This window comes from Pseudomonas sp. Marseille-Q1929 (assembly GCF_017316265.1).
Taxonomy (GTDB): Bacteria; Pseudomonadota; Gammaproteobacteria; order Pseudomonadales; family Pseudomonadaceae; genus Aquipseudomonas.
This window is the reverse complement of the sequence record NZ_JAFLWU010000015.1, coordinates 57672-115342: the sequence shown is the minus strand read 5'-3', so window position 1 is coordinate 115342 and position 57671 is coordinate 57672. Positions and strand designations below refer to the sequence as shown.

47 protein-coding genes (2 of these 47 cut by a window edge) are annotated in these 57671 nt (G+C 63.2%); 29 read left to right on the top strand and 18 right to left on the bottom strand.

Annotated elements, in window-relative coordinates; translation table 11 throughout:
• Nucleotides 1–436, bottom strand: partial view of a prepilin peptidase gene (locus J1G37_RS17310; protein WP_207043701.1) — the 5' portion only. 50 nt of this gene lie to the left of the window's left edge; only the first 436 of its 486 coding nucleotides appear in the window; it begins with the start codon at nucleotides 434–436; the stop codon falls past the left edge of the window.
• Nucleotides 437–508: 72 nt separating this feature from the next.
• Between J1G37_RS17310 and J1G37_RS17305 the strand changes: the two genes are divergently transcribed.
• Nucleotides 509–946, top strand: a complete 438-nt coding sequence (locus J1G37_RS17305; RefSeq protein ID WP_207043700.1) for a TadE/TadG family type IV pilus assembly protein — start codon at nucleotides 509–511, stop codon at nucleotides 944–946.
• Entirely contained in the window at nucleotides 943–3675 is a 2733-nt protein-coding gene (locus J1G37_RS17300; protein WP_207043699.1) for a PAS domain-containing sensor histidine kinase, read from the top strand. Before J1G37_RS17305 ends, J1G37_RS17300 begins: the two co-directional genes overlap by 4 nt.
• On the opposite strand, the gene J1G37_RS17295 is transcribed toward J1G37_RS17300, so the two are convergent.
• The 6 genes from J1G37_RS17295 to pbpC form a co-directional block, all read right to left on the bottom strand.
• Entirely contained in the window at nucleotides 3672–5681 is a 2010-nt protein-coding gene (locus J1G37_RS17295; protein WP_207043692.1) for a pilus assembly protein TadG-related protein, read from the bottom strand. The genes J1G37_RS17300 and J1G37_RS17295 overlap by 4 nt on opposite strands.
• A 228-nt stretch (nucleotides 5682–5909) precedes the next feature.
• Entirely contained in the window at nucleotides 5910–6467 is a 558-nt protein-coding gene (locus J1G37_RS17290) for a DUF4136 domain-containing protein (RefSeq protein ID WP_207043689.1), read from the bottom strand.
• Nucleotides 6468–6512: 45 nt separating this feature from the next.
• A complete protein-coding gene (locus J1G37_RS17285) occupies nucleotides 6513–7115 on the bottom strand; it encodes a DUF4136 domain-containing protein (RefSeq protein ID WP_207043688.1) in 603 nt (200 codons plus the stop codon).
• A 24-nt stretch (nucleotides 7116–7139) separates the two neighbouring features.
• Nucleotides 7140–7889 (bottom strand): methyltransferase, encoded by a 750-nt coding sequence (locus J1G37_RS17280; RefSeq protein WP_207043686.1) that lies wholly within the window; start codon nucleotides 7887–7889, stop codon nucleotides 7140–7142.
• On the bottom strand, nucleotides 7882–8190 hold the full coding sequence (locus tag J1G37_RS17275) for a MazG-like family protein (RefSeq protein WP_105695251.1): 309 nt from the start codon (nucleotides 8188–8190) through the stop codon (nucleotides 7882–7884). Before J1G37_RS17275 ends, J1G37_RS17280 begins: the two co-directional genes overlap by 8 nt.
• A gap of 163 nt (nucleotides 8191–8353) precedes the next feature.
• Entirely contained in the window at nucleotides 8354–10666 is a 2313-nt protein-coding gene (pbpC, locus tag J1G37_RS17270) for a peptidoglycan glycosyltransferase PbpC (RefSeq protein ID WP_207043754.1), read from the bottom strand.
• Nucleotides 10667–10890: 224 nt separating this feature from the next.
• Between pbpC and J1G37_RS17265 the strand changes: the two genes are divergently transcribed.
• Nucleotides 10891–11184, top strand: a complete 294-nt coding sequence (locus J1G37_RS17265) for a hypothetical protein (RefSeq protein ID WP_207043684.1) — start codon at nucleotides 10891–10893, stop codon at nucleotides 11182–11184.
• A 77-nt stretch (nucleotides 11185–11261) separates the two neighbouring features.
• Here J1G37_RS17265 and J1G37_RS17260 read toward each other — a convergent pair whose 3' ends face one another.
• On the bottom strand, nucleotides 11262–16160 hold the full coding sequence (locus J1G37_RS17260) for an alpha-2-macroglobulin (RefSeq protein ID WP_207043682.1): 4899 nt from the start codon (nucleotides 16158–16160) through the stop codon (nucleotides 11262–11264).
• Nucleotides 16161–16362: 202 nt separating this feature from the next.
• On the opposite strand from J1G37_RS17260, the gene J1G37_RS17255 reads away from it, so the two are divergent.
• Entirely contained in the window at nucleotides 16363–17700 is a 1338-nt protein-coding gene (locus J1G37_RS17255) for an MATE family efflux transporter (protein WP_207043680.1), read from the top strand.
• On the opposite strand, the gene J1G37_RS17250 is transcribed toward J1G37_RS17255, so the two are convergent.
• The 5 genes from J1G37_RS17250 to J1G37_RS17230 form a co-directional block, all read right to left on the bottom strand.
• Entirely contained in the window at nucleotides 17645–18538 is an 894-nt protein-coding gene (locus J1G37_RS17250; RefSeq protein WP_207043679.1) for an alpha/beta hydrolase, read from the bottom strand. The genes J1G37_RS17255 and J1G37_RS17250 overlap by 56 nt on opposite strands.
• Before the next feature lie 156 nt (nucleotides 18539–18694).
• Complete coding sequence (gene speA, locus J1G37_RS17245) at nucleotides 18695–20608, bottom strand: arginine decarboxylase (RefSeq protein WP_124525631.1); 1914 nt, start codon at nucleotides 20606–20608, stop codon at nucleotides 18695–18697.
• Between the two features lie 143 nt (nucleotides 20609–20751).
• A complete protein-coding gene (locus tag J1G37_RS17240; protein WP_207043677.1) occupies nucleotides 20752–21123 on the bottom strand; it encodes a translation initiation factor Sui1 in 372 nt (123 codons plus the stop codon).
• A gap of 194 nt (nucleotides 21124–21317) precedes the next feature.
• Complete coding sequence (locus J1G37_RS17235; protein ID WP_207043676.1) at nucleotides 21318–21854, bottom strand: NUDIX domain-containing protein; 537 nt, start codon at nucleotides 21852–21854, stop codon at nucleotides 21318–21320.
• Between the two features lie 2 nt (nucleotides 21855–21856).
• A complete protein-coding gene (locus J1G37_RS17230; RefSeq protein WP_207043675.1) occupies nucleotides 21857–22924 on the bottom strand; it encodes a DUF2333 family protein in 1068 nt (355 codons plus the stop codon).
• 280 nt (nucleotides 22925–23204) lie between these two features.
• On the opposite strand from J1G37_RS17230, the gene J1G37_RS17225 reads away from it, so the two are divergent.
• From J1G37_RS17225 to J1G37_RS17165, 13 genes are all read left to right on the top strand, one after another.
• Nucleotides 23205–24875: a PleD family two-component system response regulator gene (locus J1G37_RS17225; protein ID WP_207043674.1), complete on the top strand. Its 1671-nt coding sequence runs from the start codon at nucleotides 23205–23207 to the stop codon at nucleotides 24873–24875.
• Between the two features lie 53 nt (nucleotides 24876–24928).
• A complete protein-coding gene (locus J1G37_RS17220; RefSeq protein WP_207043673.1) occupies nucleotides 24929–26890 on the top strand; it encodes a methyl-accepting chemotaxis protein in 1962 nt (653 codons plus the stop codon).
• A 262-nt stretch (nucleotides 26891–27152) separates the two neighbouring features.
• On the top strand, nucleotides 27153–27608 hold the full coding sequence (gene aroQ, locus J1G37_RS17215) for a type II 3-dehydroquinate dehydratase (RefSeq protein ID WP_017738538.1): 456 nt from the start codon (nucleotides 27153–27155) through the stop codon (nucleotides 27606–27608).
• Nucleotides 27609–27632: 24 nt separating this feature from the next.
• Nucleotides 27633–28091 (top strand): acetyl-CoA carboxylase biotin carboxyl carrier protein, encoded by a 459-nt coding sequence (gene accB / locus J1G37_RS17210; protein WP_064450485.1) that lies wholly within the window; start codon nucleotides 27633–27635, stop codon nucleotides 28089–28091.
• A gap of 17 nt (nucleotides 28092–28108) precedes the next feature.
• On the top strand, nucleotides 28109–29470 hold the full coding sequence (gene accC / locus J1G37_RS17205; RefSeq protein ID WP_017738536.1) for an acetyl-CoA carboxylase biotin carboxylase subunit: 1362 nt from the start codon (nucleotides 28109–28111) through the stop codon (nucleotides 29468–29470).
• Nucleotides 29471–29739: 269 nt separating this feature from the next.
• A complete protein-coding gene (gene prmA / locus J1G37_RS17200) occupies nucleotides 29740–30618 on the top strand; it encodes a 50S ribosomal protein L11 methyltransferase (RefSeq protein WP_207043672.1) in 879 nt (292 codons plus the stop codon).
• A gap of 30 nt (nucleotides 30619–30648) precedes the next feature.
• Entirely contained in the window at nucleotides 30649–31890 is a 1242-nt protein-coding gene (locus J1G37_RS17195; protein WP_207043670.1) for a DUF3426 domain-containing protein, read from the top strand.
• A gap of 185 nt (nucleotides 31891–32075) precedes the next feature.
• Nucleotides 32076–33089 (top strand): tRNA dihydrouridine synthase DusB, encoded by a 1014-nt coding sequence (dusB, locus tag J1G37_RS17190; RefSeq protein ID WP_017738533.1) that lies wholly within the window; start codon nucleotides 32076–32078, stop codon nucleotides 33087–33089.
• Nucleotides 33086–33406 (top strand): DNA-binding transcriptional regulator Fis, encoded by a 321-nt coding sequence (fis, locus tag J1G37_RS17185; RefSeq protein WP_002555375.1) that lies wholly within the window; start codon nucleotides 33086–33088, stop codon nucleotides 33404–33406. The genes dusB and fis overlap by 4 nt, the downstream gene beginning before the upstream one ends.
• An 82-nt stretch (nucleotides 33407–33488) precedes the next feature.
• The gene (gene purH, locus J1G37_RS17180) at nucleotides 33489–35096 is read left to right on the top strand and encodes a bifunctional phosphoribosylaminoimidazolecarboxamide formyltransferase/IMP cyclohydrolase (protein WP_207043668.1); all 1608 of its coding nucleotides are present in this window, start codon (nucleotides 33489–33491) and stop codon (nucleotides 35094–35096) included.
• 168 nt (nucleotides 35097–35264) lie between these two features.
• The gene (gene purD, locus J1G37_RS17175) at nucleotides 35265–36557 is read left to right on the top strand and encodes a phosphoribosylamine--glycine ligase (protein WP_207043666.1); all 1293 of its coding nucleotides are present in this window, start codon (nucleotides 35265–35267) and stop codon (nucleotides 36555–36557) included.
• 101 nt (nucleotides 36558–36658) lie between these two features.
• The gene (locus J1G37_RS17170) at nucleotides 36659–39430 is read left to right on the top strand and encodes a hybrid sensor histidine kinase/response regulator (protein ID WP_207043664.1); all 2772 of its coding nucleotides are present in this window, start codon (nucleotides 36659–36661) and stop codon (nucleotides 39428–39430) included.
• Between the two features lie 162 nt (nucleotides 39431–39592).
• A complete protein-coding gene (locus J1G37_RS17165) occupies nucleotides 39593–40189 on the top strand; it encodes a MarC family protein (RefSeq protein ID WP_003171467.1) in 597 nt (198 codons plus the stop codon).
• Here the strand turns inward: J1G37_RS17165 and J1G37_RS17160 are convergent.
• The 5 genes from J1G37_RS17160 to cobG form a co-directional block, all read right to left on the bottom strand.
• On the bottom strand, nucleotides 40186–40965 hold the full coding sequence (locus J1G37_RS17160; RefSeq protein ID WP_207043662.1) for a hypothetical protein: 780 nt from the start codon (nucleotides 40963–40965) through the stop codon (nucleotides 40186–40188). The two genes, J1G37_RS17165 and J1G37_RS17160, sit on opposite strands and share 4 nt — an antisense overlap.
• 236 nt (nucleotides 40966–41201) lie before the next feature.
• Complete coding sequence (cobJ, locus tag J1G37_RS17155) at nucleotides 41202–42839, bottom strand: precorrin-3B C(17)-methyltransferase (protein ID WP_207043661.1); 1638 nt, start codon at nucleotides 42837–42839, stop codon at nucleotides 41202–41204.
• Nucleotides 42839–43570: a precorrin-2 C(20)-methyltransferase gene (locus tag J1G37_RS17150; protein WP_207043659.1), complete on the bottom strand. Its 732-nt coding sequence runs from the start codon at nucleotides 43568–43570 to the stop codon at nucleotides 42839–42841. The genes cobJ and J1G37_RS17150 overlap by 1 nt, the downstream gene beginning before the upstream one ends.
• Nucleotides 43570–44196, bottom strand: coding sequence for a precorrin-8X methylmutase (locus J1G37_RS17145; RefSeq protein ID WP_207043657.1), 627 nt, complete (start codon nucleotides 44194–44196; stop codon nucleotides 43570–43572). Before J1G37_RS17145 ends, J1G37_RS17150 begins: the two co-directional genes overlap by 1 nt.
• The gene (cobG, locus tag J1G37_RS17140) at nucleotides 44189–45535 is read right to left on the bottom strand and encodes a precorrin-3B synthase (RefSeq protein ID WP_207043655.1); all 1347 of its coding nucleotides are present in this window, start codon (nucleotides 45533–45535) and stop codon (nucleotides 44189–44191) included. The genes J1G37_RS17145 and cobG overlap by 8 nt, the downstream gene beginning before the upstream one ends.
• Before the next feature lie 38 nt (nucleotides 45536–45573).
• Between cobG and cbiE the strand changes: the two genes are divergently transcribed.
• The 12 genes from cbiE to J1G37_RS17080 all read left to right on the top strand — a co-directional run.
• Nucleotides 45574–46779, top strand: a complete 1206-nt coding sequence (gene cbiE / locus J1G37_RS17135; protein WP_207043653.1) for a precorrin-6y C5,15-methyltransferase (decarboxylating) subunit CbiE — start codon at nucleotides 45574–45576, stop codon at nucleotides 46777–46779.
• Complete coding sequence (locus J1G37_RS17130; protein ID WP_207043652.1) at nucleotides 46776–47495, top strand: cobalt-precorrin-6A reductase; 720 nt, start codon at nucleotides 46776–46778, stop codon at nucleotides 47493–47495. Before cbiE ends, J1G37_RS17130 begins: the two co-directional genes overlap by 4 nt.
• A gap of 455 nt (nucleotides 47496–47950) precedes the next feature.
• A complete protein-coding gene (locus J1G37_RS17125) occupies nucleotides 47951–48259 on the top strand; it encodes a type II toxin-antitoxin system RelE/ParE family toxin (RefSeq protein WP_185705212.1) in 309 nt (102 codons plus the stop codon).
• The gene (locus J1G37_RS17120; RefSeq protein ID WP_207043650.1) at nucleotides 48256–48543 is read left to right on the top strand and encodes an addiction module antidote protein; all 288 of its coding nucleotides are present in this window, start codon (nucleotides 48256–48258) and stop codon (nucleotides 48541–48543) included. The genes J1G37_RS17125 and J1G37_RS17120 overlap by 4 nt, the downstream gene beginning before the upstream one ends.
• 97 nt (nucleotides 48544–48640) lie before the next feature.
• Nucleotides 48641–49036 (top strand): DUF2946 domain-containing protein, encoded by a 396-nt coding sequence (locus J1G37_RS17115; protein ID WP_207043648.1) that lies wholly within the window; start codon nucleotides 48641–48643, stop codon nucleotides 49034–49036.
• Between the two features lie 46 nt (nucleotides 49037–49082).
• On the top strand, nucleotides 49083–49565 hold the full coding sequence (locus J1G37_RS17110) for a copper chaperone PCu(A)C (RefSeq protein ID WP_017738518.1): 483 nt from the start codon (nucleotides 49083–49085) through the stop codon (nucleotides 49563–49565).
• Nucleotides 49566–49576: 11 nt separating this feature from the next.
• A complete protein-coding gene (locus tag J1G37_RS17105; protein ID WP_207043646.1) occupies nucleotides 49577–49978 on the top strand; it encodes a DUF2946 domain-containing protein in 402 nt (133 codons plus the stop codon).
• A 93-nt stretch (nucleotides 49979–50071) separates the two neighbouring features.
• Nucleotides 50072–52132, top strand: a complete 2061-nt coding sequence (locus J1G37_RS17100) for a TonB-dependent copper receptor (protein ID WP_207043644.1) — start codon at nucleotides 50072–50074, stop codon at nucleotides 52130–52132.
• 117 nt (nucleotides 52133–52249) lie between these two features.
• On the top strand, nucleotides 52250–53632 hold the full coding sequence (locus tag J1G37_RS17095) for a PepSY domain-containing protein (RefSeq protein ID WP_207043642.1): 1383 nt from the start codon (nucleotides 52250–52252) through the stop codon (nucleotides 53630–53632).
• Between the two features lie 150 nt (nucleotides 53633–53782).
• Nucleotides 53783–55891, top strand: coding sequence for a TonB-dependent receptor (locus J1G37_RS17090; protein ID WP_207043640.1), 2109 nt, complete (start codon nucleotides 53783–53785; stop codon nucleotides 55889–55891).
• A gap of 156 nt (nucleotides 55892–56047) precedes the next feature.
• Nucleotides 56048–56830 (top strand): ABC transporter ATP-binding protein, encoded by a 783-nt coding sequence (locus tag J1G37_RS17085; RefSeq protein ID WP_207043639.1) that lies wholly within the window; start codon nucleotides 56048–56050, stop codon nucleotides 56828–56830.
• Nucleotides 56827–57671 carry the 5' portion of an ABC transporter substrate-binding protein gene (locus J1G37_RS17080; protein ID WP_207043637.1) on the top strand. The gene runs 103 nt beyond the window's last position, so only the first 845 of its 948 coding nucleotides appear in the window; the start codon lies at nucleotides 56827–56829; the stop codon falls past the right edge of the window. The genes J1G37_RS17085 and J1G37_RS17080 overlap by 4 nt, the downstream gene beginning before the upstream one ends.

Below are 57671 nucleotides of genomic sequence, written 5' to 3'. Positions count from 1 at the left end.
GTAAAAACGGGGCAAAGGGTTGTTTTTTTGACTGCTCGGGCCCCAGATAGTGAAGGGTGTTTCTAACCCCTTGATTCATCAGCGGCCACAATTTTGGCGCCAGCAGCAACCAGGCCGCACTGGCCAGTCCGGCGCCGATAAAAGTGCCCAGCAAGTACTCGCAATTGGTCGCCAGCGCCAGGGCCGCCAGCAGTTTTACGTCCGCAGCGCCGAGGCGCCCCAACGCGTAACCGGGCAAGGTGAACAGCACGGCCAGGGCAAACGCCCAGCCGCCCTCGGCCGGCGTGGCGCCCAGCCAGGTGGTGCCGCTCCACAGCAGGTAAACAAGGGCCAGCAGGAAGGCGCCGAGCGTCAGTGAGTTGGCGATCTGCCGTTGGCGGATATCTTGCGCAGCGCACAGCGCCAGCCAGGCGAACAGAAAGAGGCTCTGAATCACGTAAAAAAAATCCCTTTTTGCTGAATGATTCTATGCTGATATCAGGTAGTGGTAGTCAGGGTAGACGCAGTCATGAGAAAGGGCCTCCCTAGAAAACAGAAAGGTGCCGCCGCGATTGAATTCGCGCTGGTGTTCATGCTCTTTTTCGCCGTGTTCTATGGCCTGGTCAGCTATAGCCTGCCGTTGCTGCTGTTGCAGTCGTTCAACCAGGCAACGGCCGAAGGCGTGCGGCGCAGCGTCGCGCTGGACCCGACTACCCCCGGCTACGCCGCCGCCGTCCAAGCCCGCGCCGTGGCGGGCGCCCAGGCTCAATTGCAGTGGCTGCCGTCCGCGTTCAAATTCGTACCGGCCTACATCACCACGACCTTCACGGCCAACCTACTGACCGTGCAGATCAACTACCCCTCCAGTAACCTCAAAAACGTGCTGCCGTTCCTCGTGCTGCCGGGCTTTGGCACCGTGCCCAACCTGCCAACGACACTCTCGGCCCAAGCGAGCCTGCAATTTTGACCTCGGGGGAAAAGTTCTTTGATCGCCTCCTCGGCCGCCCGCCCGAGGCTCCTGTACCACCAGCCATGGTGCCCGCCAACGCCGGCTTGCAGATCGACCTGGACGCCCTTGGCCGTGTCCTGCACATCCACGGCGCCCTGCGCCATCGCCTGGTCAAACACACCACCACGCAACAACCTGTACCGTTGCTGGACTACCTGTGTGTCCACAGTGCCGTAGTCATCGAAGGCAGCCCCGCCGACTGGCAGGGGCAGATCCTCGACCTCGACTTCCAAGGGTTTGCCGCCAGCCCCCTGCACACCCGTGGCTGGCTGCAACCCCAAGGCGATGGCTGGCGCTTGCAGCTGTTGGATATCGGCGACTTGCTCGCCCACCGCCAGCAGGCCGACACCCGCGAGCGCCACCAGTTGCTCAGCGCGCAGATCAGCGAACGCCTGCGGGTGTGCAGCCTGGCCCGTCTGCCAGAGGTGGTGCAGGAGAATCTGCACAGCATCGCCCAGCACTTCAAGGTGCCCTGCGTCGCCATCGCCCTGCTCGACGAACAGGACCAGGGCTGGCAAGTCCACAGCCAGTACCGCGCCTTTGACGCCCCGCTGCTGTGGCGCGACGGCCAGCTCCTCGGCGGCGCCCTGGATAGCCTTGGTGGCACCGCCCCTGTGCACCTGACCCGCAACCATGGCCACAGCGAGCATCCGCGCCTGCAAGGAATATTCGGCAATGCCGAAGGTTTCCTGGTGCCCTATCGCGATGATCACGGCGTCGCCGCGTGGCTGCTGTGCGGTTTCTTTCAGACCGAGGACGCCTTTGCGCGGGACTGGCTGCAACTCGCCGCCGCCCTCGCCGCGCCGTTGCTCAGCCGGCTGCGCGAACAGCGTCACCAGCAACAACTGGATCGCCTGGAAGCCCTGCAAGGCTTGCTCGGCACCGGTTGGTGGGAGTTGCCCAACCACGGCGAAGACATCCAGCTAGCGCCGCAACTCCAGCAACACCTCAACCCAGACGCCCCGACCACACGCCTGGCCGTGGCCGACTGGCTGCTGCTGTTCCACCCCGCCGACCGCCAGGAACTCGCCAGCCGCCTGCAAGACTTGCAGACCCTGAGCAAACCGCTGTCCACCAGCGTGCGCCTGCACCGCCTCGACGCGGCGCAAAACCCCGTGTGGTATCGCGTGCAGGGCCAGGCGCTGGGCGTGGGCAACAACCGCCGGCTGATCGGCTTCATGCTGGACATCAGCGACATCAAGAACCAGCAGCAACAAGCCGCCGCCGCCCATGCGCGGCTGGACAACCTGATCGCCAGCGCGCCGGCGATCATCTACGTGCAGCGCTATGTCGAAGGCACCCTGCAACCCCTGTTTTTCAGCGATAGCCTGCTGCCCTTGCTCGGTCGCACCCTGGCCGAATGCACCCCGGCCAGCCTGATCGAATGGCTGCACCCCGACGACCGCGACCTGTACTTCGAACGCACCCGCCAATTGCTGCGCGAAGGCAGCGTGCGCAGTCGTTATCGGGTCCAGGACAAACTCGGCAACTATCACTGGTTGCTCGATGAAGCCAAGCTGCTGCGCGACGACCTCGGCCTGCCGGTGGAAGCCGTGGGCCTGTGGCTGGATGTCACCGAGGCGACCCTGGCTGCCGAGCAGGTCAAGCAAAGCGAGGAGCGCTACCGCATCCTCGTGGAAGACTCGCCGGCGATGATTTGCCGCTACCGCCCCGACCTGACCCTGACCTTCGGCAACACCCCGCTGGCCAATTACCTGGAGTGCCAACCCGGGCAATTGCCCGGGCTGAACCTGGCGGACTGGCTGTCGGATGAGCAACGCACAAGCTTCGTGCAGCGTATCGGCCAACTCACCCCGGAGTTCCCGGTCAGCACCGCCGAAATCAGCCTGCAACTGCCGGGGCGTGCGCATGCCTGGTGGGTGTGGTCGGACCGTGGCGTCTTCGATGAGAACGGCGCGCTGGTGGAAGTGCAGGCCGTGGGCCGCGACAACACCGAGGTGCGCCGCTCCCAGCAGCAACTGACGCAAAGCGCGAAAATGGCCACCCTTGGCGAAATGGCCACGGGCCTGGCCCACGAGATCAACCAGCCGCTGAACGTGATGCGCATGGCCATCGCCAATGTGCTCAAGCGTTTGAGCAGCGGCGAGGTGCAGATCGACTACCTGAGCGAAAAACTCCAACGCATCGACACCCAGGTGCAGCGTGCGGCGCGGGTGGTGGACCATATGCGCGTGTTCGGCCGGCGCTCGGAAATCGAGCAACAACCCTTCGACCCGGCACAGGCGGTGGAAGGCACCCTGTCCCTACTCGGCGAAGGCCTGCGCGGCAAGGGCGTGGATGTGCGCCTGACCCCGGCGGGCTTCACGGTGCAGGTCAAAGGTTACGTCGATCAGCTGGAGCAAGTGCTGATCAACCTGATGGTCAACGCCCGCGACGCGTTGCTCAGCCAACGGGAAAAACAGCCGGACCTGCGCCCCTGGATCGCCGTGCACAGCGAGCATGACGCCAGCCACGTGCGCATCTGGGTCGAAGACAACGGTGGCGGCATCGACCCGCGTTTGCTGGAGCGGATCTTCGAACCGTTCTTCACCACCAAGCCCATCGGCGTGGGCACCGGCCTCGGCTTGTCGGTGAGCTACGGCATTGTGGAGAACATGGGCGGACGTCTGAGCGTCGGCAACGGCGAGCACGGCGCGCAGTTCTGCGTGGAGCTGCCGCTGGCCTAGTTCACCAACGCCGCCTGGCCGTGGGGCCTGCAGCTGAGGTTGGCGCCGACTTCGACCTGGTTCAGGTTGATGCCCAAGGTTGAGAGCAAGCCATTGACCAGCGGATCGACAATCGGGCTGAGCACGTTGCCAATTACGCCGCCCAGTGTGGACGTCAAGTTATTGAGCAACGTGCCGCTGGTGACCAACAGCGAGCCCAACAGGTTGAACCCTGTGGGTTGGTAGACCTGGAACTTCAGCCCGGTTTTCAACGCGGTGCCGACGGAAGCCACCAGGTTGGTGGTCGATAGCGAATGATACAGCGATGGCTGCTTGATCTCCGGTGGCTGGGGGAAGGTGTAGGTGGCGCCGGAAGCAGTCTGCGTGCCCACGGCAGGGTCGATGGTCACGCCTATGCCGCCGCCATAAAACGGCTTGCGGGAGGCTGGATCACAGGTGGTTGGGCCGAGCCCGAGCAGCGGTTTGAGGCAGGTAATCGCACCGATGTCGATCACCGGCAGCGGCGGCACCGACGCCAAGGGCGGGCTCGCGCCTAGCGAATCGCTCAGCGTAGGGCTCTGGCCGACCTTGATGGTCACCACCGAGGCGTTGGTTTGGGTGGTCAGGGTTTTGGTCGCGTCGCTGGCGCAGGTGAAGCCGGTGACATAGCTTTCCGCGCTGCCCAGTTCGAGGATCACATCCACACTGGGCACCGACGGGTTGGTCGCGGACGACAGCAAGCGCAGGTCGGTGGTCTGGCAAGGGGTGCCGCCAATCGCGCAGAAGACTGAACTGAGCGTCCCAGCCAGGTTCAGGCTGAGCAAATTGTTCAGCACGTCGGAAAGCGGGCTGACCAAGCCGTTCAACGCCGTGTTGACCAACGGTGTTGCGAGCAGCGGCAAGGACACCGTCAACCCCACGCTGACCTGCGCGGTGCGCACATAGATGCGCGTGGCCGCATCGGTTTTATTCTTGGCGTACGTGGGGTCGCCAATCGACGACAACTGCGGCGGCTGAATGACTTTGACCTTGACGCTCACATTAACCCCCGGGATCGTCACCGGTATCTCGGCCACCACGCCGTTGGTCTTGTTGGCCAACTGCACAAAGGCTTGCGCCAGTTGCAACGCATTCACCGTGGTGTTGAGCCCCGAAGACACCGCTCCGGCCTGCAATTGCACGAGGGTGCCCAAGGTCACGTCGGCGGGCCCCACCAATGCCTTGATCTGGCCCAGCGCCGTCGTCGCCGCCACCGAAGCGGTCCCGCCACCGGCCTGCAATACCGTGACGGCGGCGTCGATCAATTGGCCGATCTTGAGGTTCTTCGCCAGCAACTCATCGTAATTGCCCGCCTGCACGTTCACGTTCAGCGCCAGTTGGTTCAGGTAGCTGAGCAGGTTGATGTCGCTGCCCGCCAACCCTTGATAGCCCACCAGGCCCAGCGACAGGTTGCCGCCCAACAGCTTGCCAAACAGCAGGTCAAGGGCGGGCGAGTTGGTGGAGTCAACCTTCGCTACCGTTGTCTGGATCGTCAACTGCGCCTGCGGCGGCAGAATCTTCGGCGCGGCAACCGCCTTGGCCGTCAACTGGGTCGTCAGGTTGTAGGCGTTGCCATTGAACAGCGACCACACGCCCCCGGCGACACTGGTCAGCACCGGGCGCGAGGCGATCACCTGGATGGCATCGGTCTTGGTCGCATCGGCACTGAACACGCGCAGATTGCTGGCGTTGGTGGTCAGCGTGCCGCAGTTCACGTTCAGGGCGTTGCCGGGGGGGATGACATAGCCGTTGCGCGTGGCGCTGGCACCCGCATAAACCGGCGCTGTGTTGGTGGCGGGGATGCAGTTGCCATTGCGCTGTACCGCTTCCAGAGCGGCCATATCGGCAATGCCTTGCAGCTTGCGCTTCTCCAGATAGAGGCGCCCGCTGTCGATGACCAACAACAGGAAGACCAGCGCCAGCCCGAGGGTCAGGGCCGCCGTCAAGCCAATCGCACCACGCTGCCTGGAACGAAGTCGGGGAGACATCGAGCACTCCTTTAGCGCTTACTCTCCGTAGTTGCAGTGGAGTGTAGACAAGGCTTGGCGGGTGCGCTGGCCAGTCGCCACATTGGCGACTGACGGAGATGTTGTGCCGGACACAAAACAAATGTGGGAGCTGGCTTGCCTGCGATAGCGATCTGTCAGTTGATGCATCTTTGACTGACAGACCGCTATCGCGGGCAAGCCCGCTCCCACAGGGGATTGCAGTGTTGTTTAGTGTGGCGGGTAGTTGGAAAGGATCTTGGTGACGGTGCTACGGATCGCACTGCTGCGATCCTGCGGGTTCGGCGTGCTGGCCATCATCTGTTCGTCACTGCCGCGCCACACCAGCTTGCCGTCCTTGCCGTCGAGCAGGTCGATCTGGATGGTCGCCACCTTGTAGGTGATGTTGCGCGTTTCGTTGTACATCGGCGCGCCCCAGTAGCCATTCCAAGGCCCGCCCCAGGCGCCGCCGTAGTTGGTGGTGACTTGTTGCTGGCGGTCCTCGACGATCAGGTAGGCCTGCACGTTCAGGTCCGCCTTGGTGCCTGGCGCCGCCGGGCGCAGGCCGCGCTGGTCGAGTTGCTCGCCGATGGCCTGGCGGATGCGTTGTTCGGTGAGGTCACTCTTGATCCGCGGATCATCCGGGCGGTATTGCAGGGCCGGGTCTTTCCAGGCCCAGTTGCGGTACGCGCCGAAGTCGCGGCTGGCGTCAAAATCGTGGTTGACCTGATTGCTCTGGCAACCGCCCAGCAGCACTAAAAATGCGAGCGTTGCGATACGACGAAACATGGTTTTTCTCCAAAGTACGACCTGAGCCTGGAATGAGAATAGCGCTTAACTCGGCGGATAGGCGCTCAGCGCCTTTTGCACGGCCTTGCGCAACGCCTCGGCGCGTTCGCTGAGGCTGCCCTGGCTGGCGGTTTCGGCGCTGGTGCTCCAGACCGGCTGGCCGCTGCGCGCGTCGAACAGGTTGACCCGCACCACCGCCACCGTCACTTCATAGGTGCGCACGATGGGTGCCGAGTTGTACATGCCGTAGCCATTGCCATAGCGGTTATAGCCGCCGTATCCGTAGCCGTAGTCATCCTGGACTTGCTTGAGGCGCTTCTCCAGGCGCACGTCGGCGCTGACCAGCAGGTCAGCGGGCTGGTTGGCGCGCTGCGGGCGCAAGCCGCGCTGGTCGAGGGCGCCGTTGACCGCTTCGGCAATCTGCGCCGAATCGGCCCAGGCCGTGCCGGGCGGGAGCTGGCCATTGCGCCAGGCCCAACTGCGATACGCGCCGTAGTCACGTACCGGCGCGGGGTAGGCGCTGGCATCGAAGGTATTGGCCGCCTGTGCGGGCGCGGGCGGCATCGGCGCCGAAGCGGCGACGTAAGGGTTGGGGCTGGAACACGCGCCCAGACCGAGGGACAACAGGATCAAACAGAGACGACGCATTTCGACCTCCGCAGACTGGGCCGCTTAAACCGGACGGCAAATCCAGTGCAAATAACGCCCAAGTCCGGCAAAGCTTGGGTGACGACGGTGAGCGAGTTCCATCTCCAACAAGTCCTGTAGATTCGCGCGGGCCTGGAACTCCACCGGCATGTAGTCGTGGAATACCCGCACACCGCTTTGGCTTTCGACCTGCCAAAGGCCATCGAGTTGCGCCGCCAGCTCACGCGGGTCGAGCGGCTGTTGCGGGGTGAGGCTCTGCTTCTCGCCGGCCATGTCGTTCTTGCGCATCTTGCGGAAGTGGCCTTTGAGCAGGTTGCGGTAAATCAGCGCATCGCGGTTGTAGAACGCCAACGACAACCAACCGCCCGGCACCGTGAGTTGGTGCAGCACCGGCAGGATCGCATGGGGTTCGGCCAGCCATTCCAGCACGGCGTGGCACAGCACCAGGTCGTAGGGCTCGGTGAGTTGGCCGAGCAATTCCTGCCAGGGTGCATGGATAAACGTCGCGGTCTGCCCGGCGTCGGCGAAGCGTTGGCGCGCGCCGTCGAGCATCGGCTCGGCGGGTTCGGCCAGGGTCACCTGATGGCCTTGCTCGGCCAGCCACAGCGACATATGGCCCAGGCCCGCGCCGATATCCAGCACGCGTAATGGGCGCTGGGGCAGTGCCTCGGTCAGGTCGGCCTGGAGCACGGCCAGGCGGATGGCCCCTTTGGCCCCGCCGTAGATCTTCTCGGCGAAGCGCGTGGCCAGTTGGTCGAAGTGGCGATCACTCATGGGCAAACCGCCGTTCGCTGTCGGCCAGTTTGGCGCGCACCACCTCGTTCATGTCCAGGCCCAACTCGCTGCACAGCAACAGCAGGTACAAGACGATATCGCCGACTTCCTGCCCGGCGTGGGCGAGCTTTTCAGCGGGTAGCTGGCGGGATTGGTCTTCGGTGAGCCATTGGAAGATTTCCACCAGCTCGGCCATTTCCACGCTGGCGGCCATGGCCAGGTTTTTCGGGCTGTGGAACTGCTTCCAGTCGTTGTTATCGCGGATGCGGTGCAGGCGTTCGGTGAGGTGTTCGAGGTTCATGCGGGGGCTCCTGAAGGTGTGTAGCTTCGGGGGGTTTGGCCTTGAAGGCAAGTGAACCTTTGGGCCGCCATCGCGGGCAAGCCCGCTCCCACATTTTGACCGTGTGAACCCAATCAACTGTGGGAGCTGGCTTGTCGGGGCGCCGCATCGCTGCGATAGCGATTTAATCGACGACGCTGAACTCCAACCTTGCAGTTTGCCCCGCCTCATCCAGCACACTCAATTGATAGCGCCCCAGCCGCTCGAAACTGGCATTGATAAAGTCCTGGTTGGCACTGTCCCCCAAAGGCTCGCCATTGAGAAACCACCAACGCCGCCCACTGCCGCCCAACGCCGAGATCTTCAACCGCAGTACCTGTTGGCTGGCGGCTGGCAGGCGCAATTGATCCCCTTCACGCACACCGACTATCGACAGCGGCGAAGACGCCGCCAATGCCGGTGGCGGGCAATCGGGATCGGCCGCCGGGATACGTGCTTCGCGGCGCTCGACGCGCGGCAACCACGGTTCCAATGGCGCAGGCCACAGGGCGATGTTTTTAAGCTCTGCACCCGCGCAACGGGCGTCCACCCGCAGCCCCTTGGCGTTCACCCATACGCTCTCCATCAACCCCACGCTCAACGGTTGATCCAACGCCTGCAAGGTCGGCGGCGTGGTGTTGTCCAGCGTCCACGCGAAGCGCTGGCGGCGGCAATTGGGATCGCTGCGATTCATCGGCTGGCCCAAGGGCCAACAGATCGCCGCCACGCCCACATTCGCCGGCACCGGCCTGACGGGCGCGCTGATGCCGCGCTGGCTGTCACGGTTGGTCAGCACGTCATGCACCTGCAACATCAACGGCGCCGCCGAAGCCAGGCCGAACTGCCCCGGCACCGGCGTGCCGTCCGGGCGGCCGATCCACACGCCGATCAAATAGCGCGGGCCCACGCCAATCGCCCAGGCATCGCGAAAGCCGTAGCTGGTGCCGGTTTTCCAGGCCAGCACCGGGCGCTGCACCAGTTCGGCACGCGGGTCGCGGTCGGGTCGCGCCTGGCCGCTGAGGATGCGCCGCACAATCCACGCGGCGCCTGGGGATAACAGTGGGCGCTCCCTGAGCACATCATCCGGCTGCAAACGGATCGTCGCGCTCTTGCCGTCCCGGGCGAAAGCGCTGTAGCCGCTGACCAGGTCTTCCAGACGACTGCCCGCGCCGCCGAGGATCAAGGCCAGGTTCGGCTCGGCCAACGCGGGCAGCGCCAGGGGCACACCGCCGATGCGCATCTGCGCGGCAAAACGCTTGGGCCCATACGCTTCCAGCAACTGCACCGCCGGCAGGTTCAGCGAACTGGACAGCGCCGTGCTCGCCGGCACCGCGCCGGTAAAGCCCATGGAGAAGTTTCCCGGCCGGTAATCGCCGTAGCGCCGGGGTACGTCTTGCAGCAGGGATTCGGAGTGGATCAGCCCGTCGTCCAGCGCCATGCCGTAGAGAAAGGGTTTCAACGTCGAGCCCGGCGAACGCAACGCGCTGATCATGTCCACATGGCCAAAGCGCTTGGCGTCGTTGATATCCACCGAGCCGAGGTAGGCGCGCACGGCCATGCTTTCCGCTTCCACCACCAGGATGGCCGCCGAGGTGTGTTCCGGCAGGCGTGCGCGCCAGCCCAGCAGCAGGTCTTCGAGACGCCGTTGCAGCGTGGCGTCGAGGGTAGTGCGGATCAGCGGCGGGCTGTCGGGGCGGTTCAGGCGGCGCGCGAGCAGGGGCGCCAGGCTCGGTTCCAGGCGGGGGGCGAGCAGCAGCGGTTCTTCCAGGGCTTCATCGACGGCGGCTTGCGGCCACACCTGGAACTCGGCGAGGCGGCGCAGCACTTTGTCGCGGGCTTGCTGGGCGCGCTGCGGGTGGCGGTCGGGGCGCAGGCGGCTGGGGGCCTGGGGCAATACCGCGAGCAACGCAGCTTCGGCGTGGGTCAGTTGGGCCGGGGACTTGCCCAGGTACGCCCAACTGGCCGCCGCCACGCCTTGCAGGGTTCCGCCAAACGGTGCGCGGTTCAGGTAGAGGTTGAGGATTTCGTCCTTGGACAGGTGCCATTCCAACTGCGCCGTGCGCCACAACTGCCGCAGCTTGCCGTGGAAGGTGCGCGAATGCGGGTCGAGCAAGCGCGCGACTTGCATCGACAAGGTGCTGCCGCCCGACACCACCCGCGCGCCGGTGAGGTTCTGCCAGGTTGCGCGGGCCAGTGCCAACGGGTTTACGCCGGGGTGCTGGTAGAACCAGCGGTCCTCGTAGGTGAGCAGCGCATCGAGGTAGTACGGCGAGACTTCGCTGGTTTGCACCGGGTAGCGCCATACGCCGTTGGCATCGGCGAAGCGCCACAAGGGCGTGCCGTCTTCGGCGAGGACGACGCGGGCCAGATCGTCCTGGGGGAGCGGCAACGGCCAGATGCGGTCGGCCAGCCACAGCAGCGCCACCACCAACACCACAAACCCCAAGCTCCAGCGCAGTAACTGTGGGAGCTGGCTTGCCTGCGATAGCGGTGGGTCAGGTAGTGAAGATGTCACTGGCCCACCGCTATCGCAGGCAAGCCAGCTCCCACATGGGATTGTGTGTATCCGATACTAGGGAAACCCATTATTTAACCTGCAAACCTCTATGCTTATAGGGAACTAGCCTGACGCAATCACAACCAAAGGCAAACACACGCCCACCTTCTTATCAGGACACACACATGCAGGTAGAAAGCTTTTTCGAATGGTTGGGCCAAGCGCTCGGTGCTGTCATCCGCTTTATCGTCGATGGGCTCAGCGGTTTGTTCGGTGCCTTGACCAACGCGGGCGGCAACTTTGTCGAAGGCCTGTCACGCACGTTGGGCATGGACACGTCGATCATCAGCATCCTTACGCTGATCATTGGCCTGCTGTTCCTGTATTCGGCGGTGCGGGCGTTTATGCGTGCGTCGATCATCCTCGGGATTATCTGGTTGATGCTGGGGCTGTGGTTGCTCAGCTGGGTCGTGCACTAATCCCCCAAACACCTCATCCCACCTGTGGGAGCAGGCAAGCCAGCTCCCACATTCAGGCCCCATTTCAAGTTGAGGTTTCAGCGGCCTTTGATTACCAGGTCTGCCGGGGTTTCTCCCACCGCCTGCCAGTTGGGCCGGTACATCGACTCCACTTGCGGCGGCGGCACGCGGTACGTGCCCGGCGTCACCGCCCGCGCCAGATACAGCAGGTGCGTGGTGCCGGAACCGTCCAGGTTCAGCGCCGCCACATAACGATCATCACGAAACTCCTGATGCTTGAGCGACGCGTTCTGCATCGACTCACGCCATTCCTTCACCTGGCTGCTGGCGTTCTCCAAGCTGGCCGCGCTTTGCGCCAGGTTCTGGTTTTCCAGTTCCAGGCCGGCCGGCAGCAGGTCCACCACCAAGGCATCCGGCACGCGCTGCTTGGCACTGACAGCCAGGTGCACCAACACCAGGTCGCCGCTGTTGAGGTTGCGCAGGTTCAGCGGCTGGCCGTTCATGCCCAGGTATTCGCGGCGGATAGCCAGGTTGTCACCACCCGGCGCCGGTGGCACCTGTGGATAACCCGAAAGGGTCAGTTGCTGGTAGACCGGCGCCTCACCCTGATTGCTCAGGCTCAGGTCGCTCGACAGCAGCTTGCCTTCCAGCTCCAGCGTCGGCTGCTGGTTGTTCAACTCCTGCACACCGCCACTGCCGGTGAGCGTCACTTGCCAGCTCGCATCAGGCTTGGCAAACCCCAGGCGCCCGGCGAGGAACAGCGAATTGCGCTCCTGGGTCGACAAGTACGGGCTGGCCGCCAACTGATCCGACAAGGTAAACAAGCGTTCCTCACGCTTGCCCTTGGCCAGGTCATTCTCTTCCAGTAGCGCCAGGATCATCGCCTGATCACGCAGCGGGCTACCGTAATCAGCCAGCCATTCATTGGCATTGCGCTGCACCGCCAGACCGGCGAGCAGCGCCTGGTCCGCACGCGGCTGGTCGCCCATCTTTTGCAAGGCAATGGCCAACTGCACCAGCGGCAAGCCGGAGCGCGCGTCGCTGCGGCGCTCGAACAGGCTGCGCAGCGCGCCCAGCGGCGCCTGTTGGCTGCGCGCCAACACCATGCCGGCGTAGGCCTGCACGGCAAAACGGGTGTGCTCGGCGTTGTCGCTGTAATCGACCTCGATCAGGTTGCGCTCCTGCACATAACGCAGCAGGCGCTCGCTGGCCTTCTTCAAGGCTTCAGGCGGCACAGCAAAGCCTTGATCGCGGGCGCGCAGCAGGAAGTCGGTGACGTAAGCCGTCAGCCAATATTCTTCTTCGCCATCGGCGCCCCACAAGCCAAAGCTGCCGTTGTAACGCTGCATGCCCAGCAGGCGCTCGATGCCCAGTTCGATCTTGCGTTTGCGCTCGGCATCCGGCTCGCCCTTGATCGCCAGGCGCTTGAGCAAGGCATCGTCGGCATACAGCGACGGGTACAGGCCGCTGGCGGTCTGTTCCAGGCAGCCATACGGGTAGGCCTTGAGCGCGCTGATCTGCGCGCCGAGGTTCAACGGCGGCCGGCTCGACAGGCTCAACAGCGCCTCACGCCCCGACGCATCGAACTGATCCAGCGCGCCCGCGGGCAGGCTCCACGGCTGATCCTTGAGCACTGCGCGATAATGCTTGAGCAGTGCCGGATACGCCGGACGCACGCCCAAGGTCCACTCGCGGCTGAACGGCGGCAGGTTTTCACCCGGCAGGTCAAGGCCGTTCACCGTGACCTTGACCTTGCCCTGCCCCAAACCGCCCCAGGCTTTCACCGGGATGCGCAGCGTGGTGCGCTGGCCCTGTTTCAGTTCGACGGTTTGCGCACCAGCGTTGACCAACTCCAACTGCCCTTCGGCACTCAGTTGCACATCGAGCTTCTGTGCCTTGCCCGACAGGTTGGACAGGTCCAGCGCCAACGTCGTCTGGTCGCCACCCGCGAGGAAGCGCGGCGCCGACAACTCGGCAATCAGCGGCGCGGCAATCACCGTCTTGGCCTCAGCCATGCCGTAGCGATCATCGCTCCAGGCCTGGGCCATCAGGCGCAGTTCGCCGTTGAAGTCGGGAATGTTGACGCTGACCTCGCCCTCGCCTCTTTCATTCAAGGTCACCGGCGCGCTTTGCAGGGCGACGATGGTCACGCTGGTGTCAGGCCGCTTGCCGCCCTTGGCCAGCGCCGCATCGCCACCAAACGCCAGGCTGGCCAGGCGGCCTTGGCCGGCCTCGATCAACTGGCCATAGATGTCGAACTGGTCCACGCCATAGGCCTTGCGGCCGAACAGGCTGGAGTAAGGGTCGGGCGTCGGGTATTCGGTGATATTGAGGATGCCGACGTCCACCGCGGCCACCAGCACATGCACCTGTTTCGGCAAGCTGCCATCGGCATTTTTGGCGGCGACTTTCACCGTCAGCGGTTGTTTGGGGCGCATTTTTTCCGGCGCGCTGAGGGTCAGGCCCAGTTTGCGCTGGGTGCGATCCAGCGGCAGGTGCAGCAAGCCCACCGCGCGTTTTGGGGTGATATTGGCTTTGCGCTCGCCGGGACGAATCACCAGGGCGCTCACATACAAGTCATGGCGCGACCATTTCGGGTCGAGTTTCACGGCGAAGCTTTTGCCTTCGGCCGGCACCTCGATTTCCTGCCACCACAACGGGCCTTCGGCGGACTCCACCAACAGGTAGCCTTTACCGGCAGCGGGCGGTGTCACCGTGACGTTGGCGGTATCGCCGTCGCCATACGCCGGTTTATCCAGCGCCAGCTTGACCTGGTCGGGGCGCACGGCGCCGCCTTCGGTGTTGTCCTGGGCCTGGTAGCCGGCCCAAAAGCGCAGGCTGCTGACCAGCCCGGTCTGCGGGTCTTCGACCTCGACGCGGTATGGGCCCCACTCGACCTGGAAGCTGACCTTGGCGGTGTCGCCGGCCTTGATGTTCAGGGTCTGCTCATCGAGGTTGAGGAATTTCTCGTTGAAGTGATAGCTCCAGCCATCGTTCTCGGAGTAGTTCCAGTAGTAGTCGCGGCGCTCGCGAACCAGGCGCACCTTGAGGTTTTGCGCGGCGAGTTTCTGCCCGTCCTGGTTGGTCAGCAGCACTTCGAATTCCGCCGGGCCATCGCCGTTGGTTTCCTTGCCGTCAAACAACCCGCGCAGGCCCGGCAGTTGCTCGGCCGGCCAGATCGGTTGCACCAGGCGCCGGGTGATCGGCCGCCCACCGGACTCTTGCAGGCTGGCTTGCACGATCAATTGCAGCGGCGACTTGACGTCGGCCCATTTGCTTTCCAGGGTCAGTTCTTCGTGGCCCTTGGCGTCAAGCACGCTTTCGTCCAGTTCGAAGTCCTGGCTCAGTTCCTCTTCGGTGACGGAGCCGAACTGGTAGCCCGGCAGCGATTTGACCGCCTCGCGCAATGGCCGCACATAGACTTGGCCGCTGACGCGATTGCCGGACGCCGGCGCACCATACAGGTAACGCCCGTTGACCTGGATCACCGGGTTTTCCGCTGGGCTCAACGGCGTGTCGCTGCCCTTGAGATCCAGCGCCAGGCGCTCGGGCAGGAAGTCTTCGACGAGGAATTCATACAGCTGCGGCTTGCCGTCGCCCAGGTCGAATACCAGTTGCCAGCGCCCGGTTGGGGCCTCGCCGGCCAGTTGCAGTTGATACTGATAGAGGCCGGACGCGTCGGCATCCCAGACGAATTTGCGGCTGACCTGCTCGTCCGGGCGGCGCACTTCGACGCTCACCGGCTGCGGTTTGACCGCGTGGCCATCCTTGTCCCGCAACAGCGCGTTGAGCAGCACGGTTTCGCCGGGGCGATACAGGTCGCGCGGGCCGAACACAAAGAACTGCAACGGATGGGATGGCTGGCCGCCGATGTCGAACTCCGCCAGGTCCAGCGCGGCGCTGTCGAGGCGCAGCATACTGGTCTGCTCGCCTTGCTTGGCCAGCAGCACCTGGGCCTTTTTCGGCAACGGCAACTCGGCGTGGCCGCCCTTCTCGGTCTTGCCCTGACCCAGCACGCGGCCGTCGGCATCGAGCACTTCGAGGTCGACGCCATCCAGCGCCTTGCCGCCTTCCAGCGCCTGGGTAAACACATCCAGCCGATTGGCATAGCGGTGCACTGACAGGCCGATATCACTCAGGGTGAACAGCGTGGCCGGCTGGGAATAGTTGTAGGTGCCCGACGCGCGCATCACCGCCAGGTACACGCCCGGCTGTTGCAATTGCTTGAGGCCGGCGATGGGCAGCAACAGGGTTTCGCGGGTATTGCGCGCCGGGTTCAGGTCGAAGCGGCCGCCGTAGACCAGGTCGGCCAGGGGCAGCAGTTCGCGGGATTCATAACTTTGCAGGCTCGTGTTTCGCCCCCACTGCGCGAGGAAGGTGGGCAGGGATTCGGGCTTGATGCGGAAGAATTCGACGTCGATCTTGTCGACGTTCAACGCGATCACCGGCAGGCCTTCGGCCAACCGCGTCGGCAGCAAGGTGCCACGACTGGCGAAGCCAACGGTGGCTTGCAGGTCGCGGGTTTCCAGGCGGGCGATGTATTCGGCGGCAAGCTTGTTGTCGTTGACCGCCTTCACGCCGGCATCGACCGTCAGCACGAGTTTGCGCTGCGGCTCCAGATGGCGCAGGCGCAGTTCCATCAGGTTATCGGAGATTTCCCAAGCGCCGTCGACCTTGCCGGACTTGCTGTCCACCAGGTGGAGTTTGTCGGCGAATTTCTGCTCGGGGTCCAGGGGAATGGAAAAACTCACGGAGAGCGTGCTGGCCCCGTCAAGCTGCACCTCGGACACATCCACCACGCTCAGCTCACGCCCGGCGTAGCGCTGCTTCAGCGCTGCCACGTCCACCGCTGCTTTGGCAGGCTTGGGCGCAACCGCCGCTGCTGCTGGGGCCGGAGGGGCTGCCGGTTTATCGGAAGAATCGCAGGCGCTCAGCAGGGCCAGCGCGCAGGCCAGGAACAATCCTTTGTTAAGCATGGGGCACTCGTAGTGGGAGGGGCCGAGGGATGAACTATATATCAGCCCGCGTGGGGCCGATGAGGTGCTGGTCACATTGACCGACGGAGGGTGGTTTGGTTCTTGTAAGGAAGTGATGCCAAGCCAAATCCCACAAACACTGAAGATCAAAATGTGGTGACATGGAGTGCCGGTTACAATGCAGCTCTCCCGAGGAGCCTGCATGCCCACCTTATTGACCGACTGGCGCGACCGCCCTACTCATCGCCGTGTATGGGCCCTGGCCGCGCCGATGATCCTGTCGAACATCTCCGTACCGCTGGTAGCCCTGGTAGACAGCATGGTCATCGGCCACTTGCCCCACGCCCATCAGTTGGGCGCCGTGGCTGTTGGCGCCAGCCTGTACACCTTCCTGGCCTGGGCCATGGGCTTCCTGCGCATGGGCTCCACCGGCTTCGCTGCCCAGGCCGCCGGACGCAATGATGGTGCGGCGTTGCGGCAAATCCTCTTGCAAGGGTTGCTGCTGGCGGTGGGGCTGGCGATGTTGCTGGGGACGGTGGGCATTCCCTTCAGCCATCTGGCCCTGGAGTGGATGCAGCCCTCCCCCGAGCTCAATCAACTGACCCAGGATTTTTTCCACACGCGTTTATTCGGCCTGCCCGCCGCCCTGGCCAGCTATGCGTTGGTCGGCTGGTTCCTCGGCACGCAAAACGCCCGGGCGCCGCTGGCGATCCTGCTGACCACCAACCTGGTCAACATCGCGTTGAACCTGTGGTTCGTCCTCGGCCTGGATTGGGGCGTCGTCGGCTCGGCGCGGGCCTCGGTGATCGCCGAATGGACCGGCGCCCTGCTCGGCCTGGCCCTCACGCAAAAAGCCCTGCGTGCCTACCCCGGACATATCGCCTGGGCTGCGCTGAAACTGTGGGAGAGCTGGCGCCCACTGCTCGCGGTGAACCGCGACATCTTTATCCGCAGCCTCGCGTTACAGTCGGTGTTTTTCATGATCACCGTGCAAGGCGCACGTCTGGGCGATGCCACCGTGGCGGCCAACGCACTGCTGCTCAACGGCCTGTTACTGGCCGCCCACGCCCTGGACGGCCTGGCCCATGCGGTCGAAGCCCTGTGCGGCCACGCCATTGGCGCCCATGACCGCCAAGCGTTGCGCCGTTCGTTGGTGGTGGCTGGCGGTTGGTCGTTGATCGCCAGCGTCGGCTTTGCGCTGCTATTTACCGTGGCCGGGCACCTGTTTATCGCCATGCAGACCGATATCCCCAGCGTGCGCGCAACGGCTGACCTCTACTTGCCGTATCTGGCGGTGCTGCCATTGATCGCGGTATGGAGCTACTTGCTCGACGGCCTGTTCATCGGCGCCACCCGCGCCCGGGAAATGCGCAACGGCATGCTGTTGACGGTGCTGCTCACACTGCCATTCGCCTGGGCGCTGCAAGACTTGGGCAATCACGGCCTGTGGATAACCTTCTTGCTGTTTATGGCGTTGCGCAGCCTTACTTTGTGGGCGATTGCCTGGCGCTTGAACCGGCAGGACCAGTGGCTTGGATAAACGCGGTGACGCGGTCCAGCACTGGTGCCAGCCAACGTAGCGGCCTGGAGAGCGAGGCCACCAACGTCGCGTGGCTGGTTTTATCGAAGTAAAACGCTTCCACCGGCACACCGGCCGTGCGTAGCTTTTGCGCCAGCCCGCCGGTATTGCGCGTGGGGTTGACCAGGTCGTCATCCGTCGAGGCGATCAACAGGCTCGGCGGCGCGCCGGCAGTCACATGGTTGATCGGCTGGGACTCAGGCGGCGAATCCGGGAAGAAAAACACCGGCCGCACGTCGCGGTTTTCAATCGGCAGGAAGTCATACGGCCCGGCCAGGCCGATCCAGCCTTTGAAAATGGCCGGCGACAAACCCACCTCATTCAGCCAGCGCGCATCCAGCGCCAGCATCGACGCATTGTAGGCACCGGAGCTGTGGCCCATCACATAGAGCTGCCGGGGATCGGCGCCGTAGTCGGCGATGTGTTGATACGTCCAGGCCACCGCTTGGGCGCCGTCCTGGAGAAAGGCGGGGTAACGCACTTGCGGGTAGAGGCGGTAATCGGCGATGACCACGACGATGCCACGTGAGGCCAGGGCTTCGCCGACAAAACCATAGTCGTCCTTGGCGCCGTTGTTCCAGCTGCCACCGTAGAAAAACACCACCACGGGGGCGTTGGCAATCGCCGGGGCAGGTCGGTAGATATCGAGCTGTTGCCGGGGATCGGCGCCGTAGGCGATGGCTGAAGTTTTGGTGAAGGTGCTGGAGGGGGTGAGTGCGTTGAGCACTTTGATGGGTGAGCAGGCCGCGAGGAATGCGGTGAGTGCCAGGGTGAATGCTTGCAGGAGTTTGCTCGACATCGTTCAGCCCTCACACAGAAGCTACGGCCAAAAACAAGGTCAAATGTGGGAGCTGGCTTGCCTGCGATGGCGGAGTGTCAGGCAACTTATTTGCTACTGATACACCGCTATCGCAGGCAAGCCAGCTCCCACATTCTAGATTGCTGTCAGCTCAGATTATGAGGACAGGTACGAAGAACGGGTCAGCCCCAGACGCAACGCGTCGAGGAACTGGGTACGCTCCGCGGCACTGATCTTCGCGCTGGCGCACTTGTCACGGTAGTGGGTCATCAACTCCTCCGGCGACAAGTGCACGTAGCGCAGCATGTCTTCGATGGTGTCGTGGGTCTCGATCCCGGCGCTGTACACCGAACCGTCCTCACGCTGGTAGATGTTCACCGAGTCGGTGTCACCGAACAGGTTGTGCATGTCGCCGAGGATCTCTTGGTAAGCACCCACCAGGAAGATGCCCAACAAGTAGTCTTCACCTTCGTTCAAGCCGTGCACCGGCAGGCTGGTCTCGATGGACTGCTCGTCGACGTACTGCTTAATCTTGCCGTCGGAGTCGCAGGTCAGGTCTTGCAGCACGGCGCGGCGCAGCGGCTCTTCGTCGAGGCGGTGCAGCGGCAGGATCGGCAGGACCTGGCCGATGGCCCAGGTGTCCGGCAGGCTCTGGAACACCGAGAAGTTGCAGATGTACTTGTCGGCCAGCTTGTCGTTGAGTTCGTCCAGCACCTGGCGGTGCGAGCGCTGGCGGGCTTTCAGCGAGTTGTGCAGGCGGCGGCACACGGCGAAGTAGCACTGTTCGGCCAGGGCTTTTTCCGCCAGGGTCAGTTTGCCGTCGGCGTACTGGGTGGCCACGTCGCTCATGTAGTGCGTGGCGCGCCAGTAGGTTTCGGTGACCATTTCGATGTCGGTCGGACCCAGCAGGTCCACCAGCCATTGCACGGTTTCCGGCAGGCTTTCCTTGTTCTCGATCACTGGCACGTCGTCGTTGTGTTTCTCGACGTCGGTGACTTGCACCACCAGCATGGCGTGGTGGGCGGTCAGGGAACGGCCGCTCTCGGAGAAGATGTTCGGGTGCGGCAGGCTCTGCGCGTCGCAGAATTCCTTGAGCATGCCCACGACCACGCCGGCGTAGTCGTCCATGTCGTAGTTGATCGAGCTGGCGTTACGCGAGTGCGTACCGTCGTAGTCCACGCCCAGGCCGCCGCCGACGTCGATGTGGTCCACCGGCAGGCCGAGGTTGCGCAGTTCGCCGTAGTAACGAATGGCTTCCTTGAACCCGTGCTGGTAGTCGGCCAGGTTGGCGATCTGCGAGCCCATGTGGAAGTGCAGCAGGCGGATGCCCTGGTCCAGGCCAGCGGCGCGGAAGCGCTCGACCACGGACAACAGTTGCGCCGCCGACAAGCCGAACTTGGACTTCTCGCCACCGGTGTCTGCCCATTTGCTCGACGCCAGGGACGACAACCGCACGCGCAGGCCAACCTGTGGCTTGACCTTGAGGTTGGCGGCTTCTTCAATCACCAGCTCAACTTCGGATTCTTTCTCGATCACGATGAAGACGTTGTGGCCGAGCTTCTGGCCCATCAGCGCGAGGCGGATGAACTCACGGTCCTTGTAACCGTTGCAGACGATGGTGCCGCCCTTCGGCGCCAACGCCAGCACGGCCAGCAGCTCGGGCTTGGAGCCGGCTTCGAGGCCAATGGAGACGTCCTGGGTGGCGATGATGTTTTCGATCACCGCTTCCTGCTGGTTCACCTTGATCGGGTACAGCGCGGTGTACTTGCTCTGGTATTCCAGGCGTTCGATGTTCGCATCGAAGGCGCCGGTCAGTTGGCGTACGCGGTCTTGCAGGATGTCGGGGAAACGCACCAGCAGCGGCAGGGACAGGCCGCTTTTGCGCAGCTCGTCCACTTGCTCGTACAGGTCGACCGGCGTGCTGTTCGGGCCGTTCGGACGGACTTCAACGCGACCGGCATCATTGATCGCGAAATACCCGGCCCCCCAATGGCGAATCCCATAAACACTGCGGCTGTCCGCAACTGTCCATTGGCTGCCATCGTCTTTGCGTGTGCGTCGTACGGACATCGAAGTCCCCTATAAATGAAGTCGAAGGCGCCGCCCCTATCAGAGGCTGGCGCAGTCTAAAGAATGAAAATGACGATTTGCCTGCGTGCGAGGTAAGACCCCACGCGCAGGACAGAGTTTAGACACAGGTCGGAAAGAGGCTTTCAGCCGCCGGACTTCTTGGCCTTGTAACCGAGCTTGATCAGCTCGGCCAACAGCAGCTCGACGTGATCGCCCTGGATCTCGATGACCCCGTCTTTCAACGCGCCACCGGTGCCACAGCGCTTTTTCAGCGTGGTGGCGAGTTCCTTCAGGGCCTCTTCGGCCAGCGGCACGCCGGTGATGGTGGTCACCGTCTTGCCGCCACGGCCCTTGCTCTCGCGTCTTACGCGGGCAATACCGTCGCCTTCGGGGATCAGGGTCTGTTTGCAGGTACACAAATCCACGGGCTGACGACAGTCCGGGCAGTGGCGACCTGCGTCGGTGGAAAATACCAGGCCACCAAGGGCGGCGAAGGATGCGGCTTTTTTGGCCACCGGCAATCCTCTTGGGAGGACAAAGACAGATCGGTACCCGCAACGGGACTACCGACCGCGAAGCCCCACTCAGGCAGGGGCAGCGCTACCGAACCGGCCTACTCCTAATAGCAGACGGCTCGGGTGAAAAGTCGCGCAGTGTAACGGCAAAAAGCCGGCTTGCTAAGGGCCAAAACGCGCCAATTTATGCAACTTTAGCGACGCAGGGCCAGATAGCGGCGCAAGCCTTCCTGGGCGTCCGGGCAGTAGGGCTTTTGTTCAGCTTCCTGCAGGACCGTTTCGAGGGGCAAAAAGCGTGCTTCCATGACTTCTTCGGGCTGCAAACGCAGGGGCCCGTCCCACACGGCAGAGTAGGATCGGCACCAGAGCCGGCTGTCGCCGTCAGCGAAGTAGAAGTGGTCATGCTCGACCAACTCTACCCCGGCCACGCCGAGTTCTTCTTCCAGCTCACGAGCCGCCGAATCGGCATAACTCTCCCCCGCCGCGACCATCCCACCCGCCGCCGCGTCCCAGAAACCGGGGTACATGGCTTTGCTCAGGGTGCGTCGATGCACACACAGCTCGCCTTGGGAGTTGAACAGGAAGATGAAGGTGCAACGGCCGATAAGCCCGCGCTGGCGCAGGTCGGACCGGACCAGATGGCCGAGGAGATTGTCCTCCTCGTCAACCCAGCAGATCAGTTCAGCATCAGAGGCCGCACGGTGCGCGGCCTCTTTTTGAGTAGCGTCCATCATCAACCCTGGTTGAGGAGCTGACGCAAGTCGATCACTGCAGCGTTGGCCCGGGAAATATAGTTGGCCATCACCAGCGAATGATTCGCCAGTACACCGAAGCCACTGCCGTTAAGAATCATAGGACTCCATACCGGTTCCTGCGAGGCTTCCAGCTCACGAATGATCTGGCGCACGCTGACCGTGGCGTTTTTCTTGGCCAGCACGTCGGCAAAGTCGACTTCAATGGCACGCAACAGGTGGGACAACGCCCAGGCCTGGCCACGGGCTTCGTAGAACACGTTGTCGATCTGCATCCATGGGGTTTCCACCACTTCTTCATCGACCTGCGGCACTTCACCCGGCGCCAGGGCTTCGGTTTTCAGTGCGGTGTTCAATTTGACCCGGCCGACACTGGCCGACAGCCGTTGCGACAGCGAACCCAGGCGGGTCGCTACATCACCGAGCCAGTTATTGAGGTTGTCGGCGCGGGCATAGAACAGCGCGCCGCGCTGGTTCGGGTCGGACAGGCGCGCTTCATAGCGGCTCAGGGAGTTGATGCCTTCCTGGTATTCCGACTCGCTGGACGGCAACACCCAGCTCTTGTTGTCGAAGTTGAAGCGCGGCTCGGCCTTGGCCAGGTCCGCGTCTTCGGCCGACTGCGACTGGGAACGGGCGAAGTCTTTACGCAGGGCGCGGGTCAGGTCGCGGACCTGCACCAGCACGCCGTATTCCCAGCTCGGCATGTTGTCCATCCACAGGCCAGGCGGGAAACGGTCGTTGGAAATATAACCACCGGGCTTGTTCAGCAAGGTGCCGACCACGGTCTTGAGGGTTTCGACGGTGGTGTAGCCCACCACCATCTGCTTACCTTCCTTCTCGGCGGCAATCTGCGCATTTTGCTGGACCGGAAACAACGCCGGTTCCTGGCTCCAGTACCACCCCAGGCCACCAGTGACCAACAGGTACAAGCCCAACAGGCCGAGCACGGCACGGCTCATCAACAGGGTGCGAAAGTAGCTGCGGTTGGCCGACTTGGGCTCAGGAGCGGGGCCTTTGGCACTGTCTGCACGGTTTTTCCAGTCCAGCATGGCGATATCCTTTCAATCACTTGAGTTCATGCACGTCTATTGTCCGGGTGCGTTCAAACACTCCGACCACAACCCTACCCCATCGTGCCCGTCAGCGCGGGGCTTTTAGCGCAAGCACTATAAAGGATGCACGTTTTTCGCGCTGCGCGACCACTGAGTCAAAAATTGAATGTATAAGTCGTGCAGTTAATTGACGCATGACACTCATGTAACAGAAAAGAGGTGCTAGCATAGAGCCATCAGTTCGACCTCAGCATGCAGCCTAACTAGTAGTCAGGATATGACCGAGCCAGAAGACCCCAGCCGTGAGCGTCTCAAGCACCATTTTGCCCAGCGGGTAATTCATCAGGCACGTCAAATTCTTGAGATCTGGCAGCGCCTGCAACGCAGCGAATGGTCCAACGCCGACCTCTCCGAACTCAGCGAAGCCAACCTGCGCCTGTTGCGTTTTGCCGAGCGTTTCGAACAGCCCGAGCACGGCCAGTTGGCCCGGCACATCGGCGAGTCGCTCAAGCTGGTGGACGAAAACCGTGGCCGCCTGAGCAGCCAGCTGATCACCGAACTCAATCGCTTGATGCAGCGCCTGTCACGCACCGGCCTGCGCCAGGGCGACCAGCTGGAACAAACCTTCCTGCCGCCGATGCGCAAGCCGATCTACGTGATGCTTGCCGACCACGACCGCGCCGAGCGCCTGGCCAAGCAGCTGGAGTTCTTTGGCATGAGTGCCCAGTCCCTGGACAGCGTGGCGGCGTTCCGTGCGTCGATGGCAGAGCGCTTGCCCTCGGCCATTGTCATGGACGTGGACTTCTGCGGCCCGGGCCTGGGCCTGCAACTCGCCGCCGAAGCCCAGGAAGGCCTGGAGCAAAAGCTGCCGCTGCTGTTTTTCAGCCTGCACGAAACCGACACCCCGACCCGCCTCGCTGCCGTGCGCGCCGGCGGCCAGGAGTTCCTCACCGGCACCCTGGAAGCCTCCAGCCTGCTGGAAAAGATCGAAGTGCTCACCTGCGTCGCCCAGTACGAACCCTACAAAGTGCTGATCATCGACGACTCGCGGGCCCAGGCACTGCATACCGAGCGGCTGCTCAACAGTGCCGGCATCGTCACCCGCACGCTGATCGAGCCGATCCAGGCCATGGCCGAGTTGGCCGACTTCCAGCCCGACCTGATCATCCTCGACATGTATATGCCCGCCTGTACCGGTACCGAACTGGCCAAGGTGATCCGCCACAACGACCGCTACGTCAGCGTGCCGATCATCTACCTGTCGGCCGAAGACGACCTGGACAAGCAGCTGGACGCCATGAGCGAAGGCGGCGACGACTTCCTCACCAAGCCGATCAAGCCGCGCCACCTGATCACCACCGTGCGCAACCGCGCCGCCCGTGCCCGCCACCTCAAGGCGCGGATGGTGCGCGACAGCCTGACCGGCCTGTACAACCACACTCATATCCTGCAATTGCTCGAAGACTGCAGCTTCCGCGCACGCCGCGAGAACAAGCCGTTGAGCTTTGCCATGCTGGACATCGACCACTTCAAGCGGGTCAACGACAGCCACGGCCACCCCATGGGCGACCGCGTGATCAAGAGCCTGGCGCTGTTTCTCAAGCAGCGGCTGCGCAAGACCGATTACATCGGGCGCTACGGCGGCGAAGAATTTGCCATCGTCATGCCGGACACTGACCTGGAATCAGCCTGCAAGGTGCTGGACGAAATCCGCGGGCGCTTTGCCGAAATTCACTACCCAGCCCAGCCGCAGGACCTGTGGTGCACCTTCAGCGCCGGTCTGGTGGAGCTGTGCGACGATTCCGACAGCCTGATGATGGCCGCCCAGGCCGACGAGGCGCTGTACCGCGCCAAGCACGCCGGACGCAACCGGGTACAGGCCGCGCGCACGTCAAAGCAAAGTGCCACCTTTTCATCGGATTCCACTGATTCCGTCATAACCCTGTAACGAAAACGCAATAACTTCAGGCACTTATCTTTTGCTGTCGGTTGAAACCACGCATGCGCCTGAAGCTGCTGACCAATCTCAATACCCTTCTGCTGGTGGCCGTGTGCCTGGCGCTCGGGGCGACACTCTGGTGGTCGCAACGGGCACTGGAGCGCCCGTATTTGTTGATGGAACGCTACCTGGGCCTGTCCCAGACCTTCCAGAACCAGGCCGCGCGCAATATCGACGACTACCTCGCCAGCGGCGACGCCCTGCGCTTGAGCAGCGCCAGCCAAAGCCTGGAAAGCCTGCTGCAGCACCTGGATGAACTGCCCGCCGACCTCGCGCAAAACCTGCGCCCGAGCCTGGCCGACCTGGACACCTTCGGCAAGACCGACCTGCTCGCCGCCGGCAAGCTGGCCGGTGACCCGCAAGCCTTGCTGCTGCAAGCCGAGCGCGAGCTGGGGGCCAACCTGGAGCAACTGAGCCAATACGCCCTCGGCGTGAATTCCCCGGACGCCGCCCGCTACCTGCCGCCGCTGCTGGCTGCGTCGCAGCACCTGGGCAAGCTGTCTCTGGCGCGCGACAAGCTGGTCAGCAGCGGCCGCGCCGAACTGGCGGACGATGTGGAACGCGAAGTCGGCAATATCCGCAGCCAGGCTGATGTGCTCGGGCAACTGCCGCTGCTCGGGGTGAAGGCCAGCGCGGAGTCCAGCGCCGACGACTTTTCCGCCTTGATGGGCCTGGAAAACAGCGAAAAAGCCGAAGCCCAGGACACCGCCGTCGACCTCAAGCGCGAACTCAACAGCCTGCTGACCCGCTACCCCGCCGAACTCAAGCGCACCCGTGAACAGATCCAGCAACGCGCCGACCTCGCCGCCAGCACCCACTTGAAAATCAACGCCGTGCAGCAAGCCATCGCCGGCCTGGAGCCGGTGGTGCGCGCGCAACACGGCAAGATCCAAGGCGAAGTGCGGGTGATGCAAGGCGTGATGATCGGCCTGATCCTGCTGATCGCGCTGTTGATCGACACCCTGCAACGCCGTTTGGCGCGGGTGCTGACCAACCTGGCGCCGGCCCTTTCCACTTGGGCCGAAGGCGACTTCAGCCAACCGATCGCCCTGGGCAAGACCAACCGCGAACTGCACGACATCGAGGCGTCCCTGAACCGCTTGCGCGCCTACCTGGTGGCGTTGGTGGGCACCATTCGCGGCAATGCCGAGGAAGTCGCCGGCAGCAGCCGCGCCCTCGCCGAACTGAGCAGCGGCCTGCATGACGGCGCCGAGCGCCAGGCCGGCGACACCGCGCAGATCCGCGACTCCCTGGGCGAACTGGAAGCGACCATTCAACAAGTGGCCGGCGACGCCAGCCAGGCCGCCGGCGCCAGCCGCAGCGCCGGTGAAGCCGTGGAACAAGGCCAACGGGTAATCGGCCTGAGCCTCACCGGGCTACACGCGCTGGTGGGCGAAGTGCAGCAAAATGCGCAGATGATCGAGAAACTCGCCGAAGAGTCCGCCACCATCGGCGGCGTGCTCACGGTGATCCGCTCGATTGCCGACCAGACCAACCTGCTGGCGCTCAACGCCGCCATCGAAGCCGCGCGTGCCGGTGAAGCCGGGCGTGGCTTTGCCGTGGTCGCCGACGAAGTGCGCTCCCTGGCCCAGCGCACCGCCGGCGCCACCGCCGAGATCCAGACCCTGATCGCCGGCCTGCAAACCGCTGCGCACCAATCGGTGCAAGGCATGCGCGCCCAGGTCGAACACGCCGAAGCCACTGCCCAACAAGCCCAGGCGGCTGACGGCGCGCTGGATGAAATCGTCGGGGCGATCCAGACCATTTCCGAGACGGCGGTGCGCATTGCCGATGTGACGGCGCAGCAGAGTGGCGCGGTGAGTGAGATTCGTGACAACAGTGAGCGGATTCATCAGCTCGGTGAAGACAACCTGCTGCGCATCGGCCAGGGCCGTAGCCAGGGTGAGCACCTGCTGGTGCTCGGCGGGCAGCTCAACACCGCTGTCCAGGCTTTCCGCGTTTAACTCGGTCTCAGCCTGAATGAAGATCCAATGTGGGAGCTGGCTTGCCTGCGATAGCGGTACATCAGTCAAAGATGCTTCAACTGACAGATAGCTATCGCAGGCAAGCCAGCTCCCACACTGACCGGATCCAGCCTTGCAGTCACAAATTTTGCGCTATCCTCGCTAATCGTGCTGCCTACTGCATAGAACTGGACAGTCACAAAGGCTTTGCGGCATAGTCGCCGGGTTCTGCCGTACCCCTATCAATAACAAGGAACAGCCGATGGCGACCTTTCTGGTTCTGCACGGACCCAACCTGAACCTGCTCGGCACCCGTGAACCGGGCGTCTACGGGGCAGTGACCCTGGAACAGATCAACCTCGATCTGGAACGCCGGGCCCGTGAAGCCGGCCACCATCTGCTCTACCTGCAAAGCAACGCCGAGTACGAATTGATTGATCGCATCCATGCCGCGCGCGGCGAAGGCGTGGACTTTATCCTGATCAATCCCGCCGCTTTTACGCATACAAGTGTTGCATTACGTGACGCGCTGCTGGCGGTGAGCATCCCATTCATCGAAGTGCATTTGTCCAACGTGCACAAACGCGAAGCTTTCCGCCATCACTCCTACTTCTCCGATGTAGCGGTAGGTGTGATCTGCGGCCTTGGCGCCAGCGGTTACCGACTGGCCCTGGAGGCCGCCCTGGAACACATTGAACAACCGGCCAAGCGCCCCTGACCGACCCTTGGGAGTTGATGATTCATGGATATCCGTAAAGTTAAGAAACTGATCGAGCTGCTGGAAGAGTCCGGTATCGACGAGCTGGAAATCAAGGAAGGCGAAGAGTCCGTACGGATCAGCCGCCACAGCAAGACCCCGGCCCAACAGTTCTACGCACCGCAAATGCAAGCACCGGCGCCAGCCGCTGCTCCAGCTGCTGCACCTGCCGCCGCCGCTCCTGCAGCGCCAGCCGCACCTGTGCTGAACGGTTTCGTGGTCAAGTCGCCAATGGTCGGTACGTTCTACCGCACCCCGGCACCGACCTCGCCAGCCTTCGTTGAAGTCGGCGCAACCGTGAAAGTGGGCGACACCATCTGCATCGTCGAAGCGATGAAGATGATGAACCACATCACCGCTGAAAAAGCCGGCGTGATCGAATCCATCCTGGTAGAAAACGGTCAGCCGGTTGAGTACGACCAGCCGCTGTTCACCATCGTTTGAACCGCGGAGCGCCTTCGATGTTGAAACCTGCGAAGAAACTGCAAAAAGTCCTGATCGCCAACCGCGGCGAGATCGCGCTGCGGATCCTGCGCGCCTGTAAGGAAGAGGGCATCAAGACCGTCGCTGTTTACTCGACGGCCGATACCGAATTGATGCACGTGAAACTGGCGGACGAAAGCATCTGCATCGGCCCGCCACTGGCCACGAACTCGTACCTGAAAGTCTCGAACATCATCGCGGCCGCTGAAGTGACCGGCGCTGATGGCATCCACCCAGGCTACGGCTTCCTCGCGGAAAACGCCGATTTCGCCGAACAGGTGGAAAAATCCGGCTTCGCCTTCATCGGCCCGAAAGCCGAGACCATTCGCCTGATGGGCGACAAGGTGTCGGCCAAGGACGCGATGATCGCGGCCGGCGTGCCAACCGTTCCCGGTTCCGACGGCCCGCTGCCGGAAGACGAGGAAACCGCTCTGCGCATTGGTCGCGAAGTCGGTTACCCGGTGATCATCAAGGCCGCCGGTGGCGGTGGTGGTCGCGGCATGCGCGTTGTGCACAAGGAAGAAGACCTGATCGAAGCGGCCAAGCAGACTCGCTCCGAAGCGGGTGCCTGGTTCGGCAACCCGATGGTCTACCTGGAAAAGTACCTGACCAACCCACGTCACGTGGAAGTGCAAGTACTGTCCGACGGCCAGGGCCACGCCATCCACCTGGGCGACCGCGATTGCTCGCTGCAACGTCGTCACCAGAAGGTACTGGAAGAAGCTCCGGCACCGGGCCTCGACGAAAAAGCGCGCGAAGAAGTCCTGGCGCGCTGCGTCAAGGCGTGCATCGACATCAACTACCGTGGCGCCGGTACCTTTGAGTTCCTCTACGAGAACGGCCGTTTCTACTTCATCGAGATGAACACTCGTGTGCAGGTAGAGCACCCGGTTTCGGAGATGGTCACCGGTATCGACATCGTCAAGGAGATGCTGAGCATCGCCGCTGGCAACCCGCTGTCCTTCACCCAGGACGACGTGAAGATGCACGGCCACTCCCTGGAGTGCCGCATCAACGCCGAAGACCCGAAAACCTTTATCCCAAGTCCAGGCCTGGTCAAGCATTTCCATGCTCCAGGCGGCAACGGCGTTCGCGTCGATTCGCACCTGTACAGCGGCTACAAGGTTCCGTCCAACTACGACTCGCTGATCGGCAAGCTGATCACCTGGGGCGCGACCCGCGACGAGGCCATGGCCCGTATGCGCAATGCCCTGGACGAAATCGTGGTAGACGGCATCAAGACCAACATCCCGCTGCACCGGGACCTGGTCCGCGATGAAGGCTTCTGCGAAGGTGGTGTGAACATTCACTACCTGGAACACAAGCTGGCTAACCAGTAAGCGTTCCACCAGACAAAGCCGCCTTCGGGCGGTTTTGTTGTTTCTGGGATACAAAAGACACCACAAAATAGTGTGGGAGCTGGCTTGCCTGCGATAGCGGTGGATCAGTGAAGCAATACTCTGCTGACACTCCGCTATCGCAGGCAAGCCAGCTCCCACATTTTGACCGAGTGCAGTCAGTAGTGTCGTCTTCTGCCCGCCGCTCGCGTAAACTTGCGCGCTTTCGCGGCCCACCCGTCGCACATTCAATTTTTTCAAAGGTGCCCGCCATGCCTTGGCTGCAAGTCCGTCTCGCCATCAGCCCAGAACAAGCCGAAACCTACGAAGACGCGTTCCTCGAAGTGGGCGCGGTGTCGGTGACCTTCATGGACGCCGAAGACCAGCCGATCTTCGAACCCGAGCTCAACACCACCCCACTGTGGTCCCACACCCACTTGCTGGCCCTGTTCGAAGACGGCACCGATGCAGCCGCCGTCCTGGCCCATATGGAACTGCTCACCGGCGGCCCGCTGCCGGAGCATCACAGCGAAGTCATCGAAGACCAGGACTGGGAACGCAGCTGGATGGACAACTTCCAGCCGATGCGTTTCGGCCAGCGCCTGTGGATCGTGCCGAGCTGGCACGCCGCACCTGAGCCTGACGCGGTGAATCTGCTGCTGGACCCGGGCCTTGCGTTCGGCACCGGCACCCACCCCACCACCGCGCTGTGCCTGGAATGGCTGGACGGCCAGGACCTGACCGACAGCAACGTGCTGGACTTCGGTTGCGGCTCGGGCATCCTGGCGATTGCCGCCCTGCTGTTGGGCGCCAAGGAGGCCGTGGGCACCGATATCGACGTGCAGGCCCTGGAAGCCTCCCGCGACAACGCCGGCCGCAACAACATTGCTGAAGGCAAATTCCCACTCTATCTGCCGCAAGACCTGCCGCAGGTGCAGGCCGATGTGCTGGTGGCGAATATCCTCGCCGGGCCGCTGGTTTCCCTGGCGCCGCAGCTGTCGAGCCTGGTCAAGCCGGGGGGCCGCCTGGCCCTGTCGGGCATCCTCGCCGAACAAGGTGAAGACGTGGCCGCCGCCTACGCCAAGGATTTCGAACTGGACCCCATCGCCAACCGTGATGGCTGGGTACGCATCAGCGGGCGTCGGCGCTAGAATGAGCGCTTGCCTGAATCGGATGACCGCATGAGCGACAGTTTCGTCACCCAGTGCCCACATTGCCAAGCGCGCTTTCGCGTCAACCACGCTCAACTGAGCGTGGCCCGCGGCGTGGTGCGTTGCGGCTCGTGCCTGCAAGTGTTCAATGCGGTGCGCCAGCTGCTGGAGCAGCGCGCCAGCGCCACGGCGGCGGAACCCGAGGTGCCGAGCAGCGTTGAACCGGTCCCCGAGGCGCCCCGCGCCATCAGCCAGAAGCAATGGACCGCCGAAGAGCTGGACCTCGACAACCTCGACCTCGACCAGGAACTGGCCAAGCTCGAACGCCGCGAGATTCAGCACACCCAACCGTTGGGCGCAGAACGTCGCCAACCGGGCACCGACCGCCGCCAAAAGGACGAACCCCTCAGCGCCAGCCGCGACACCGTCAAGGCCGAGGAAGAGAAGTGGGCCGCCAGCCTGTTCAGCGAACCGCCGGCAGAACGCGTCGCATCCGCCGAAGATGACGCCGAACCGACGAACGCACCTGCGACCAGGCAACGCACCGAACCGTCCATGTCATTGCACACCGACGACCTGGACGACGAGCCGCCACTGCGCTCGACGCCGAATGAAGACGACATCGACCCGCCGTTCACGCCGCTGACCCATGCCGCAGAGGAACAGGACGCCGACGAGCGCGCCGCCCCGCGCCGCAAGCGCCCACGCGCTACCACCAGCGTGCACGACGAAGTACTCCAGGACCTGGAAGACGACCCGCTGCACCTCTACGCACAAAAACGCCCGAAGGGCTGGGGCCGCCGCCTGATCTGGATCCTGCTGGTGCTGATCGCCGCCGCAGGCCTCGCCGGCCAGTACATCGCCTATCAATTCGACGACCTGGCCCGCCAGGACGCCTATCGCCCATGGTTCCAGCAACTGTGCCCGACACTCGGCTGCACCGTGCCGTCACGGGTCGACATCGCCCACATCAAGAGCAGCAACCTGGTGGTGCGTAGCCACCCGGAGTTCGCCGGCGCGCTGGTGGTCGATGCCATCATCTATAACCGTGCCACCTTCTCCCAGCCCTTCCCGCTGCTGGAGCTGCGCTTTGCCGACCTCAACGGCAGCCTGATTGCCAGTCGTCGCTTCAAGCCTGCCGAATATCTGAGCGGCGAATTGGCCGGGGTCAGCGAAATGCCGTCGCAAACGCCGATCCACATCTCCCTGGACATCCTTGATCCAGGCAACAAAGCCGTGAATTACAGCCTGAGCTTTCACTCGCCCGAGTGAATCGGCCGGCATACAAAGCCTTGACGGCGGTTTGTTGACTTTTCGCCGCGCAACCAAACCGGCGGCGATAAACAAATAACTGTTCAGATTTTATCCAATTCAGCCTTTATCCAGTCATCGAGAGCGGGTATCATGCCAACCCTTTTTCGAACTCTAATGATCCGGCCCCACAACAGGGAAGTCCTATGTCGGCGGTACGCATCGGCCCATATACATTGCACAACGGCTTGATTCTCGCCCCGATGGCGGGCGTCACCGACCAGCCCTTTCGTCAGCTGTGCAAGCGTTTGGGCGCAGGTCTTGTAGTCTCGGAAATGGTCACCAGCGACATGAGCTTGTGGAACACCCGCAAATCGCGGATGCGCATGATCCACGAAGGTGATCCCGAGCCACGCTCGGTACAGATCGCCGGTGGTGATGCACAGATGCTGGCGGATGCGGCCCGGGCCAACGTGGAGTTGGGGGCGCAGATCATCGACATCAACATGGGCTGCCCGGCCAAGAAGGTCTGCAACAAGGCCGCCGGTTCTGCGCTGTTGAAAGATGAGCAGTTGGTTGCCGAGATCCTGCAGGCCGTTGTCGCCGCAGTGGATGTGCCGGTGACCCTGAAGATCCGTACCGGCTGGGACCGGGACAACAAGAACGGCCTGACGGTGGCGAAGATCGCCGAACAGGCAGGAATTACAGCGCTGGCGGTGCATGGCCGCACCCGCGCCGACCTTTACACCGGTGAAGCCGAGTACGACACCATCGCTGCGATCAAGCAGGCGGTGTCGATGCCGGTCTTTGCCAATGGCGACATCGACTCAGCCGAGAAAGCCCGGCGCGTACTCCACGCTACCGGCGCCGATGGCTTGTTGATTGGCCGGGCTGCCCAGGGGCGGCCATGGATTTTCCGTGAGATCGAGCATTTTCTGCGTACCGGCGAAGTGTTGCCGGCACCAGAGTTGATCGAGGTGGAACGTATTCTGCTAGAGCATCTGGCCGCCCTGCACGCCTTCTACGGAGACGTGATGGGAGTACGCATTGCTCGCAAGCATGTCGGCTGGTATCTCGCAACCCTGCCGGGCGCCAGGGAGTTTCGCGCCCACTTCAATCGTTTGGATGATACGGAAGCACAGTGCGCCAACGTTCGTGAGTTCTTCAGCGAGCGTTACAAGAGCCTGGGGACAGGGGACGGAGAGGGGGTGGCCGCATGACGATGATGACCGAGACTTTAGTGAGTGGAACAACACCCGTGAGCGACAACGTCAATTTGAAACAGCACCTGAACACGCCAAGCGAAGAAGGCCAGACCCTTCGCGGGAGTGTCGAGAAGGCGCTGCACAATTATTTCGCCCACCTTGAGGGCGCTTCCGTCACGGACGTGTACAACCTGGTGCTCTCCGAAGTCGAGGCGCCCTTGCTCGAAAGCGTAATGAACTACGTCAAGGGCAACCAGACCAAAGCCAGTGAGCTGCTGGGCCTCAACCGTGGCACCTTGCGCAAAAAGCTCAAGCAGTACGATTTGTTGTAAGCATTCAATCAAACCAGAAAGGCGCCCGCGTAAAAAACGGTCGCCTTTTTTGCTGACTCCTTTGCTTTTGATGGAAATTGAAATGACCGACCAGACTACCCGCCTGCCGATCCGCCGCGCCTTGATCAGCGTTTCCGACAAGACCGGCATCCTCGAATTTGCCCGGGAGCTGGAAGCCCTGGGCGTGGAAATCCTCTCCACGGGCGGGACCTTCAAACTGCTGCAGGACAACGGCGTGGCCGCAGTAGAAGTGGCGGACTACACCGGTTTCGCAGAAATGATGGACGGTCGGGTCAAGACCCTGCACCCGAAAATCCACGGCGGCATCCTCGGCCGTCGCGGCACCGACGATGCGATCATGGCCGAGCACGGCATCAAGCCGATCGACCTGGTGGCCGTTAACCTGTACCCGTTCGAAGCCACCATCAACAAGCCAGGCTGCGACCTGCCGACCGCTATCGAAAACATCGATATCGGCGGCCCGACCATGGTGCGTTCGGCAGCCAAGAACCACAAAGACGTGGCCATCGTGGTTAACGCCAGCGACTACGCCAATGTGCTGGAAAGCCTGAAAGCCGGCGGCCTGACCTACGCCCAGCGTTTCGACCTGATGCTCAAGGCGTTCGAACACACCGCCGCCTACGACGGCATGATCGCCAACTACATGGGCACGGTTAACCAGGCCGCTGAAACCCTGTCGACCGAAGGCCGCAGCCAGTTCCCGCGCACCTTCAACAGCCAGTTCATCAAGGCCCAGGAAATGCGCTACGGCGAGAACCCGCACCAGAGCGCGGCGTTCTACGTTGAAGCCAAGCCCGCCGAAGTGGGCATCGCCACCGCGACCCAGCTGCAAGGCAAGGAACTGTCCTACAACAACGTGGCCGACACCGACGCCGCGCTGGAATGTGTGAAGAGCTTCGTCAAGCCCGCTTGCGTCATCGTCAAGCACGCCAACCCGTGCGGCGTGGCCGTGAGCCCGGACGCTGAAGGCGGTATCCGCCAGGCGTACGAACTGGCCTACGCCACCGATACCGAATCCGCGTTCGGCGGCATCATCGCCTTCAACCGTGAGCTGGATGCCGAGACCGCCAAGGCGATCGTCGAGCGTCAGTTCGTGGAAGTGATCATCGCCCCAAGCGTCAGTGAAGAAGCCCGCGCCATCGTGGCGGCCAAAGCCAACGTGCGCCTGCTGGCCTGCGGCGAGTGGTCGGCTGACCGCGCTGCGGCCTGGGACTACAAGCGCGTCAATGGCGGCCTGCTGGTACAGAGCCGCGACATCGGCATGATCGGCAGCGAAGACCTGAAAGTCGTGACCCAGCGCGCACCGACCGAGCAAGAGATCAACGACCTGATCTTCGCCTGGAAAGTGGCCAAGTACGTCAAATCCAACGCCATCGTCTACGCCAAGAACCGCCAGACCATCGGTGTCGGCGCCGGCCAGATGAGCCGCGTGAACTCGGCGCGTATCGCCGCGATCAAGGCTGAGCACGCCGGTTTGCAGGTAGTGGGTTCGGTGATGGCTTCCGATGCGTTCTTCCCGTTCCGCGATGGTTTGGACAACGCCGCGAAAGCGGGCGTGACGGCCGTGATCCAACCAGGTGGCTCGATGCGTGATGCCGAGGTGATTGCAGCGGCTGATGAAGCCGGCATCGCCATGGTCTTCACTGGCATGCGCCACTTCCGCCACTGATCCAAAATTGCCTGGTGGGCACTGGCTTCTGTGGGAGCTGGCTTGCCTGCGATAGCATCACCTCGGTGCACCTGATACACCGAGGCGCCAGCATCGCAGGCAAGCCAGCTCCCACAAAAAGCAGCCCACAGTGCTCCCAAGAATTCAGCGTCATCCGAGGTTTTTGAAATGAATGTTTTGATCATTGGCAGCGGTGGCCGTGAACACGCCCTGGCCTGGAAAGTTGCCCAGGACCCACGCGTCCAGAAAGTTTTCGTCGCACCCGGCAACGCCGGCACCGCCATTGAAGCCAAGTGCGAGAACGTCGCTATCGACGTGCTGGCCCTGGAGCAGCTGGCGGACTTCGCGGAGAAGAACGTCTCCCTGACCATCGTCGGTCCGGAAGTGCCACTGGTTGCCGGCGTCGTGGACCTGTTCCGCAGCCGTGGCCTGGACTGCTTCGGCCCGACCGCTGGCGCTGCCCAGCTGGAAGGCTCCAAGGCGTTCACCAAGGATTTCCTCGCGCGCCACAAGATCCCGACCGCCGACTACCAGAACTTCACCGAGATCGAGCCAGCCCTGGCTTACCTGCGTGAAAAAGGTGCGCCGATCGTGATCAAGGCCGATGGCCTGGCCGCCGGTAAAGGCGTGATCGTCGCCATGACCCTGCAAGAAGCCGAAGACGCCGTGCGCGACATGCTCGCCGGCAATGCCTTTGGTGAAGCCGGTTCGCGCGTGGTGATCGAGGAATTCCTCGACGGCGAAGAAGCCAGCTTCATCGTGATGGTCGACGGCAAGAACGTCTTGCCGATGGCCACCAGCCAGGACCACAAACGCGTCGGCGACGGCGACAGCGGCCCGAACACTGGCGGCATGGGTGCGTACTCCCCGGCTCCGGTGGTCACCGCTGACGTGCACCAGCGCGTCATGGACCTGGTGATCTGGCCAACCGTGCGTGGCATGGCCGACGAAGGCAACGTGTACACCGGTTTCCTCTACGCGGGCCTGATGATCGACAAGGCCGGTAACCCGAAGGTCATCGAGTTCAACTGCCGCTTCGGCGACCCGGAAACCCAACCAGTGATGCTGCGCCTGCAGTCGAGCCTGGTATTGCTGGTGGAAGCCGCCCTGGCCCAGGCCCTGGACAAGGTTGAAGCGCAGTGGGATCCACGTCCGAGCGTCGGCATTGTGCTGGCCGCCGGCGGTTACCCGGCCGACTACGCCAAGGGCGATGTGATTGAAGGCCTGGACGCAGCTGCTACGCTGGAAGGCAAGGTGTTCCATGCGGGCACCGCGCTCAAGGATGGCAAGGTTGTGACCGCAGGTGGCCGCGTACTGTGCGCCACCGCGATGGGTGCCAGTGTGGACGCCGCGCAACAGCAGGCGTACAAGCTGGCCGCGAAGATCGACTGGAAAGGCTGTTTCTACCGCACCGACATCGGCTATCGCGCGATTGCCCGTGAACGTGGCGAGAACCAGTAAGTAGCTATCCGTTCGGTTAGGCAAGGGCCCCTGGCCCTTGCCGTACACATGTCGCCCCGCGCATAGTTAACCCGTGCATCAACCTACGAAGGGATTTCGCCGTGCGCTGGCTCAGGATCGCCATAGGTTTCACAGTCAGTCTGCTGACACTGCTCTGCTTGTTCCCGGCCCAGGCTGCGGCGCAAGGCAGTGGTTGGGCGGTATTGCTTGATGAACAGGCCGACCTGCAACTAAGCGACATCCGCTCCCCCCGCTACACCAATCAATTCAGCCCCATCGAACTCGACCGGATCACTGCTGCGCAGCCCGACGGTGCGTTGTGGGTACGCTTCAAGCTGCAACCCGGCAAGCACGAGCAAGTGCTGCGGGTGTTTGCCCCGGACCTGTCCCACCTGAGCCTCTACGTCCTGGACGGCGACACCCTGGTGGAACAACAGAGCACCGGCACGCGCCAGCCCCAGGCCGAGCGCCCGCTGCCCAGCAGCGATTTCATGCTGCCCATGCCCCAGAGCCAGAAACCCCTTGAGGTCTACCTGCGCCTGGTCTCGGAACACGAACTGCGCCCCTGCATCACCCTGGAACCGGCTGTCCTCGCCGCCGCCAACCAGACCCAGACGCTGATCTACGGCCTGCTGTTCGGCTGCCTGCTGATGCTGATCCTGCACAACCTCACGCGCTTCGCCTACCACCGCTCGCGCAGCAGCCTGTGGCTGGCGGCGTGCGAAGTGCTGTTGATGCTGAGCCTGGCGCTGCTGCTCAACGTGGTCGGGCCGTGGCTGCCGAACTGGCATGCGATCCAGACCCCAGGCGCCTACCTCGCCCTGCTGCTGACCGCGCCGTGCGGGCTGATGTTTGCCTATCGCTTCTTCATGCCCCTCGGTCCACACCCGCTGAACAAGCTGCTGATGGCCGACATCCTGTTTATCGTGCTGTGCGGCCTGCTGCTGTTGTTCGTCAACACCCTGCCGCTGAACATCATCACCTACGCCCTGGTGGCCCTGGCCGGCTTGAGCATGCTGTTTGTCTCGGCGTATCACTGGCAGAAAGGCTACCGCCCGGCGCGCCTGTTCGTCGCCGCGATGGTGGTATTCAACACCGGCACGCTGATCATCCTCCCCGCCCTGCTCGGCCTCACGCTGCTGGCGCCGCAAGGCTTGATCATCACCCTGCTCGCCTTTATCTGCCTCAGCGGTTTGCTGATGAGCCTGGCCCTCGGTGAACGCCAGCGCGCCATTGTCGAAACCCGTTTCAGCCTCAGCCGCGACCTCGCCGCCAGCAACGCCGAAATCGCCGCCAAGGCCGAGTTCCTGGCGAAGATCAGCCACGAAATCCGCACCCCCATGAACGGCGTGCTGGGCATGACCGAGTTGCTGCTGGGCACGCCGCTGTCGGTGAAACAGCGCGACTACGTGCAGACCATCCACAGCGCCGGCAACGAACTGCTCACGCTGATCAACGAGATCCTCGATATCTCCAAGCTCGAATCCGGGCAGATCGAACTGGACGACGTGCAGTTCGACCTCAACGCCTTGATCGAAGACTGCCTGAGCATCTTCCGCGCCAAGGCCGAACAGCAGAACGTCGAGCTGATCAGCTTTATCCAGCCCCAGGTGCCACGCGTCATCAGCGGCGACCCGACCCGCCTGCGCCAGGCGCTGTTGAGCCTGCTGGAAAACGCCCTGCAAAAGACCGATGAAGGCGAAGTGCTGATCGTCGTCGCCCTGGACGAGCGCAGCACCAAGCCGCGCCTGCGCATTGCCGTGCAAGACAGCGGCCTGCCGATGGAAGCGGCCGAGCGTGACGCCCTGCTGCACAGCGAACTGCACAGCAAGAACTTCCTCTCGGCCACCCGCTTGAGCGGCCACCTCGGCCTGGTCATCGCCCGCCAACTGATCCTGTTGATGAATGGCGAGTTCGGCATCAAGAGCGGCAGCCATCAGGGCAGCACCCTGTGGCTGACGTTGCCGCTGGACCCGGAACGCCTGGAACACCCGACCTCCGACCTCGACGGCCCGCTCAAGGACGCGCGCGTGCTGGTAGTGGACGACAACGACACCTGCCGCAAGGTGCTGGTGCAGCAATGCACCGCCTGGGGCCTGAACGTCAGCGCCGTGCCTTCCGGCAAGGAAGCCCTGGCGCTGCTGCGCACCAAGGCCCACCTGCGCGATTACTTTGACGTGGTGCTGCTGGACCAGAACATGCCTGGCATGACCGGCATGCAATTGGCGGCGAAGATCAAGGAAGACCCGAGCCTGAACCACGACATCCTGTTGATCATGCTCACCGGCATCAGCAATGCGCCGAGCAAGATCATCGCGCGCAACAGCGGGATCAAGCGCATCCTCGCCAAGCCGGTGGCGGGCTACACGCTCAAGACCACCCTGGCCGACGAACTGACCCAGCGCAGCAAGGGCAACACCCAGCCACGCACGGTGCCCAGCGCGCCGGCCGCGGTGACCGTTCCCGCCGACTTCCGCATCCTGGTGGCCGAAGACAACAGCATCTCCACCAAGGTGATCCGTGGCATGCTCGGCAAGCTCAACCTCAACCCGGACACCGCCAGCAATGGCGAGGAAGCGCTGGAAGCGATGAAAGCCCAGCGCTATGACCTGGTGTTGATGGACTGCGAAATGCCGATCCTCGACGGGTTCTCGGCGACCCAGCAACTGCGCGCATGGGAAGTCAGCCACCAGCGCATTCGCACGCCGGTGGTGGCGCTCACTGCGCATATCCTCTCGGAACACAAGGAACGCGCGCGCCAGGCCGGGATGGACGGGCATATGGCCAAGCCGGTGGAGTTGTCACAGTTGCGTGAGCTGGTGGAATACTGGGTGGCGCAGCGCCAACAAAGGCCAGAGCACGCCCCCTCTTAAGTTGAAATACGATCCCCTGTGGGAGCTGGCTTGCCTGCGATAGCGGTGGATCAGCCACACACCTATTGCCTGACCCACCGCTATCGCAGGCAAGCCAGCTCCCACATTTGACCGGTTCCGCCTGATAGACTCTGCACACTTATCCCCCGACGAGCCGCCCCCATGCTCCACGTGTTATTCAGCGTCTACCTGAAAATGCTGGTGCTCTACAGCCCGTTTTTCGTGCTGTCCTGCTTTATCAGCCTGACCCGTGGCTACTCCAGCAAGGAACGGCGGCGCCTGGCCTGGAAAGTCGCCTTGGCGACCCTGGTATCGAGCGTGCTGCTCTACCTGTTCGGCCGCGTGATTTTCAGTGTGTTCGGCATCACTGTGGATGCGTTCCGCATCGGCGCCGGCAGCGTGCTGTTTATCTCCGCCCTGGGCATGGCCCAGGGCAAGTCGGCCGTGCAGACCGACAACGTGCAGCAGGACGTGACCATCGTGCCGCTGACCATCCCCCTCACCGTCGGCCCCGGCACCATCGGTGCGCTGCTGGTGATGGGCGTCAGCCAGCCACACTGGGACGACAAGCTCACCGCTATCCTCAGCATCGCCCTGGCCAGCCTCACGGTTGGCGTGGTGCTGTACCTGTCCAACCGCATCGAACGCATTCTCGGCGACCAGGGCTTGCAGATTGTCAGTCGGTTGATGGGCTTGTTCGTGTGCGCCCTCGCCGCGCAAATCATCTTTACCGGGGTGCGCGGTTACCTGGTGCCTTAGATCCGGTATTTGGCGATCGCCAGCTGCACCTTGTCACCCGCGCTCTCGCGCATCAGCTGGATGGTTTTTTCGTTGACCACCGAGGTATTCAACACCAGGCAGGTCTGCCCGCTGAAGGCCTCGGAAGAGGCGCTGTCCCACTCAAGGAACGGCAGGCCGACCTGCTTGCTCACGCCACGGGTGCTGTAGGTCACCAGCACCATCGTCACTTCGCCATCAGTTTGTGCACAGGATGCGAGGCCGAAGTCACCACCCTCCTGCACCGTGCTGTTGCGCTTGAACAGCTCAAAGGACGCCGGTGTCTGCTTCATGGCCTCCAGCGCATCCGCCGCCAACTTCGGCAACGCCGCCAATAGCGGCGAGGCCAATGACGTCGACGCCAGCATCGCGGCAATCATGTTCAGCGCCGCCAGTTGCACCGTCAGGCCCCTGCCGGAACTGGCCACTCGCTCAAAGCTGCTGCGCAGCGGCAGCCAGCCCAGGCTGATCATCACCTTGATAAATTCTTCGTACCACGCTTCGGTCCCTCGGTGGACCTTCAACACATCGCTGACATAACTGCTCGCCAGCAAATAGCTTTTGCGAATGTATTCCCGATTCAACGCCGACATGCCCTCGAAGAATGAGATCACGCCGTTATTGACCACCGCCGCATTGCTGTCATCCGCCATGTCCACCGGCAATGAGCTCTTCACTCCCGGCGAGCCTGGCAGCTTGTAGGCGGCAATCAACTTGCGTCGTTTGGCACTGATGATCCTTTTGTGATGTCGCTCCATTTTCAGTTCTCCACAAACACCCCACATGGGGCTTGCCCTCACACTAGTCCAGTGGCCGCCAGGCTTTCCACGCCACAAACATACCTTGGCGCCACCCGCCAAAACCCAGCGTCCAGCAATCGCGCGGGGTACCTGCGGGGCTTCCGGATTTCATCGCGTAAAAAAGAAAAAGCCCCGGACAACCGCAGGTAAATCCCTGGGTCATTCGGAGCTTTCTGGCCGACGTGAGGTTGTTTTCAGGACGCGGGTTTCTCGCCGTACCAACGCGGCGTGTACACCCACTCGCCACCACCGGCGCGCGGGAACACGCACGTGGTGGATGAGCCGACCAGCACCATGGTGCGCATGTCCACTTGCTCAGGCGTCAGTTGCCCAAGGGTGGTGACACGCAGGGTCTGGCCCGGGCGCCCGATATCACGGCCCAACACCACCGGCGTTGCAGGCGTGCGATGCAGCGCGACGATTTCCAGGGCACGCCCCAACTGCCACGGCCGCGAGCGCGAGATCGGGTTGTAGAACGCCAGCGCCAGGTCGGCCTGGGACGCGAGGTCCAGGCGCTTTTCGATGATCGACCAGGGTTTGAGGTTGTCCGACAGCGACATCACACAGAAGTCATGCCCCAACGGCGCGCCCGCCTGGGCAGCGGTGGCGAGGGACGCCGAGACGCCCGGCAGGATTTGCAGGTCGACCTGATGCCACGCCGGATCACTGGACTCATGCAACGCCTCGATCACCGCCGACGCCATGGCAAACACACCCGGGTCGCCGGACGACACCACCACCACCGAGCGACCTTGCGCGGCCAGCTCGAACGCGTGGCGCGCGCGCTGCATTTCTTCGCGGTTATCGGTGCAGTGCTGCACCTGGTCGTCACGGAATGGCCCGGCCATGCGCACATAGGTCTCGTAGCCGAGCACGTCGGTGCAGCGGGCCAGTTCGGCCTTCACCGCTGGCACCATCAGCTCGGCCGCGCCAGGGCCCAGGCCGATCACGGCGAGGCGGCCACGCACACGGCCCACCTGGGACAGGTCCAACGGCTGCTCGGCAACGTTAATCACGATGTCGGCGTCCTGGCTGACGCGGGTAAACCGCAGCGGCACACCCAGCTCCAGCGCCGCTTCATGCAACGAGGCTTCGGCCATCTGCGTGTCGCTGGCCAACAGGCAGGCGAGGGATTGCACGGCAATGCCCGCGTCATGCAATGCCGCGCGCACACGCTCGGCCAACTGTGCGCCCGGCTTGCAGGTCACGCTGACGTTCTTCGGGTAGATCAGCAACTCGTTGGCGGCCGGCACACGTTCGGCACTGCCCACGTGAATCGCCAGGTGCGCCTGCTGATCCTGGGGCAAGTCGGCTTGATCCAGCCACGGCGCCGCGCCTTCGATGCGCACGCTGGCGCCGGCCAGCAGGTCGGAGACAAAGCGCTTGCCCAGCTCCAGGTCGGCCAGTTCATAACCGCTTGGCGGGTTGAGCAGGCAGGTGCCAAAACGCAGCTCGCCACTGGTGGTGATCGCAGCGGCCACGTTCAAGGCAGCGGCAATCTCCCGCGCCATCACGTTCACACCGCCCAGGCCACCGAGCAGCGGCACCACGGCGCTGCCGTCTTCGGCCACCGCCAGCACGGCAGGCTCTTCGCCTTTTTCCAGCAGCAGCGGCGCCAGGGTGCGGATCACGATGCCGGCGGCGCACAGCGCAATCAGCGGCGTGCCTTGTTGATACAGCTGACGCAGGGTCGCGCCGAATTCGCTGTAGGTCCGGTCCGCGCCTTCAACCCGTGCGGCCAAGCCGTGGATCAACGCGCCCGGGTACACCTGCTGGATCTTGCGCGCAGTGGCCAGGCTGCCCTGACCCAGAATGACAATCGCCGGATTCATCAACCTTGCCACCGTTCACCCGGCACGATGATCAGCGAGAAGTACGGCGACGACGACGGATCCACCTGGTCCAGCGGCACGATCTTTTGATTGGCCATGGTGGCGCGCTCCACATACAACGCGCGCCCGGCCAGGCCGAGTTCTTCCAGCACCTGGCGCACTTTCGGAAAGTTGCGGCCCAGTTTCATGATCACAGCGGCGTCGGCATCGGCCAGACGGCGCTTGAGATCGTCATGGGGCAACACGCCCGAGAGCACCGAAAGGCTCTGGTTGCGATACACCAGCGGCGCGCCGAGCACCGAGGCGCCGCCGAGCATCGAGCACACGCCGGGGATGACTTGCGCGTCGTAACGCTCGGCAAGGCGGTCGTGCAGGTACATGTAGGAGCCGTAGAAGAACGGGTCGCCTTCGCAGATCACCGCCACATCACGCCCGGCGTCCAGGTGCGCGGCCACATCCACACTGGCGGCGTCGTAGAAGTCGCTGATCACTTGCTCGTACGACATCGGCGCCGGCAAGGCTTCGGTGGTCACCGGGTACACCAGCGGCATCAGCGTTTGCTGTGGCACCAGGTGGTCCTCGATGATGCCGAAGGCGTTGCCCTTCTTGCCCTTGGCCACGAAGTACGCCACCACCGGCGACTCACGCAGCAGGCGCAAGGCCTTGAGCGTGATCAGTTCCGGGTCACCGGGGCCTACACCCAGGCCAATCAAACGTCCGCGCGCCTGCATTATTCGACCTCCGTGGCCAGGGCATTCACCGCTGCGGCGGCCATCGCACTGCCGCCCAGGCGGCCCTGCATGATCACGAACGGCACGCCACGGCTGTCAGCGGCGAGCATCGCCTTGGATTCGGCAGCGCCGACAAAGCCCACCGGGAAACCGAGGATCAACGCCGGTTTCGGTGCGCCCGCATCAATCATTTCCAGCAGGTAGAACAACGCGGTCGGTGCGTTGCCGATCACCACCACGCTGCCTTCCAGGTACGGGCGCCACAGCTCCAGGGCGGCGGCGGAACGCGTGTTGCCCAATTCGCGCGCCAGCTCCGGCACGCTGTCGTCGCGCAGGGTGCAGATCACCTCGTTGTTGGCCGGCAGACGTGCGCGGGTCACGCCTTCGGAGACCATCCGCGCATCGCACAAGATCGGCGCACCAGCGGCCAGCGCATCGCGCCCGGCCTTGCCCGCGCCTTCGGAGAATTGCAGGCCGTCGATGGCGTCGACCATGCCGCAGGCATGAATCACCCGCACCGCGAGTTTTTCCAGGTCGGCCGGGATGCGCTCCAACTTGGCTTCCGCGCGAATAATGGCGAAGGAGTTGCGATAGATCTCCTGACCGTCGCGGATGTAATCAATCATCGGTGTTGCTCCGTGGGCGGGCGCGCAGCAAGGCGCCCGTCGCTTCAATAGAAAGGGCATGCGCATGCAGCCGGCCAAAACCGGGCTGGGCTGCATCGCGAAAGTAGAGGTCGTAGTGGCCGGGGCTCACGGCCAGCAAGGTCACCGGCGCGGTGTGCGCGGCGGCGCAGGAACGCGGGCAGCCGGACAGGTGCACGTCATGCGCCACTTGCAGGGCGGCCAGTTGCACGGCGTCGGCCTTGGTGTCGGCCAGGGCCTTGCCGCAGCCGCTGGAACCGGTGCAGGCGGTCATGCGCGCCAGGGGCTGGTCGATCGAGCACAGAAAGCCCAGCTGCATGAGGCGTTCGGTCACGGCGTAGGGCTTTTCCACGTTGGGCAGCAGCACGCCTTGCCAAGGGGTGAAGCGCAACGTGCCGTCGCCGTAGTCGCTGGCCAGTTGCGCGGCACCCTTGAGCATCGTCGCGTCCAGGCGACCCAAGGGCGCGAGAGCGGCAACATAGAACTGATTCTTTTGCACCTGTGGATAAGTGCCGAGGTGCAGCAAAGCACCGCTGGGCAGGCGTTTGAAGCCGTCGGCCGGTAGCACCGGCAGGCTGAGGCGGCTCAACAACTTATCCACAGCCAAATGACGCATACGGGTTTGCTCTGGCGTGGCGAGGTCGAGAAACGCCTCCAGCACGGCCACAACCAATGCATGGCCTTGCTCCAGCGGCACGGCGGCCACCGGCGCATCCAGCCCTGGGCAACCGGCCAGGCCGAACGCGAGCAGCGTCTGGCCATTGCGTACGAACGCCGACAACCACAGGTCATGGTGATGTTCGAGCATCGCCAGGTCTTCGCCGCCATCCAGTTGCACGGCGAATTTGGCCGACAGCTCATGGAAACGCGGGTGGCTTTGCAGGGTATTGAGGATCTGTTCGGCCAGCGGGCGCGTGTCGAAGAGCATCTGCGGGTCGATACCGGCGCTGGGGCTGAGCATCAGGTTGCGCACGTCGTCGCCAGCGGCGTTGTTGGGGCCGAGGTCGGCCGCCAGCAGCATCGCGATCAACGCGCTCTCTTCGGCGCCGATTCCGCGTATCTGCAGATTGGCCCGGTTGGTCGCCTCGATCACCCCGCCCGCATAGGCCTGGGCCGCGTCTGCCACCGCATGGGCCTGCGCAGCGGTGATGGAACCGCCGGCCAGTTTGATCCGGCAAATGCCGCCGTCCAACGCCTGGACGATACGCAGCAACCCCGGACAAGCCGAGGGGCGCAAGGTATTCACAGCGGGCGTCTGTTTCACGGGGCTACCGGTCGATGGGTAAAGGCGCGGTATTATGCCTGCTTTGTCCGGTGGCATGAAAAGCCTGCCCGTCGGATGTCGCTCAAGGAATCTTTATGTCGCCCTGGCTGACGGTTGTAGGCATCGGTGAAGACGGCTTCAAGGGCCTGGGCCGCAATGCCCGGCATGCCCTGTTGCGCGCCACGCGGATTATAGGTGCTCAGCGCCAGTTGGACCTGTTGCCAGTGTGTATTCGTGGCGCGCGCGAGTTGTGGCCGAGCCCGTTTTCCCTGGAACCGGTGCTGGCGCGGCGCGGCGAGCCTGTGTGCGTGCTGGCCAGCGGCGATCCGATGTTCTACGGCGTGGGCGCGAGCCTGGCGCGGCAGGTGGCGGCGGATGAGCTGCTGATCTTGCCGGCGCCATCGTCGGTGTCGTTGGCGGCGGCGCGATTGGGCTGGCCGTTGCAGGACGTGGTGACGCTGTCGGTGGTGGCGCGGCCGTTGGCGGCGCTGAATGCGCATCTGGCCAGCGGCGTGCGGTTGTTGGTGTTGAGCAATGACGGGGGCAGTCCGGCGTTGATTGCGGCTTTGTTGGCCGCGTCCGGGTTTGGGCCGAGCCGCATTTCTGTGTTTGAACACTTGGGCGGCGTGGATGAACGGCGCATCGACGGGCTGGCTGTGGATTGGCAACACGCTTCAGTTGCCGACTTGAACCTGGTTGCCATCGACTGCGTGGCTGACCCACAGACTCAGCGCCTGTCACGTCTGGCCGGCTTGCCCGACTCGGCGTTCAAGCACGACGGCCAACTGACCAAACGCGATGTGCGTGCCATGACCCTGGCCCGCCTCGCGCCGATGCCCGGCGAATTGCTGTGGGATGTGGGCGCGGGCAGCGGCTCCATCGGCATCGAGTGGATGCGCGCGCATCCGAGTTGCCGCGCACTGGCGATTGAAGCCAATGAGGGCCGCCAAGGCTTGATCGAACACAATCGCGACGCCCTTGGCGTGCCTGGGCTGCAATTGGTTCGCGGCAAGGCGCCCGAGGCGTTGAACGGACTGGAAGCCCCGGACGCCATCTTCATCGGCGGCGGCGTCACCCGCGACGGCGTGCTCGACACCTGCTGGCAACACCTGCGGCCGGGCGGGCGCCTGGTCGCCAACGCCGTGACCCTGCAAAGTGAAATGACCCTGATGGACTGGCGTGCGCAGCATGGCGGCGAACTGACGCGCATCCACGTGGCCCAGGCGCAGCCGCTGGGGGACTTTGATACGTGGCGGCAGGCGTTGCCGATCACCTTGCTGGAAGTGGTCAAGCCACTATGAAACGCATTCTGCTGCTGGGTGGCGTGACGGAAGCGCTGGCGATTGCTCGCACATTGGGCCCGGAACATATCTACAGCCTGGCCGGTGTTGGGCGCGTGCCCACTGACCTGACCTGCCAAGTACGGGTCGGTGGTTATGGCGGCGCCCAGGGCTTGGCACAGTTTGTTCGGGATGAGGGCATCAGCCTGATTCTCGACGCGACCCATCCATATGCAGCACAGATCAGCCGCAATGCTGCCGAGGCCGCGCAGTTGAGCGGCGTGCCCTGCTGGGCCTTGCGCCGCCCGGCGTGGCAGCCGCAGGCGGGGGATGATTGGCGGGAGGTCAGTGATTGGGCTTCGTTGATTGAAGCGTTGAAACCCTTCAAGCGCCCGTTGTTCACGTTGGGGCGTGAGCCGTTGCAGCACCTTGATGAGATCCCGCCAGAGCAGTTCTGGACACTGCGTGCACTGGATGTTTATCCGGGCAATGAACGCTGTGAAGTGATCGGCGCACGCGGGCCGTTTCTGATCGAGGATGAGCGGGTGTTGTTTGAGCGGCGTGGGATTGATGTGCTGATCAGCAAGAACAGCGGCAGCACGGCGACGGAGCCGAAGCTGGAAGTGGCACGGGCGCTTGGGGTGCCGGTGTTGGTGTTGAAGCGGCCGGTGTTGGCTCAGGTAGATCGAGAATTCACCACAGTACCTGCACTACTACAGGCAATCACCACTCTCTAACCACCACAAATCCCCTGTGGGAGCGGGCTTGCTCGCGAATGCGGAGTGTCAGCCAACACATTGGGTGGCTGACACTCCGCATTCGCGAGCAAGCCCGCTCCCACACTTTGGACGGTGTTGTCAGGCTGCAGTTGTCGCTGAGCCGAAACCCTTGTGCACACGATCCGCCAGCAACTGCGCCAGCTCAATCAATTGCGCAACGCCGAGCAATTCCTCTCGTTTCGAGCCTTCCAGGTTAAACGCCAGATCGCAGCTCAGTGCATTGGTTGAGGTAAAGGTTTCGCAGAGAAGCCGAATCCACCTACAAACACTTCCGAACCAACTGGCTGGCTCAGCCAAAAGCCCCCGCCCTAACCTCCCCCACGCGGTTTCGCATCAGCTAGCCGCAATGGGGATGCCTGCGTTTGCAGTGCGTCGCAACTTGCCATCGTGTATCCCAAGGAATACGATCAGAGATGATTCATTTCAAGAAATCCAAGGAGTTTCAGGAGTGGCTCGTTTCATTACGCAGAAATCCTGCCCGCGCCCGCGTAATGACAAGGCTAGATAACGCAACGTATGGCAATTTCGGAGACTGCGTTTCAGTAGGAAACGGCGTATCAGAAATGCGCATCCACTATGGTCCTGGGTATCGGATTTACTTCACGCGTAAGGGCGATGTGGTTTACCTACTGCTGATAGGAGGCGATAAATCAACTCAGAAGCGCGACATCCAACACGCGAAGAAAATTGCTGAAGACTTTGAAAAAAGGAGTAACCCATGACTGAATTTACAGATTTCGACGTCGCGGACTACCTCAAGACCCCCGAGGACATGGCCGAGTACCTTGAAGCCGCTTTCGAAGAGGATTGCGGGGATGGACTGCTGATTCGTACGGCCCTGAACAACATCGCCCGTGCCCAAGGCATGACCCAAATCGCCCGCGACGCCGGCCTCGGCCGCGAAAGCCTATACAAAGCCCTATCCACCACTGGCAACCCCGAATTCGCAACTATCATGAAGGTCATGAAAGCACTGGGCCTCAAGCTTCACGCCACAGCGATCTGATAGCACTGCGACACCAAACCACACCACCCCTTTTTACTTATCCCCTACGATCAGGCTAAATACCCACCTGATCGTTTAACCCTACGGATTGTCCGCCATGGCCCGTCAACGCTTTGCAATCGTCTGGATCGCCTGCCTTGCAGTGCTGTTCAACGCTTTTGCCATGCCGCTGGCCAGCGCGATGCAAAAATCCCAGGACCCGGTGCAGCAATTGTTGTGGGGCAGTTTCTGCTCGTCCAATGGCGCCACGCTCAAGACCATCGCCCTGGGCCAGCTGGACATCCCGGCACCGCAGCAGGACGATCATTCCACCATGCAGCATTGCTGGTGTTGCTCGGGCTCGGCGCCATTGGTGGCGTTGCCGGGGCACGTGCCGCAGTTGTACTTCACCCAATTCAACACCGCTCAAAGCTTGCCGCCGCCCCGGCTGCAAAGCCCGACACCGCGCCAGCAATGGCCAAGCCTCAACCCGCGCGCCTCTCCAACGGTCTGATGTCTTCGCAAGTGAACTGCGTTTAGAACCGTTCTGGAGAACTGCCATGCTCAAATCTTCCCTGCTTCTGGCCGCGTTGTTGCTGCCGGTGTTCAGTGCTGCCAATGCCGATGACTACAAGGCCGGCGACTTGCTGGTCAGCGATCCCTGGTCCCAGGAGTTGCCGCCGAATGCGCCAACGGTAGCGGCGTACTTTGTGATTCATAACACCGGCGAAACGCCGGACCGCCTGCTCAGCGTCGAGACGCCAGTCGCCGACAAAGCCGAGTTGCATGAACACGTCATGCAGGGCGATTTGATGAAGATGCAGCAAGTCCCCAACGTCGCCGTGCCCGCCAAGGGCGAGCTGACCTTTGCGCCGATGGCCTACCACGTCATGCTGCTGGGCCTCAAAGACCGCAGCCTGTTGGCCGACGGCAAGCAGTTCCCGCTGACCCTCACCTTCGAAAAAGCCGGCAAGGTCGAGGTGGAAGTGTCGGTGCAAAAGGTGCCGCCGATGGCCGCCCACGAGCATAAACACGCCCACTAGGCCAACACTCGATGGGCGCCCCTCGCGCCAGGTTGTCGCCACACGCCCGCGTAACGCGCGGCAGTTGGATCAGCCTGTTCGCCATGCTGATGATCTTTATCGGTCCGCTGATTTCCCAAGCGATGCCGATGGATCATCACGCCGGTATGTCGATAAGCATGTCCATGGACATGCCGATGGACCACGGCGAATCCCATCACCCCAAAGCCCCTGACGAACACCACGCCCTCTGGGCCAAGTGCGGCTATTGCGACCTGCTCTACAGCTGCCCCGCCCTGCCCGGCGGCGTTTCCACGCTCACCCTCGGCGCCCCATCGCCGGCCACCGCCCTCACCCCCGCCACGCGCCTGGGACATGCCCGGCAGAGCATCTTCCCCGGCGCCCGCAGCCGTGCGCCGCCCATCGTCTCGTAAGCACTTCACAGCGTTACTTCACCCCGGCCGACTTTAGACAGACAGCCGCAGGCTGCTGGCCGTGTTGTTTACGATTGATTGATGGAATTTGTCATGTCCAGGTTTACTGCTGACTCCCGTTTGGGATGTACCCCCGTGTTCGCCGTTCTGTGCGGCGCACTCTGGGTGCCACTGGCTCACGCCGATGAACACGAACTGAGCCCCACCGTCATCACCGCGATTGCCCCCAGCTCACCGCTGACCGTAATCACCAACCCCAAGGACCCGCGCCAACCGGTGCCCGCCAGCGATGGCGGCGACTACCTCAAGACCATCCCCGGCTTCGCCCTGGTGCGCAACGGCGGCACCAACGGCGACCCGGTGCTGCGCGGCATGTTCGGCTCGCGCCTGAATATCCTCACCAATGGCAGCATGATGCTCGGCGCCTGCCCCGGCCGGATGGACGCGCCCACCTCGTACATTTCCCCGGAAACCTACGACAAGCTCACCGTGATCAAAGGCCCGCAAACCGTGCTCTGGGGCCCGGGCGCTTCCGCCGGCACCGTCCTGTTCGAACGTGAGCCGGAGCAGTTCGGCGAGTTGGGCACACGCCTCAACGCCAGCGTGCTGGCCGGCTCCAACGGGCGCTTCGACAAGGTCATCGATGCCGCTGCCGGTGGCCCGCTGGGCTATGTGCGGGTGATCGGCAACCAGGCCCACGCCGATGACTACAAGGACGGCAACAACGACACCGTCGCCTCGCGCTACGACAAGTGGAACGGTGACGTGGCCGTTGGTTTCACCCCCGACGCCGACACCCTGCTGGAACTCACCGCCGGCCGTGGCGATGGCGAAGCGCGCTACGCCGGACGCGGCATGGACGGCTCGCAGTTCCTGCGTGAAAGCCTCGGTTTGCGCTTCGAAAAATCCAATATCGGCGAGGTGCTGGACAAGGTCGAGGCCCAGGTCTACTACAACTACGCCGACCACGTGATGGACAACTACAGCCTGCGCACGCCGTCCGGCACCGGCATGATGGCCGGGCCGATGGCGTCCAACGTCGACCGTCGCACCCTCGGCGCGCGGATCAAGGCCACCTGGCGCTGGGCCGATGTGCAGCTGATCAGCGGCCTGGATGCGCAGACCAACGAACACCGCCAGCGCAGCAGCATGGGCATCGACACCTACAAGGACCTGCCCCGGGTCAAGGACGCCAACTTCCACAACTACGGAGTGTTCGGCGAACTCACCTGGTACGCCGCCGACCGCGAGCGCCTGATCACCGGCGCTCGCCTGGATCGTGCGTCTGCCAAAGACTTCCGGCAAACCAGCGGTTCCGGAATGATGAAGCGTCCCAACCCGACAGCCGACAACACCCGCGCCGACACCTTGCCGTCCGGCTTCGTGCGTTATGAACACGACCTGGCCGACAGCCCCACCACCCTCTACGCCGGCCTGGGCCATTCGGAACGCTTCCCAGATTACTGGGAGCTGTTTTCGCCGAACACCGGCGCAGCGGGTGCGGTGAATGCCTTCGACGGCGTGAAACCGGAGAAGACCACCCAACTCGACTTCGGCGCGCAGTACAAATCCGCCGACCTCGAAGCCTGGGCCTCGGGCTACATCGGCCGCGTGCAGGACTTCATCCTGTTCGACTACAAGCCCGGGATGATGGGCACCACCTCCCAGGCGCGCAATGTCGACGCGCGCATCATGGGCGGCGAACTGGGCGCGGCGTACAAACTCACGCGCCACTGGAAAACCGACGCCACCCTCGCCTACGCCTGGGGCAAGAACAGCAGCGACGGCAAGGCCCTGCCACAAATGCCGCCGCTGGACGCGCGCCTGGGCCTCACCTACAGCGAAGACGACTGGAGCGCCGGCGCCTTGTGGCGTGTAGTCGCAGCACAAAACCGCATCGACCAGAACAAGGGCAACGTGGTCGGCAAGGACTACGACAAGAGCGGCGGCTTTGGTGTGTTCTCGCTGAACGCGGCGTACCGCATCAACAAAAACTTCAAGGTCAGCACCGGTGTGGACAACCTGTTTGGCAAGGCCTACGCCGAGCATTTGAACCTGGCGGGCAATGCCGGGTTCGGCTACCCGGCCAATGATCCGCAGGCCATCAAGGAGCCTGGTCGCACCCTGTGGACCAAGGTCGACATGAGCTTCTAAAAGCATCGCGGGCAAGCCCGCTCCCACAGTTTGGAATGCATTCCCCTGTGGGAGCTGGCTTGCCTGCGATGGCGGCCTGACTGACTACAATAAATTTAGCGTTGCGGAGCACCCCTGATGAGCACCCCAAACATCTCCTTCTACAACCTGGCCTGGCGCTGGCACTTCTACGCCGGCCTCTTCGTCGCCCCCTTCATGGTGCTGCTGGCCCTGACCGGCATCATCTACCTGTTCAAACCCCAGCTCGACCCGCTGATGTACGGCGACTTGCTCACCGTCCCGGCCGCCGAACACGCGCTGACCGCCGACGAGCAGCTGCAACGCGCCAAGGCCGCCTACCCCCAGGCCGCCATCAGCAAATACCTGCCGCCCGCGACCACCACCAGCAGCGCGCAGTTCGTGATGCACGATAAAGGCCGCGAAGTGACGGTATTCATCGACCCTTATCGCGGCAGCGTCCTCGGTGAACAGGACGCCAAGTACAACCTGCAAGCCATCGCCCGCGCGCTGCACGGTGAGCTGATGATCGGCACCGTCGGCGACCGCCTGGTGGAGCTCGCCGCCGGTTGGGGCGTGATGCTGGTGGTGTCGGGCGTGTACCTGTGGTGGCCGCGCGGCAAGTCGCCGGGCGGTGTGTTGTGGCCGCGTTTCAGCAGTCGCGGCCGCGTGTTCTGGCGCGACCTGCACGCCGTCACCGGTTTCTGGGGCGCCGCGTTGCTGCTGGTGATGCTGCTCAGCGGCATGACCTGGACCGGCTTCTGGGGCAAGCAATACGCCGACCTGTGGAATAAATTCCCGGCGGCGATGTGGAACGATGTGCCGCAGTCCGACCAGCAAGCCCGCGTGCTCAATACCGCGAGCCAACAGACCGTGCCCTGGGCCATGGAAAACACGCCGATGCCGATGTCCGGCGACCACGCCGAGCACATGAACCACGGCGCCATGCACTCGGCTCCCGCCGCACCAACGTTGCGTCTGCAACAGGTGGTGGACCTGGCCAACGCGCGCAAGGTCGAGCCCGGCTACAGCATCACCTTCCCCACCACCGCCGAAGGTGTGTTCACCGTCGCGGTGTTCGCCGACGACCCGCGCAACGACGCCACCCTGCATGTGGACCAATACACCGGCAAGGTCCTCGCCGATGTGCGTTGGGCGCACTACAACACCGTCGCTCGCGCCACCGAAACCGGGGTGATGCTGCACGAAGGCAAGATGTTCGGCTGGGTCAACCAACTGATCGTGTTGCTGATCTGCCTGATGATCCTGCTCAGCGCCGTCAGCGGCGTGGTGATCTGGTGGAAGCGCAAACCCCAGGGCAAGCTCGGCGTGCCGCCGCTGCGCCATGACCTGCCGAAGTGGAAAACCGCGATGGTGATCATGCTCGGCCTGGCGATTGTTTTCCCGCTGGTAGGCGCGTCGTTGATCGCTGTGTGGGCCTTGGATCGCCTGGTGCTGTCACGGTTTTTCAACCGACATGAATCTGCCTCAGGTTCGACATGAAACCCGTGAGATGCCCGCCATAGAGCACTTCTGTAGCCTTGCGCGACGTTTTGCCGCGCAGCGAATAAGTGTTAACTTATAACACTTACTGCGTTATCGTTGCTCGCCGCGCCCTGCGGCGAGCACCCTGCCAAGAAGACTGATCAACCGATGAACAAGTACCTCGCGTCCGGGCTGTGCCTGCTCGCCCTGCACACCAGCGCCCAGGCCCTGACCCTGCCCGCCAGCCCCGTTACCGCACCGGCTGTGGACGATGAACACATCGACCTGAAGACCCCGACCACCGCCGGTTCGCGCCTGAACCTCACGGCCCTGCAAACCCCCGGCAGCGTCGAAAGCCAGACCGGTGCGCAGATCCGCGAGCGGGGCGACGCCAGCGTGCAGGACGCGATTTCCCGCGCCACCGGCATCAGCCGCACCGGCACGCCGGGCGACGGCGGTACCTCGTTGTCGGCCCGCGGTTTTACCGGCCAGGGTTCGGTGATGCAGCTCTACGACGGCAACCGCATGTACATGGGCATGGGCACCTCGACCTTCCCGGTGGACACCTGGGCGGTGGAACGCGTGGACGTGCTGCGCGGCCCGGCCTCGGTGCTGTACGGCGAAGGCGCCACTGGCGCGGTGATCAACACCGTGCCGAAAAAGCCGTTCGAAGGCGAGATCGAAAACCACATCCGCCTCGGCTATGGTTCTTATGACCGCCAGCAACAGGCCCTCGACAGCGGCGGTTCGCTGACCGACAACCTGAGCTATCGCCTCAACCTCAACCGCCTGCGCAGCAACGGTTTCATCGACCGTGGCGACTCCAGCAGCGACTTCATCAGCGGCGCCCTGCGCTGGCAAGCGGCGGACAACCTCAGCTTCACCCTCGCCAGCGACTACGGCGACCAGCGCCCGCAAAACTACTTCGGCACGCCGCTGATCAACGGCCAGTTGCACAAGGGCCTGCGTGACAAGAACTACAACGTCCGCGACGACATCCAGCACTACAACGACCAGTGGACGCGCCTGACTAGCGAGTGGCAGATCAGCGATAACCTCAGCGCCAGCAACGAGCTGTTCTACCTGAAAAACCAGCGCCGCTGGCAGAACGCCGAGAACTACAACTTCACCGACGGCCAGCTCACCCGCAGCGGCAACTACGGCATCAAGCACAATCAGGAACAGGTCGGCGACCGCCAGACCTTCACCTTCAAGCACACCCTGTTCGGCCTCGACAGCCAGACCGTGACCGGCGTGGAATACAACCGCATCCGCTTCCGCCTGGCCAGCAACTCGCCGTTCGCCGACAGCTTTGCCGATGGCCAACCCATCGACGTGAACCATCCGGCACCCGGCCAGTTCGCAAGCGACAGCGCGTTCCAACCGCTGTTCGCCACCACCACCAAAACCGTCGCCGGCTTCGCCGAAAACCGCCTGCAACTCACCGATCAACTGGCGCTGGTCACCGGCATCCGTCGCGACTACGCCCACGTCGACCGCGACAACCTGCGCACCGGCGAGCAGTCCGACAAAACCCTCACCGGCAATAACTGGAAAGCCGGCCTGGTCTACGCGATCACCCCGGACACCTCGCTCTACGGCCAGTACGCCACCAGCACCGACGGCGTCGGCGGCCTGATTTCCCTGAGCCCCGGCCAGCAGCAGTTCGACCTGTCCACCGCCAAGCAAACCGAGATCGGCATCAAGCAAGCCTTCTGGGACCAGCGTGGCGAATGGACCCTGGCCGCGTACCACATCGTCAAAAAGAAACTGCTCACCGACGTTCCGGGCGACCCGAGCCGCCAACAGCAAGTCGGCCAGCAATCCTCCCGTGGCCTGGAAGCCAGCCTCGACCTGCAACTGCCCCACGCCTGGGCCCTGCAAGCCAACGCGGCGCTGGTGCATGCGCAGTACGACGACTTCAAGCAGGACGTCAACGGCGTACAAGTCTCCCGCGACGGCAACCGCCCGGTGGACGTGCCGCGCCGCACCGCCAACCTGTGGCTGAGCAAGGCCGTGACCGACGACATCCGCGCCGGCGCCGGCGTGCGGTATGTGGATGCGCGGTATGCCGACATGGCCAACCAAAATGAGCTGCCGAGCTATACCGTGGTGGATGCGACGGTGTCGTGGAAGGCCATGCGCAATACCACGTTGGGGCTGCAATTGAATAACCTGTTTGATCGCACCTATGCCGTCAGCCAATACAATGACGGCCAACAATGGATTCTGGGTGAGCCGCGCTCGTTCTTCGTCACGGCGGACTACACCTTCTAACCGAACACACCACAGAGCCCCATGTGGGAGCTGGCTTGTGTGGGAGCTGGCTTGCCTGCGATGCAGACACCTCGGTGTAACAGCTGCACCTCTGTGATGCTATCGCAGGCAAGCCAGCTCCCACAGTTTTGATCTGTGTTGCACTTGAGAGACTTGATGACATCGCTAACCCTCACCGACCTCAACTGGTCCCCAACCAGCCACTGCCATCACCAGTTCCACCTGCGTGACGCCAGCCTGCAGGTCGGTGCGGGGGAGTTCGTCGGCCTGATCGGCCCCAACGGCAGCGGCAAGACCAGCCTGTTGCGTTGCGCCTATCGCTTCACCCAGCCGGCGCGTGGCGACGTCGTGCTCGACCACCAGAACGTGTGGAAACAAAGCGCCAAATGGTGCGCGCAACGCATCGCCGTGGTGCTCCAGGAATTCCCCGATGCCTTCGGCCTGCGGGTGGATGAAGTGGTCGCCATGGGCCGCACGCCCCACAAGGGGTTGTTCGATGGCGACACCGTGCACGACCAGCAGTTGGTGCAAGACGCCTTGCGCTCCGTGGGCATGCACGGCTTCGAAGAACACGCCTTCGCCACCCTTTCCGGTGGGGAAAAACAACGGGTGATCCTCGCCCGCGCCCTGGCCCAGCAACCGCAATTGCTGATCCTCGACGAGCCCACCAACCACCTCGACCCACGCTATCAGCTTGAGCTGCTGCGGCTGGTCAAGCGCCTGGGCATCGGCACCCTGGCCAGCATCCACGACCTCAACCTGGCCGCCGCGTTCTGTGATCGCCTGTACGTGATCAACCACGGCTGCATCGTCGCCAGCGGCACGCCCCATGAAGTGCTGACCGCCGAATTGCTGCGCGAGGTGTTTGGCGTCGAAGCCTTGATCGACCGCCATCCCTTGTCCGACTACCCCCGAATCACCTGGATAACCCAACCATGATCCTGCGTTCCCTGCTGGCTGTAGCCTTGTTGTCCGGTGCCGCTGAAGCATTCGCCGAGGCCACCCATTACCCGGTCACCGTCAAAAGCTGCAACCGCGACGTGACCTTCCAGGAAGCGCCCAAGCACGCCGTCAGCCACGACATCAACATGACGCAGATGATGCTCGCCCTCGGCCTCAAGCCGCGCATGGCCGGCTACAGCGGCGTGACAGGCTGGAAGTCGGTGACGCCGGAAATGGCCAACACCCTCGACGGTCTGCCGGAGCTGGCGAGCAAGTACCCGTCGGTAGAAACCCTGCTCAACGCCAACGTGGATTTCTTCTTCGCCGGCTGGGACTACGGCATGCGCGTCGGCGGCGACCTCACGCCGAGCAGCCTGCAACCCCTGGGCATCAACGTGTACGAGCTGACCGAATCCTGCGCCTTCGTGATGAAGCGCCCGGCCGCGACCCTCGACGACACCTATAACGACCTGCGCAACCTGGGCCGGATCTTCGACGTGCAGGACCGCGCCAATACCCTGATCGCGCAGATGCAGGCCCAGGTCGATGAGGTGCAAAAAGACCTGCCCGACGACAAGCCCCGGGTATTCCTCTACGACAGCGGCGAAGACCGCGCCATGACCTCCGGGCGCCTGGGCATGCCGCAAGCACTGATCGAGGCAGCCGGCGGAAGCAACATCCTCGATGACGTCGACGCCAGCTGGACCCGCGTCAACTGGGAAACGGTGGTGGAGCGCAACCCGCAGGTGATCGTGATCGTTGACTACAGCGAAATCACCGCCGAGCAGAAGCAGCGATTCCTGCTGAATAACCCCGCGTTGCAAGGCGTGGACGCGAT

Excerpts from the sequence above, each read along its gene's own strand:
- J1G37_RS17305 (WP_207043700.1), top strand. The coding sequence starts at position 509 with ATGAGAAAGGGCCTCCCTAGAAAACAGAAAGGTGCCGCCGCGATTGAA.
- J1G37_RS17295 (WP_207043692.1), bottom strand. The coding sequence starts at position 5,681 with ATGTCTCCCCGACTTCGTTCCAGGCAGCGTGGTGCGATTGGCTTGACG.
- J1G37_RS17290 (WP_207043689.1), bottom strand. The coding sequence starts at position 6,467 with ATGTTTCGTCGTATCGCAACGCTCGCATTTTTAGTGCTGCTGGGCGGT.
- J1G37_RS17285 (WP_207043688.1), bottom strand. The coding sequence starts at position 7,115 with ATGCGTCGTCTCTGTTTGATCCTGTTGTCCCTCGGTCTGGGCGCGTGT.
- J1G37_RS17280 (WP_207043686.1), bottom strand. The coding sequence starts at position 7,889 with ATGAGTGATCGCCACTTCGACCAACTGGCCACGCGCTTCGCCGAGAAG.
- J1G37_RS17275 (WP_105695251.1), bottom strand. The coding sequence starts at position 8,190 with ATGAACCTCGAACACCTCACCGAACGCCTGCACCGCATCCGCGATAAC.
- J1G37_RS17265 (WP_207043684.1), top strand. The coding sequence starts at position 10,891 with ATGCAGGTAGAAAGCTTTTTCGAATGGTTGGGCCAAGCGCTCGGTGCT.
- J1G37_RS17260 (WP_207043682.1), bottom strand. The coding sequence starts at position 16,160 with ATGCTTAACAAAGGATTGTTCCTGGCCTGCGCGCTGGCCCTGCTGAGC.
- J1G37_RS17255 (WP_207043680.1), top strand. The coding sequence starts at position 16,363 with ATGCCCACCTTATTGACCGACTGGCGCGACCGCCCTACTCATCGCCGT.
- J1G37_RS17250 (WP_207043679.1), bottom strand. The coding sequence starts at position 18,538 with ATGTCGAGCAAACTCCTGCAAGCATTCACCCTGGCACTCACCGCATTC.
- speA (WP_124525631.1), bottom strand. The coding sequence starts at position 20,608 with ATGTCCGTACGACGCACACGCAAAGACGATGGCAGCCAATGGACAGTT.
- J1G37_RS17235 (WP_207043676.1), bottom strand. The coding sequence starts at position 21,854 with ATGGACGCTACTCAAAAAGAGGCCGCGCACCGTGCGGCCTCTGATGCT.
- J1G37_RS17230 (WP_207043675.1), bottom strand. The coding sequence starts at position 22,924 with ATGCTGGACTGGAAAAACCGTGCAGACAGTGCCAAAGGCCCCGCTCCT.
- J1G37_RS17225 (WP_207043674.1), top strand. The coding sequence starts at position 23,205 with ATGACCGAGCCAGAAGACCCCAGCCGTGAGCGTCTCAAGCACCATTTT.
- J1G37_RS17220 (WP_207043673.1), top strand. The coding sequence starts at position 24,929 with ATGCGCCTGAAGCTGCTGACCAATCTCAATACCCTTCTGCTGGTGGCC.
- aroQ (WP_017738538.1), top strand. The coding sequence starts at position 27,153 with ATGGCGACCTTTCTGGTTCTGCACGGACCCAACCTGAACCTGCTCGGC.
- accB (WP_064450485.1), top strand. The coding sequence starts at position 27,633 with ATGGATATCCGTAAAGTTAAGAAACTGATCGAGCTGCTGGAAGAGTCC.
- accC (WP_017738536.1), top strand. The coding sequence starts at position 28,109 with ATGTTGAAACCTGCGAAGAAACTGCAAAAAGTCCTGATCGCCAACCGC.
- prmA (WP_207043672.1), top strand. The coding sequence starts at position 29,740 with ATGCCTTGGCTGCAAGTCCGTCTCGCCATCAGCCCAGAACAAGCCGAA.
- J1G37_RS17195 (WP_207043670.1), top strand. The coding sequence starts at position 30,649 with ATGAGCGACAGTTTCGTCACCCAGTGCCCACATTGCCAAGCGCGCTTT.
- dusB (WP_017738533.1), top strand. The coding sequence starts at position 32,076 with ATGTCGGCGGTACGCATCGGCCCATATACATTGCACAACGGCTTGATT.
- fis (WP_002555375.1), top strand. The coding sequence starts at position 33,086 with ATGACGATGATGACCGAGACTTTAGTGAGTGGAACAACACCCGTGAGC.
- purH (WP_207043668.1), top strand. The coding sequence starts at position 33,489 with ATGACCGACCAGACTACCCGCCTGCCGATCCGCCGCGCCTTGATCAGC.
- purD (WP_207043666.1), top strand. The coding sequence starts at position 35,265 with ATGAATGTTTTGATCATTGGCAGCGGTGGCCGTGAACACGCCCTGGCC.
- J1G37_RS17165 (WP_003171467.1), top strand. The coding sequence starts at position 39,593 with ATGCTCCACGTGTTATTCAGCGTCTACCTGAAAATGCTGGTGCTCTAC.
- J1G37_RS17160 (WP_207043662.1), bottom strand. The coding sequence starts at position 40,965 with ATGGAGCGACATCACAAAAGGATCATCAGTGCCAAACGACGCAAGTTG.
- cobJ (WP_207043661.1), bottom strand. The coding sequence starts at position 42,839 with ATGAATCCGGCGATTGTCATTCTGGGTCAGGGCAGCCTGGCCACTGCG.
- J1G37_RS17150 (WP_207043659.1), bottom strand. The coding sequence starts at position 43,570 with ATGCAGGCGCGCGGACGTTTGATTGGCCTGGGTGTAGGCCCCGGTGAC.
- J1G37_RS17145 (WP_207043657.1), bottom strand. The coding sequence starts at position 44,196 with ATGATTGATTACATCCGCGACGGTCAGGAGATCTATCGCAACTCCTTC.
- cobG (WP_207043655.1), bottom strand. The coding sequence starts at position 45,535 with ATGCCACCGGACAAAGCAGGCATAATACCGCGCCTTTACCCATCGACC.
- cbiE (WP_207043653.1), top strand. The coding sequence starts at position 45,574 with ATGTCGCCCTGGCTGACGGTTGTAGGCATCGGTGAAGACGGCTTCAAG.
- J1G37_RS17130 (WP_207043652.1), top strand. The coding sequence starts at position 46,776 with ATGAAACGCATTCTGCTGCTGGGTGGCGTGACGGAAGCGCTGGCGATT.
- J1G37_RS17125 (WP_185705212.1), top strand. The coding sequence starts at position 47,951 with ATGATTCATTTCAAGAAATCCAAGGAGTTTCAGGAGTGGCTCGTTTCA.
- J1G37_RS17120 (WP_207043650.1), top strand. The coding sequence starts at position 48,256 with ATGACTGAATTTACAGATTTCGACGTCGCGGACTACCTCAAGACCCCC.
- J1G37_RS17115 (WP_207043648.1), top strand. The coding sequence starts at position 48,641 with ATGGCCCGTCAACGCTTTGCAATCGTCTGGATCGCCTGCCTTGCAGTG.
- J1G37_RS17110 (WP_017738518.1), top strand. The coding sequence starts at position 49,083 with ATGCTCAAATCTTCCCTGCTTCTGGCCGCGTTGTTGCTGCCGGTGTTC.
- J1G37_RS17105 (WP_207043646.1), top strand. The coding sequence starts at position 49,577 with ATGGGCGCCCCTCGCGCCAGGTTGTCGCCACACGCCCGCGTAACGCGC.
- J1G37_RS17100 (WP_207043644.1), top strand. The coding sequence starts at position 50,072 with ATGTCCAGGTTTACTGCTGACTCCCGTTTGGGATGTACCCCCGTGTTC.
- J1G37_RS17095 (WP_207043642.1), top strand. The coding sequence starts at position 52,250 with ATGAGCACCCCAAACATCTCCTTCTACAACCTGGCCTGGCGCTGGCAC.
- J1G37_RS17090 (WP_207043640.1), top strand. The coding sequence starts at position 53,783 with ATGAACAAGTACCTCGCGTCCGGGCTGTGCCTGCTCGCCCTGCACACC.
- J1G37_RS17085 (WP_207043639.1), top strand. The coding sequence starts at position 56,048 with ATGACATCGCTAACCCTCACCGACCTCAACTGGTCCCCAACCAGCCAC.